The organism is Ereboglobus sp. PH5-10, assembly GCF_029504735.1.
Lineage (GTDB): Bacteria > Verrucomicrobiota > Verrucomicrobiia > Opitutales > Opitutaceae > Ereboglobus.
Genome location: NZ_JAQFIP010000007.1, coordinates 56,469 through 114,139 on the forward strand (window position 1 = coordinate 56,469; position 57,671 = coordinate 114,139).

Consider the following 57,671-nt stretch of genomic DNA (forward strand, 5'->3'; position numbering starts at 1 on the left):
CCGCTCGGGCGCGCCGATATCGCCGCGCTCTCCAACGCCAAACTCCAAACCCAAACGGCGCCAAAACTTGCCAACGTCTCCACGCTCGTCGCCTACGATCAACTCGGCGCGGACATCGGCCACATCGTCGGTTTTACCGAGGGTGCCGAAGCCACCGCGCCCTTCACCGCCGACGCCCCTGTTGACGCCTACATCGCCTGCATCGTCGACCAAATCGACTACAACCCACCCAAGAGCTAATTCTAAAAACGCGATGGCATTTCCTCCTGACTCCTGACTCCCGCATTCTGACTCCTTTCCTTAATTTTTAACACTAAACCAAAAACTCTAAACTAAACTCGCACACCATGGCACAATTCCTCACAGCACGCGACGTCGAGAAACTCATTCGCAACGGCCAGCCCGTCCCGGCCGATGCCCGCCTCACACCCGGCGCGCACGATTATCTCCGCGACCACGGCCACTCCAAAATCGCCCCCGTGGGGGCGTCGCTTGCGACGCCCTCCGCCGCATCCGCGCCCGTCGCGGGCATCCCCGGCAAAAAATACGACCCCGTTGTTCCCGACTACGAATACAAATGGACGCCCGGCGCCGACCCGAAAACACCCGCCGAAATCGCCGCGTTCTTCAACTCGCCCGCCATCGTCGCCATCAAGCACCGCATGGTTGACATCGGCCAGCGCATGTGGGCTCGCAACTACACCGACGGCAACGGCGGCAACCTCACCGTGCGCGTCGGCGACAACCTCGTGCTCTGCACCCCCACGCTCATCTCGAAAGGCTTCATGAAGATGGAGGACATCTGCCTCGTTGACATGGACGCCAAGCAACTCGCCGGCGCGCGCAAACGCACCAGCGAATGCATGACGCACATCGCGATCATGAAGCGCCAGCCCCTCTGCAAATCCTGCTGCCACGCGCACCCCCCGCACGCCACCGCGTTCGCCGTCGCCAAAGTGCAGCCCCCCACCTGCCTCATTCCCGAGGCCGACATCTTCCTCGGCAAAATCGCCATCGCCCGCTACGAAACCCCCGGCTCGCAACAAATGGCCGACACCGTCGGCGAAGTCGGCAAGGACAACCAGTGCGTCCTCCTCGCCAACCACGGCGTCATCACCTGGGGCAAGGACATCGAGGACGCGTATTGGAAAATGGAAAACGCCGACGCCTACTGCCAGACCGTCTGGATCGCCTCGCAACTCGGCGGCGAGCTCGGCTCCGGCGTTGGCGGCGCGAACGCGCGCGAGTTCATCAAAATCCGCAAGGCCCTCGGCATGCCCGACAACCGCGAAGGCCTCAAGGAATGCGAACTGTGCGACAACAGCGAATTCCGCCCCGGCGTGATGTGCCAGGTTCCCGACGCCGCCCCCGCCGAGCCGGGCGCGAACCCCGAAGTCGAGGCCCTCGTGCAACGCCTCACCGGCGAAATCATGAAACAACTCGGCGCGAAGTAAGCACGCACGGAGCGGCGTTCTCCAGGACGCCGGACGAGGCGCAACGCGCCTCGCAAAAAACCGTTCGAAAAACAAGAAAGGCAGAAAGGGCACGACTACGTCGTGTTCGGCGATCTGGAGATCGCCGCTCCGTTCAAGCCGCCGCTCCGTCAACACATGCGTGCTCGTTCACCCTCGAACAACACGAACTCGCTTTCGTTCAGTTTCGCCTTCTCCGGGTTTTTTCGAATGTAACGCACACAGCGGCCAAAGTGCGTTTTGTCGCGCACCATGCGATCGTAGTAATCTTTTTGCCAGCCGGGCCATTTGTCAGCCAATGCCTCCCTCAATTTGCGCGAGGTAAAACTTTTCCACGATTGCAGCAAGTCAGGCACTTGCTCGCCGTTGAGCGTGGCAAAGACCGCATGCACATGATTGGGCATGACAACAAACGCGAGTTGATGACAGCGCACGCCCTCGAAGTGTCGCAACGCCCCGGCGAGAATCGCGCGCGCGTCGGAATTTCGCAACGCGCAGCCGCCCATGCCTGCGTCGAGCCACGCCTCCATTTGGTTGGAAAACAGTTGGTGATATTCCGCCTCCTGCTCGGTTGTGTGAGGCGGCGGATTGCGTTTCAACCATGCGTCGCGATCCCAAATCCATCGCTCGCGCAACTCGCGCGGAACCGAATCGGCGAGGCGAAAGGTGACGAAATATGTCGCGCCCATTTGCTCCCAATGAGGCAGGCGGTTGCGGAGCATTGTGGTGTCCGCATAGGGGCTGAAGAAACGGAGTTCTTCCATGAGCGCGAAGCGTGGACGCGCGACAACTTGGGGCAAGCATGAAACGCTCGCGGCGAAGCCATTACGGAGTCATTACGGAGCGGCGACCTGGAGATCGCCGCTCCGGTTTTTTGGGCCGAGAATCGCACGGGACGGGAAAATCGTGAAAGCAAAGATTATTACCATCCGTTGCGGCAGACGCCCTATTGTTTGCCTTGAGCCTTGAGTGCTTCCTCAATCATCGCCCTTTGGGATTTCGCGCGTTCTATTTCCTCGGAAGGCTCCTTAACGCCTCGAGCATAAAGCCATTCAGTAAACTGCTTGATGCTTTCCTCGGTCAAAACTGCATCCGCTGGCCATCCACCCCATCGTAAGGCCCTGCCGTGTTGAATGCCCACCATGGCTATTAACTTACCGTTTTTATAGAATTCCATCGTTGGCGTGCCACAGCACATGCAGACACCATTACTCGTTTTTCCATCAATCGTAATTAGCGAAATCAATCCAGCGATCTCATCCTGACTGACTGTTTCGAATATGATTTTCTCCTTGTCATAACGCCGATGACATGTGCCGCCTGTCCTGACAATGAATCTGTCGGCGCTGGAAATAACATTTCGCAGCTCGGCAGCCCAGTCATACTGCACCACGCAATCGGGATGTTGCTTGCGAAAAGATTCCACCGCATCGGCGGGAACCGCTGTGCCAAACAAAACAAGGTTTTTCAGCTTTGGAAATCCACCGTCCGGCAAACTGGCAAGCGGCGACATCTGCACATTTAAGGCACTCAATCGCGGCAACCCTGCAAGCGGAGTAATATCTGTGATCGCATTTCCCGCGATATGAATTTCCTTCAAATCATTTAGGTTCGATAAAAAATCAACCGCCCTCAATCCGGCCCAAGGCCAAAATAAATACCGTAGCTTGCGAAATTGGGCCGGTATGCCTGGATCATCCAATTCATCCGCCTCCAATCGCAACGAAAGCCATTTCATGTCCTTGCTGCGCAATAGAGATTCGCATTTGAACTGCAATTCCCTGGCGGAGACGTCAAGCGAGACGAAGCGTGTTGATTCTGAAAATAGACTATAAAGCTGCGCATCAGGATCGGCATTCCAGTCAACCTTGACCGCCCGGAAAGGAAGCCCGGGCAAAACCAGCGGCACTTTTTTCCATGCTGTATATTTTATATCAACAAACGTGTCTTCTCCTTGTATCAAGCCGGTCTTGCTTCCCGATTCCTCGCTTATGCTCACACCCCACAGCCCTTTGATTTCCCGTTTGCTCAATTTTTTTAAACGTGGACGCCTCCATTTGCCATCCCAGTAATCCGGATAAAACGCAACGAGCTCCTTGCGGCCCGACGGCAATACACGGTGGAGTTTGGCCTTTTTGGAAAGCTTGTTTATAAAATTGAGATTGTCCGTGTCGCGAACCAACACCGGAGCCCCGGCTACTATCAAGACATCACCAACAGCAAGCTCCTCGGGAGTTTCCGAGAGCGAAAACCACGGGACATTCACGGCCTTTCCATCCACCATGACAGGCCAAGTGGCGGCGAAACCATGCGCACATAGGAACACCGAAAGAGCCATGCCAAGGAAGAATCGCAACGGGGCCATGCATGAAGTCTTTGCCCATGCTTTTAAGTTGCAAGGCGAATTGCGGCGCGTGAGGGGTGCGATTCAAAGTGATGTCACCAAAACTACGTGTGCGATACGGAGCGGCGATCTCTAGGTCGCCGGACGAGGCGCATCGCGCCTCGCAAAAAAACACTCACTCGAAAAACTGAAATGCAAAAAAGGACACGACTTCGTCGTGTCCGGCGACCTGGAGATCGCCGCTCCGTTCGAGCCGCCGCTCCGCAAAGGCATGCGCGTCCGTTTTTACCCAACCAGGTTTTTCAACGCCGTCAGGTATTTGGCCTGGGTGTCGGCGATCACGTTTTCGGGCAGGCGGGGGGCGGGCGGTTTTTTGTCCCAGTTGATTGCGAGCAGGTGGTCGCGCACGAATTGTTTGTCGTAACTCGGGGGTGATTGGTCGGGCGCGTAGCTTTCGGCGGGCCAGTAGCGCGAGGAGTCGGGCGTGAGCAGCTCGTCGATCAGGATCAGGTTGCCCGCCTCGTCGGTGCCAAATTCAAATTTCGTGTCGGCGAGAATCATGCCCGCCTGCTTGGCGCGGTCGTGCCCGAGCGTGTAGAGCGCGATGCTGGCGGCTTTCACTTTTTGATAGAGCGCGGCGCCGACGGCGGCCTCGCCTTGCGCGTCGTTGATCGGCTCGTCGTGCTGGCCTTTGGGTGCCTTGGTTGTCGGGGTGAAAATCGGTTCGGGCAGTTTGTCGGCCTGGCGCAGTCCGGCGGGGAGTTTGATGCCGCAGACATCGCCGGTTTTTTGATAGGAGTCCCAACCGCTGCCCACGAGATAGCCGCGCACCACGCACTCGATTGTGAGGGGCTTGAGTTTGCGCACGATCATCGAGCGCAGTTGCAGGTCGCGATCCTTGATGCCGCGGCGCGCGAACTCGCCCGGCTGGTCGGGCAGCAGGTGGTTGGGCACGATGTTTGCCTTTGCCGCCTGCGCGAACCACCAGTTGCTCATTTGCGTGAGAATGACGCCCTTGCCGGGAATCCCGTCGGGAAGAATCACGTCGAAGGCCGAAAGCCGGTCGCTGGCCGTGATCAACAGGGCGTCCCCGAGGTCAAAGATGTCGCGGACTTTTCCCGAGGCGATTTTTGGGAATGGCAGCCCGTCGATGGAAGTGACGGCCTTGGCGGGCAGGGATGCGGCGATTTCGTCGTAGGTCATGGCGTTGGAAAAAACATACTAGTGAGTGCCGAAAAATGGAAAATAAAAGCCGGAAATTAAAAAACCGACGGTTTTTCACATTATCGTTGAGATTGCGGGCCCGACATTGCCAATTCTTGCAAAAATAACCGCGTTGGCATATCGCATTGATAGTCCACCGCAATTCAACACACGCACGCACACGGCATTCGCTCATGACCAAATCGCACACACTCTTCAGGGACACGCTTAGTGAAGCTGAGAAAGAGTTTCGCCGCATGTGCGACAACTCGCCCATTTGCATCTGGATGTCCAACACCGCGGGCACCGGGTTTTTCTTCAACAAGGCATGGCGCTCCTACACCGGGGAGGATGTGGTCGAGCGTTTCGATGAGTGGTATGAAAACATCCACCCGGACGAGCGCAACATGGTCAGCGCGCGCCATAATAAACATTTTGCCGCGCGCGCCCCCTACCGCGTCGAGTATCGCCTGCGCAGGCACGATGGCGTTTACCGCTGGATCATCTCGCACGCGTCGCCCTACTACGATTCGAAAAACCATTTCGCCGGCTTCATAAGCGTGTGCATCGATTTTAACGACCAGCACGAGTTTGAAAACACGCTTGCGATGCGCGCGCTCAAGCAGACCGCGCTCGCCGCCTACGGACGCCTCGCGCTCGAAGTGCGCAAGTTCGGCGAGCTCACGCACAAGGCGGTCAACGTGATTCTTGAGACGCTTCACGTCGATTGCGCCTACCTCGCCTCGCTCAACCACGACACGCACGAGCTCACCCTCGAGGCTTTCGCCTGCCGGCTCGGCCAGAACCCGCCGCCCGAGCTCGGCCATGTCAAACCCGCCGCGCTTTCAATCACGCGCGCGATGCAACTGGCCGACGACCGCGAAAATTTTCCGCTCGCGCAGCTCCTTGCCAGCAAGGGTATCCAGTCCTCGCTCATTTGCCCCGTCGGGTCGGGCGGGCAACTTTACGGCTACTTTTTTGCCAACACGCGCAGCGTCCGCACGTTTTCCTCGGACGCCGTTGATTTCATTCAGGGACTTTCCAACGTCCTTGCCGCCGTGCACCAGCGCGAGCACGCCGAGAAGGCGCTGGCCGAAAGCGAGCAGAAACTCCTGCAGGCGCAAAAAGTCGAGGCCGTCGGGCTCCTCGCGGGCGGCATCGCGCATGATTTCAACAACCTGCTCACTGCCATTTGCGGTTACACCGAGCTTCTTCAAAAAGACATCACCCAGCTTTCGCTCAACGAGGCCGCCACGCGAACGCTCCGCGCGCACACCGCCGGCATCGAAAACGCCGCGCTTCGCGCCTCCAAGCTCGTGCGCCAGCTCCTCACCTTCAGCCGCACCCAGTCAACGCAAATTGCCCGCATAGACATCAACGCCCTCATCCTCGATTTCAAGGACCTCATCACGGCCTTTCTTCGCAGCGGCATCCACCTCGAGCTCAAGCTCGGCCCCGAGCCGGTCTACGCCTATGTGGATCGCAACCAAATCGAACAGGTCATCCTCAACCTCGCCATCAACAGCCGCGACGCCATGCCCAAGGGCGGAAGCCTCACCATCAGTGTTGCCGGCGCGGATGTCGCGGCCTCGCCGGAAAACGGCGGGCTTGAGCCGGGCCGTTACGCGCAAGTCTCCATCACCGACACGGGCGCCGGCATGCCGCCCGAGGTTCGTGATAAAATCTTCACGCCCTTTTTCACCACAAAACCCAAGAGCCGCGGCACCGGTCTCGGCCTGGTCACTTGCGCCAACATCGTTAAGAACGCGCGCGGAAAAATCAGCTTTGAGACCGCGCAAGGCAAGGGGACGACATTCACGCTGCTCCTCCCCGACATTGCGCCGGCGCGGACAGTCGCGCCCGCCGACGCCTCGGTGTCGCCCTTCTTTCTCGAACGCGACAGCAACCCGCCGATTCCCGCGCCGCGCGCCATGCCGGACGCGCCCTCGGACGAACCCGACCTGCCCACCGGCGCCGAGACGATCATTCTCGTCGAGGATGACGCAGCCATTCGCGAAGTCACCGCCGCCATCCTCGAGTCGCTCGGTTACACCGTGCGCGCCTACGGCACAGGCGAGGCGCTCCTCACGCAATACCGCGTCGATGTGAACACCGTGCTCGCCGACGCCAGGCTCCTCATCACCGACATCAACATGCCCGGCATCAGCGGACGCCAGCTTGCGGACCGCATGCGCGCCATGCACTCCGGGGAGATGCGCGTGCTCTTTATATCGGGCTTTGTCACCGCCTCCCTTCAAAAAAGCACCGCGCATTTCCTCGAAAAACCTTTCACTCGCGACATCCTTGCCAGAAAAGTGCGTGAAGTTTTGGATGAATAACCTTTCGCTCCATTTCAATGGATCTCATCACAACGCCCGCATTCATATTCTGCCTGTGCACCGTCGTGTGCATTGTGCTCTGCCACGCCATCTGGCGCTGGCGGGAAAACCGCAACAACGAGCGCGTCACCCCCGGCTTCAAGCTCCTGCGCGGCCCCGGTGAATCGCTCCAACGGCAAATCGCCGCCATTGATGACAAACTTTTCTCGTGGCTGCTCAACATCCTCGGCCTCCCGCTCATCATGCTCGCGAGCACGGCGGGCGCATACCTCCTGTCCGGAAAAACGGCGTTCGATGGATTTGTCGCCATCCTCATCCAGTATGTGCTGCCCCTTGTTTTCATCTGGACCCTCTACTCGACGATCCACCTCCTGCGCCTCCTCTCCAAGCGCCGCAACCTCTACCTCGGTTATTTCGGCGAGCGCATTGTCAGCGAAAGCCTCGACTCGCTGCGCGCAAAGGGAGCCTGCGTTTTTCACGACGTTCCGGTTTCGGCGGAGCAGGGCCGCGTCAATATTGACCACGTCGTGATTTGCCCCGCCGGTGTTTTTGCCATCGAAACCAAAACCCGCCGCAAAGGCCCCGTGCGCGAAGGCCGCGCCGACGGCAAAATCATCTACGACGGCGCGCAACTCGCCTATCCTTGGGGAGAGGACACCTTCGGCATTTCCCGGGCTGCGAACAACGCGCTTTGGCTCGAAAAAACCATCGCCAAAACCGGCATCCCAAATGTGCCCGCGCACGCCATCCTCACATTCCCCGGCTGGCGCGTCGAGCTGACGGACTCCGCCGCCAACAGCGCCGTGCGCGTGCTCACACCCGCGCAAATCCCCCTCCACCTCGAAACGCTGCCGCCCAAGCTCGCAGCAAACCAAATCAAGCAACTCGCGCAACACATCGAAACCCTCTGTCGCGATGTGGAGTTCTAAAAAGTGGCCCGGGCCGCCAGCCCGTGACTTCGCCGACCGCTCCGCATGACCCTCGCCGAAAAACAACAACGCCTCATCGACGACTTCCTGATTATTCCCGATCCGCAGGAACGGCTCGCCGCCGTCGTGGCGCATGCAACCCGCGCGCCCGCGCTTGATCCCGCCGGGCGCATCGACGCCAACCATGTCCCCGGCTGCGTTTCGACCGTGTGGCTCGTTGTCGAACTTGATCCGGTCACGCGCCGCCTCCGTGTGCGCGCCGACGCCGAATCCCCGCTCGTCAAAGGCCTGGTCGCGCTCATCTGCGAACTCCACGACGACACCGATCCCGCCGACGCCGCCACATTTCAGCCGGAGCTTTTGGAAAAACTCCACCTCGCCCAAAACCTCTCGCCCACCCGTCGCGCCGGCCTGCTCGCCGTGCAAAAACGAATCAAGGAAAAGGCCGAAAGACTAAAAGGCTGAATTAATCCAAGACAAACTGCGCCTTAAAATCTTCAAGTTTTCCGATTTCAGCCCTTCAGCTCTTCAGTCTTTCAGCCCTTTGTATCACGACGCTCACAATCATCTGCAAGACCCCGCGCTCGCGCCGCACCTCGACGAGATTGCCGCCGCTTATGCGGAGATCGGCCTTGGGCGCGCCGTCGTCAATGGCACCTGCGAAGCCGATTGGCCCGATGTCACCGCGCTCGCCCGCCGTTACCAATTTGTCCTCCCCAGCCATGGCCTGCACCCGTGGGACGCCGGCAATCGCACGCCAAACTGGTTCGACACACTCCGCGCCACCCTTGACGCCAATCCCGGCGCGCACATCGGCGAAATCGGCCTCGATCGCTGGATAATTGATCGCGCGCGTCCCGACGATCCGCGCCTCGCCGGACTCCGCCGCGCTCCGCTCGACGAACAAGCCGAAGTTTTTCGCGCCCAACTCGCGCTTGCCGCCGAGCGCAATCTTGCCGCAAGCATCCACTGCCTCGACGCCTTCGGCCTGCTTCTAAAAATCCTCGAAACCACGCCGCTCCCCGCGCGCGGTTTTCTCCTGCACGCCTACAGCGGCCCGTCCGAAATGCTCCCGCAATTCATCAAGCTCGGCGCCTATTTCTCCTTCAACGGCTCGTTTCTATCCGAAAAAAACACCCGCCATCGCGAAGTTTTCCACCAAATCCCCGTCGAGCGCATTCTGGTCGAAACCGACGCGCCCGCCATGCCCGCGCCCGCGAAATACCGCCCGTTTTCATTTTCCGCGCCCGACGAAAAACTGAACCATCCCGCCAACATCGCCGGCACGCATGCCGGACTCGCCGGCGTGCGAGAGGTTGGGCCGGCGGCGCTCGGCGTTTCTATCGCGCAAAATTTCGCGCGCCTCTTCGGCGGATAGTCCGGCGAATGCCCACGCCGCCGTTTTTTTGCATTTAATAAGGACTCGCCCTAAATCTCTTTTTCGTTTCCTTACGAGGTCTTCATTTTTTCGTGCAGCTAATTTTTATTTATCAACATGGCTTACAATACCGCACTCATTACTGGAATAACCGGCCAAGACGGCGCTTATCTCGCCAGGTTGCTTCTCGAAAAAGGTTACAAGGTTTTTGGCGCGTATCGACGCACCAGCTCCGTTAATTTTTGGCGGCTTGAGGAGCTGGGTGTCACCGGGCATCCCAACTTGCAGCTTGTCGAATATGATTTGACGGATCTGGGCGCGACGATCCGGCTTTTGCAGACGGCCAACGTGACGGAGATCTACAATCTCGCCGCCCAGAGTTTTGTCGGCGTGTCCTTTGAGCAGCCCGCCACCACCGCGCAAATCACCGCGCTCGGCCCGCTCAATTTGCTCGAAGCCATCAGGATCGTGAACCCGCAGATTCGGTTTTACCAAGCCTCCACCTCCGAAATGTTCGGCAAGGTTCAGGCCATTCCGCAGTCGGAAACAACGCCCTTCCACCCGCGCAGCCCCTATGGCGTTGCGAAACTCTACGGGCACTGGATCACGATCAACTATCGCGAATCCTACGGCATTTTCGGGGCCAGCGGCATCTTGTTCAACCACGAGTCGCCTCTGCGCGGGCGCGAGTTTGTGACGCGCAAAATCACGGACGCCGCCGCCAGAATCAAGCTGGGCACGCTCGACGTGCTCGAGCTCGGCAACCTCAACGCCAAGCGCGACTGGGGCTTCGCCGGGGAATACGTCGAGGGCATGTGGCGGATGCTTCAAGCGCCCGAGCCCGACACGTTTGTCCTGGCAACGGGACGCACCGAGACGGTTCGCGATTTTGTGATCATGGCGTTCAAGGCCGTCGGAATCACGCTCCAGTGGAAGGGCAAGGACGAGCAGGAAATCGCCGAGGATGCCTCCACGGGAAAACTCCTCGTGCGCGTCAATCCAAAGTTCTACCGTCCCGCCGAGGTCGATTTGCTCATCGGCAGCCCGGCAAAGGCAAAAGAGGTCCTTGGCTGGGAGCCGAAGACCACGCTTGAGCAACTTTGCCAGATGATGGTCGAAGCCGACATGCGCAGAAACACAAACGGCGGAGGCTCCTTTTAACGCTTTAGGCTTTTCGCAACCCGCCCAAGCCTTCTTTGCAACATGCCCGAAAAAAATGCGTTCATAACCGGAATCACCGGACAGGATGGCTCGTATCTCACCGAGTTGCTTTTGGAAAAAGGCTACGCGGTGCACGGGCTTGTGACGCCGCTCGAGTCCGCCGCCAACGGCAACCTTCGCCACCTGGTCGCCGACCCCGCCATCCTCGGCAAGCGCCTGTTTCTCCACGCCGGCTCATTCGAGGAACTCACGCATCTGCGACGCATCATCGACCGGACGAAGCCCGATGAGTTTTACCACTTTGCCGGCCAGTCCAGCCCGCGCCTCAGTTTCGAACTGCCTGAAGTCACGGCAAACAGCGTTGGAATTGCCACGCTGCGGCTGCTGGAAATCCTGCGCGGTCTGCAACACCCGACCCGGTTTTTCAACGCATCCAGCGCCGAGGTGTTCGGCACGCCCTCCAATTCCCGCCAGGACGAGCAAACGCCCGTCAACCCCGCCACGCCCTATGGCGCCGCGAAGGCCTTCGCGCAGCAGATGACGCGCATCTACCGGACCGCCCACAAACTCCCGGCGTGCTCGGCGATACTCTACAACCACGAATCCCCCCGCCGCAACGAGTCCTTCGTCACCATGAAAATCGCCCGCGCCGCGGCGCGCATAAAAAAGGGACTCCAAACGGAGCTAAAACTGGGCAGCATGACGGCGCAACGCGACTGGGGCTGGGCGCCCGACTATGTCGAGGGCATGTGGCGGATGCTTCAAGCCGATCAATGCGACGACTACATCCTGGCGACAGGCGAGCTGCACAGTGTGGCCGACCTTGTCGAAAAAGCCTTCCAATGCGTCGGCCTGAATTGGCGCGACCACGTGAAACAAGATCCCTCGCTGATAACCGCCGCGGAACCAGTCGCCCCATGTGGCAATCCCGCCAAGGCTGAAAAACAGCTAAACTGGTCCCGAACCGTAAACTTCGACAGCATGGTGGAGCGCCTCGTGGCATCACAATACGACAGTGCCGGGTGATGCTTTTATTTGTTACAGGTTCAATGCCTCGAAGATAGCGTCGTTTTTTGGAAAGAAATCTGTTGTTGAAATCTCAAGCACCTCGGGGCGTGGTTCAGGGATTTTCATTGGGGGCCACATGGCGCCCCTGCAGAGGCCGGCATGTTTTGCTGGTTGAGGTTATTTATGGTCTGCAGCTCAAATTTAGCGGGCGATGGTCTTCTCGTCATATCAAGTCGCAGCAGGAATATAATTAAGGGAATGGCGATAATGAACAGTCCGCAACCTGTATAAAAGCTGACGGGAACACAGTAGAGTCGCACAGTATGCCTGCCGGCTGGAACCATTACGGCTTTTTGTGCCATGTTAGCTTTGAAAACCCGCGCGGGCACCCCATCGATTTCGGCCCGCCACCATTTATAATAGGTGTCTGCAACAAGAAGAACTGTGTCCGTGACAATAGAGGTTGTGACTGTGATGGTATTGTTTGTCTGGACGACCGCCTGTGCGGGTGCATATCCCGTGTTTTGGTTCAGCAGATTCATCGGTATATCCGATGGCTTCGCATAAACTAAAACCGTGCCACGGGGATCAGAATCCTTGTGTATAAGCATTCTCAAAACATCGTTCGGATCGTTTGCGGTCATGACCTTTCCCGCATGCCATGCGCGCGGCATGAAATTCGAGTTTTCGCGCAGGTTGCTGGTATAGCCCTTTTCGGGGCTACGCTTGATATCCATGATCCATTTTACATTCCACAAGCCGCGCAGACGGTCATTTTGCCACGGTTTATAACGGTTCAAGGCGGAGGCCCAAAAACGCTCGGTTTCGGGAATGTTTAACGTGCCACTGATATTGGTCTGGCTAAAATTTAGGGCAAGTCCGACCGAACACGGTAAAAAGTTTCTAATCCAGGCAAACTCATTCGGATTATTGCTGCCGCTGAGTATATGAGACTCTCCCATCATGTGAAATGTTTTGTGTATACGGGCTAGTTCGCGATCAGCCCCCACTTTTTTCAACGCATGCATGGATGGTGTTTCGAATACATAAACATTGACGTCCCCAAACATACGCATATCCTGACGCAGGAGAGTTTTATCTGCGAATAAAAACAGGGTTGTCGCTAGCAGGGCCAACCTCCATCGGTGTGGGTTTGCCAATAATAAGATTACTCCTATTGAGCCGATTGCTAATATTATAAACACATGCAAACTCGTATCTATGGGAAACGCATTCATGCCGGCTGTAAGCGAGCGAATGTCGGCTGAGAAATGAGGTAATGCACGCATTGAGGATCCCCATGTTTCTATTGGCTTTCTCACCAAGAAAACTGCGAGTGCAACCATGATTGTCGCGCAATACAGACATCTGCGGAATATTGGAGACATGCGTCGCAGTGGGCGTATGGACAATCCGGCCAGCACTGGGAGCGCTACCGTAACGAGGATGACATAGGTCGCGGGGTATGAATACATTCGATTCACGGCTGGCATGAGCGACATTACTTTGTGCAATTGCAAGGAGGGCCCTGATGCCATGACTATGCCAGTCAGCATCAGGGCCGTTATTGCAATAACTGATGGGGTCCATCGCCAGCGGCGCAATAAGATTACAACGGCAATGATTTCGAGCAGCATCATGGGCAGAACCCCAAAATAAGCATGGCGCATCTCCATCGGCATTCCAAAAAAGGTTGGTACTAGCGACTTTATCCAATCTGCCGCCCACATTGAGTAGTGAAGCTGGATCGCTGGGTCGCGCTGTAGGTGTTCGTTTGATGCTTGCAATGCAAGCTCCAGCATTGGCAGGAGTTGCGGCGCGGTAAGCAAAAAGACCAGCCCAGCCGAGATGACACCATGCTGCAGCACCTTGGGCAGGAGCAATCGTTTTTTTGAACACAGCCAGAACGGAATCCCCGTCACGATCATGCCAATCAAGGTCATGAGCAAAGGATACGGGCTGCCTGCATACGTCATCAGCGAGCATGCCACGGCCAGGCCTACCGTCTTTTTCCATCCTCCCCCGCGAAGCACACCAAGAAAAAAATATAATATTAATGGTAGCCACGCAAAACCGCCCAAGTGCTCAGTGCATTCGGTAACATGCAGCAGTGAACTGGTTGCGAATGCGGTGCAGGCCGTTATCCACGCTCCCGCCATGCCGGCCCGGCATTCGCGCGCCAGAAGGTAGCTATACCATGCAAACATCCAATGATGAAGTGCCGCAAACACGCCAAACGCGTAAGCTGTTGGAAAAATAATCCAAATTATTGAGGGAGGATAGAGCAATGCGTGTTGCCATGACGCGAGCAAGGGAGTCCCCCCCAGCAATTGGGGGCACCAAAAAGGAAAATCCCCGTTGAGCACACTTTCACGAAAGAAATGTTTAACCCCGTAGAACCATATCGTAAAATCACGCCCGAGCAGTGTTTTTCCGCATAACAATACGGGGGCAAAAAATGCTATTACAACCATTGCCAAAACGCCTGCCGCAAGCAATTTGTCATGCTTGGTGAGAAGCAATCGCATGGTTGATTTAAGTTTTTCCCTATGCCTGTTCATTATGGATATTGTGATCGAAAACGCTAATCAGGAAAAAATATTATATTTCAAAATGTCATTGATTTCGCGATCCCCGTCTCTCGCTTTTGTCTTTTGCTTCCTGCATGGGCGGATTCGCAGTCCGGGATGCGCCAACCGTAAATCACGCATATTGAGAGGGCGTTTTTGCTGTGATTTTAGAGCCCAGCCCCCTGCGACGGTTCTCCCCATCTTCGTATATTTTATAAATAACACAGCGCTTGAAGATATTGTAACATGCATCCATACTTGAGAGGGGCCATGTTTGTGAAATGGTATGGGTGGCGCCTTAATCGTTGCTCATTGTATCCTTTTAAATATAATTACTTCATCCTGTCCTTTGGAGTAATTCTTGATGGACTTGAAAGTGCGCCAGAATAATTCTGGCCTATACATATCCTTCCAAAACACATCGATTTTCTCGACAATTTGATAGCGGGCGTTCGGATCGCCGTATTTTTGCAGGTTGTATTTTAATTCATTTACATATGGGCCGAAACCAATCAGATAATCAGGCATTTCCTCCCCTTTGATAAGGGGCGGTTTGAGATTTATATATTGTTTTTGCAGGCGATCATTCAATTGCCAGGCATAAGTTGCTTTGGGCGCGTGAAACATAAGCGGATAGGCGGCATAGTTTGGGGCGACAAACACAGTTTTGCCTTCGGGTATATTTTTATTGATCCATTCAGATGTGGGTTTAAACGGTTCTTCCGGCGGAGTTCTCAACTCACCAATGTATGAGTATATTGTCGAGGGACGCTGAAAAAAATGCCCGCTTATTATGTTTGTGGAAAACAGGATCGCGCCCGCAATCAACGCAGGCCGCGACCATTTCAACATTATGCCATGGATCACACCTATGCCCAGCGCAATCGATAAAGGCACGAGTGGCCCAAAATAGCGCACATCCGCGGCCGAGGTTCCATGCAAGTTTTGGGGGGAAAGGAAAGAAAGGACTATAACATAAGCGACAAGTGCCGTGCTCGCGCGCAGCAACCATGTTTTTTTTCGCATTATTCCGATGACAAGTGCAAAAACCAAGACAACCCAGGTATAAAATTCGCAAACGTTGAGATCTCGAAAATTCCAATAGATGAGGGTAATGCGATCAAAAAAAGTATTGCCGTCAGCAAGGTTTCCTTGAGCGGTTTTCATTGGGTTCCATATCAGTGCAATCATGCCGCAGACAACGGCTTGCGGCAGCAGCAGCGCAAGCCAGTCTCGAAAGCCGAGAGTGTGCTCATGCCGCTTCCAAAATATGTAGTCAATCAACAGGCAACATTGCATGACGATGCAATTCAGATAGTTTGCCGTAAAGAGACAGATTGAGGCCAGCGCCATTAGTATTAATTTGCGCCGGTCGCCCCCCCAATAATAATATAAGTATGCGACGAGCACGCTGAAAAAAACGGTAACCGCATAATATCGGCACTGTTTGAATTGCAATAACAAGGCCACATTACAGACAATACCAATTGCCAAAAGCGAAAATATGATAATATTTTGCCTTCTTGCCCAATATAAAACCAAGGCAAGCGTGGCCAGGCCGAACAAGGCGAAGGGCGCGCGCGCGGCCCATGCATTTTCGCCAAAAAGCATGAATGATATCGCGGTTATGTATGTCGCAAGGGGAGGGGTGGATCGATCATGGAGATTGTGCAAAAGCCGGCCGTTTTCATATGCTACAATGTTGCCGTGATCTATGATGGCGGAGGTGTCTCCCGTGCGCACCACGCCTTTGGCCACGAGTGCAACCATGGTCTCATCATCCCAGAGAGAATAATGCCCCAATCTGGCGAAAAGCAGGGTCGCAAAGACGATCATGCTTAAGATGGCGACAGCCCATTTTTTTGTGTCCCAATTCCGGATTTCCGATGCCGAACAGGAACGGGGTTCGATTGTTGAGACATTCATAAGTTTAGCTGGTCTCTTGCGGCTCAGTCTTCATTAAAGTCATACTTGCCACGCAAATAATCGCGAATCACCCCAAGCACTTCAAAACCGTATTTGATTGGTTTCAGGTGGGACTCTTCGTCGCCATATCGGGTCGGAATCGGCAAGTCGGCAACCCGAAGTCCGCGCTTGGCCCCGACCAGCAGCATTTCGCCGTCAAAATGAAATGTGTCGCTTAATTTTTCAAAGGGGATTGTTTCGAGTGCCTTTCGACTATAGAGCATGTAACCGCTGTGATACTCCGAAAAATGCAATCCATAGACGAGATTTTCCAACTGGGTTAGGCATATGTTAGCGACAAATTTATATTTGGGCATTCCTCCTTTCAGGGCCGAGCGCCAGCTCCTCATGCGCGAGCCGAGCACCATATCAGCACTGTCGTCAACCATGGGCTGGCACAGGCGCTCAAGCTCCTCCGGCGCATATTGACCATCAGCATGCACCATTGCGGCAATGTCGGCCCCCAATTCCAACGCACGACGATAGCCTGTTTTTTGCGCGCCACCATAGCCTCGATTGTGCTCGTGAAACAGCACTTCGACTTTTGGGTATTTTTCGAGTAACTCGGCGCTGGTGGAGCGGGGCACTGTTTCCCCGCCGTCCTCAACGACCAAAATTTTTAACAACCGCTCATACATCTCGGGCACTATGCGCGCCAAGACGCTTGGTAGTGTTTCCGCCGCTTTGTAGGCGGGGATGACCACGACGATTTTTTTGCTCATGTGAACAATTTTTCCGTCCACGTTTTCGGGGTCTTCTCGTTGATGATTTCCACATCCAGATGATAGCGAAATTTCTTGGCGCCGCGTTTTTCTATCCACTGCGCCATTTCCTCGATGCTTTGTCGCAATGTGTGGTTTGTTTTGTAATTGAAAATATTGCGCGCCTTGTCCGCGCTGCATGTGGCATATTTGACTTCACGCGGGCGAGGAGCGACAAAGACGGGCTCAAGATTCTTGAAGTTCAGCACGTCGGCGATCGTTTTTGCCAAATCCAAAATTGTGATAAATTCTTCATCAGGTCCGATATTTATGGTTTGGCCTGCGGCAACCTTGTTATCCAGGGCTTGGGAGAAACATGTCAGAATATCGCGAACATCCGAGAAGCAGCGTTTTTGCAGGCCGTCACCATAAACGATGGGTTGTTTTCCTCGCAGCATCAGATTAATCATGATGGACGCCACATTGCGAAACGGGTCGTCGTATTTTTGATGTGCGCCAATGATGTTATGAGGCACCAGATTCACGAACTCGAATCCATGAACCTCCGAAAGCACTTGTAAAACTTGCTCCGCTGCGAGTTTTGAAATTCCGTAAGGATCCACTGGAACCGGCACCGCATGCTCGCGGAAGGGAATCACTTCTTGATGTCCATAACGCGCCATACTGGAGCAGTTTATGACGCGTTTTACATGATTGGCGGCACATGCCGCGAACACTGTTGATGAGATTTGAAAAGTGTTTTGAGTAACTACGTGAGGGGAAAATACACTCAGTCCTTCGTATGCCGTGCAGGCTGTATGGATCACCACGTCATGATCTTTGATGATTTTTTTCATGGCATTCAGATACATGCAATCCACTTGAAAAAACTCCGCGTCATCCGGCACATTGTCGAGATAGCCTCCTATGAGGTTGTCACAGCCAGACACTTGATGTCCTTTGCTTAGCAGATCTTTCGCGATGCGACTTCCCAAGAAACCAGCAATACCTGTGATGAATACTTTCATGATTTGAAAACTTTTACGTGATTGGGTAGTTAGGGAGAATAAGATTCAGCTTGTCCGCAAATACAAATATTAGTCGATCGTTTGATTCTGAAAAATATTTCAAAATTTTTGAGAAGGGGGAGCCGGTGAATAAAGATTCAAAAGTTAAGCGGTCTTCAGGGAATAGAACTTGTGGCGAATAAATGTTGGCGAGGCGAGCACGCCGGCGCGGTCGCGGATGTCGAGTTCGTGGTGCTGAAAGGCGGGGAGTTCGCGGGCGAGGCGCTGCTGGTTCCAGCGGGTATCGCCTTGCGGGCCGAAGAAGACCGCGCGCTGGTTGTTGTCCACACCGTGCACCGCGCAGCCGAGTTCGCGCGCGAAGTAGGTGCAGACTTCAGATCCGATAAGTCCTGACGAGCCGGTGACGAGTAGTTTTTTGGGCATGAGTTTTTTGCGAAAATCGCAAGGTAGTTGTGGGTTTGTGGATGTAAAGAGTGTAGCCAAAGCGCAAGGACGTAAGCTTTGGCGTTACGGGTGCCGGGGTTTAGCTCAGATCCCGGATGCTGCCGAACTCGGGATCGACGAGGCGGCGATAGGTGCGGACGATCATGCCGTCGGTCAGGCCGGCGAGCCAGTCGCAGATGCAGCGGGCCTTGCCTTCGCGCGTCCTGGCCTCGTTGATTTGGTGCGCGGCACGGATGGGGATGACTTTGATCGCGCGGCGGGCTTGGGGCGGCTCGACATAGTTTTCCCATGCGGCTTCCCAGAGCGTGTGCAACACGCGGCGAGCCTTGTATTCGATTTGCTGGAGTTGCGGGCTTTCGAAAATGATGTCGTTCGCCATTTTCTTGTAGAACTCGGCCTCGGCGACGGCGGCGGGCGCGATGGTGAGTTCGAAGCGGTAGCGGTTGGTGAGCGGCGACATGAAGTTGATGCGTTCCTTCAGGCGCGTGGCGCGGACGAAGGTGCCGATTTTCGCCGCGAACATGCGCTCGAGCTTGTCGGCGCGAATGCCGTCGATGAGTTTCCTCAAGCAATCACCGCGGGTCTTGGCGCTGAGTTTGTGCGGGCCGGTTTGCCCGTTCCAGTGAGATTCTGTTTTTGCGGCCCAGGCTTCGATGCGTTCGATTGTGAGAAAGCCGGCTTTCACGCCGTCAACGATGTCGTTGAGCGAATAGGCCGCGTCATCGGCCCAGTCCATGATCTGGCACTCGACGGATTTAAAGGCGTTGAGCGCGAGGCCGTCGTGAAGCTCGCCGGGGATCTTGCGGTTCGCGAAAACGAAGGAGCGCTGCTTTTCCTGATAATCGTAGAGGAAGTGGTTTGTTGGTTTCGCCCCGGGGCCGGTGAATTCGCGGTAGAGCTTTTTATATTTGAGAACACCGTCGGTGAGGGCGCGCGTGGGCTGCATGCCGCGCACGGCGGTTTCCGATTCAAAGATGGTCTCGCCGAGAAGGCGGAGCGTTTGCGCGTTGCCCTCGAATCCCCCGTGGTCGCGCATAATTTCCTGAAGCGTGCGCTCGCCCGAATGGCCGAACGGAGGGTGGCCGAGGTCGTGCGCGAGGCAAATGGCTTCCACGAGGTCGTCGTCGATATAAAAATCGGGGGCGAGCAGGGCGTGGCTCGGGCATTCCTCCGAGGCGAGATAGTGGCAGATGGAGCGGCCGATTTGCGCGACTTCCATGGAGTGCGTGAGGCGCGTGCGGTAGAAATCGTATTCGCCGGAGAGGAACACCTGCGTTTTCGATTGGAGCTTGCGGAAGGCGTGCGAGTGAATGAGCCGGTCACGATCAACCTGAAACGCGCTGCGATAGTCTTTTTTGCGGGGTTCGCCGAGCGTTTGCGTGTCGAAGCCGGAATAAAACCGATTGTGTTTCATGGAAGGTAAGCGGCGAGTTGAGCATGAATGCGGCCGGGCAGGCGATGTTTTTTGCGAGTAGAGAAAAATGTGGAAATTAAGGGGTCCGCGGCGCGCCGCCGGGGGGGATATTTTTATGTAAGGCGTGCTCGCTTTTGTCTTTGCGGCGTGTTCAGTTTGGGCTCTGATTTTTGAGCATCATTTTTCAGCTACCCTTTCATACCATGAGAAAAACACTCCGAGGCGTTCATGCGTTTGTTTTTGCACTGGCGGCCGTCGCGCCGCTCGCGCTTTCAGCGGGTCCGTGGGAGCCGCTTTTTAACGGCAGGGATTTGTCCGGCTGGAAACAGGTCAACGGCACCGCGCCCTACAAGGTCGTCGATGGCGCGATCATGGGCACGACGGTGCCGGGTTCGCCGAACAGTTTCCTCGCGACCGAAAAGCTTTACGGCGACTTCATTCTCGAACTCGAGGTGATGCAGGACGCGCCGAGCAACAGCGGCATCCAGTTCCGCAGCGAGTGCCGCGCCTCCGACGGGCGCGTGCACGGCTACCAAATGGAAATCGACCCGACGCCGCGCGCGTGGACGGGCGGCATTTACGATGAGGCGCGGCGCGGCTGGTTTTACACCGGCGCGATGAGCCATGCCGCGCGCGATCTCTACAAGCTCAACCAGTGGAACCGCGTTCGCATCGAGGCCATCGGCCCGTCGATTCGCACTTGGATCAACGGCGAGCCGGTCGCGCATGTGATCGACGACATGGACGCGCGCGGATTCATCGCGCTGCAAATCCACTCAATCTCGAAGAAGAAGCCCGAGGAGGCGGGCCGTCGCGTGTTCTGGCGCAACATCCGCATCCAAACCACCGACCTCAAGCCCTCGCCGGCGGACTCGCTTTTCATTCGCAACGTCATCGCCAACAACCTCGCCGACGCCGAGCGCGCGCAGGGCTGGAAGCTTCTCTGGGACGGCAGGACGACCGCGGGCTGGCGCGGCGCGGGCAAGAAGGCGTTTCCTGAAAAAGGCTGGCGCATCGAAAACGGCGAGCTGGTTGTCCAGAAATCCGACGGCAGGGAGTCGCAGAACGGCGGCGACATCGTGACCGAGGCGGAATACAAGGCGTTCGAGGTTGCGCTGGAATTTAAGCTCACCAAGGGCGCGAACAGCGGCATCAAGTATTACGTGACCGAGAAATACGTGACCAAGGGCTCCGCCATCGGGCTGGAGTTTCAGTTGCTCGACGACGCGAATCATCCCGACGCGAAACTCGGCGCCGCGGGCAACCGCCAGCTCGGCTCGCTCTACGACTTGATCCCGATCAACCGGATGCCGGGCGGGCTCGGCGTCAAGCCGCGCCTCGGCGAATGGCAGCACGCGCGCATCATCTCGCGCGCCGACGGCACGGTGGAGCACTGGCTGAACGGCATCAAGGTCGTCGAATACACGCGCGGCTCGCCACTCTTCATGGCGCTTGTCGAACGGAGCAAATACAACAAGCACGAGGGTTTCGGCCTCGCGAAGAGCGGGCGCGTTTTGTTGCAGGATCACGGCGACGAAGTGCGCTTCCGCAGCATCAAGCTCCGCGAATTGTGACAAACAACCAGTTTTCCTCCCGCTTCCCATTTTTCACTCCTCACCACCACCCCTCACACTTCGATGAATCGTCGCACATTTATACAAAGTCTCTCACTCGCGGGGCTTGCCGTCGGGGCAGGCAGTTTGTCGCCGCGCCTGCTCGCGCGCGCGCGCGGCGCGAACGACCGGATTCGCGTGGGCCTGGTCGGGTTTGCCGACCGGTCGCGCGACACGCTCATCCCCGCGTTTCAACGACTGGCGGGCGAACTGAATTGCGAAATCGTCGCCGTGTCCGACATCTGGAACCGTCGGCGCGACGAGGCGGTCGCGTTTTTCAAAACCAAATACAGCCAGGACATCGCCGTTTATCGCAACAACGAGGAGATGTATGAAAAGGCCGGCCTCGACGCGGTCATCATCGCCACGGCGGATTTTCAACACGCGCTGCATTGCATCGAGGCGGTGAACGCCGGGTGCGACGCGTATGTCGAGAAACCCTTCGCCGAAACGATGGCGGACAATCGCGCCGCGCTTAAGGCCGTGCGTGCCAGCAAGCAGATCGTGCAGATCGGCTCGCAACGGCGCAGCGGACGCAGCTACCACGCCGCGCATGACTACATAAAGTCGGGCCAGTTTGGTGACATCGTTTTTGCAGAGATGAGCTGGAACGTGAACCAGCCCGGCCGCTGGCGCCGCCCCGATCTCGTCGCGGGACTCAAGGAGGGCGATGTGGACTGGAAGCGTTTTCTCATGAACCGTCCGCGCGTCGCCTGGGATCCGAGAAAGTATGTCGAGTATCGCCTGTTCTGGCCGTATTCGTCGGGCATTCCCGGACAGTGGATGTGCCACCAGATCGACACCGTGCACTGGTTCACCGGACTGCCGCATCCGCGCAGCGTGAGCGCCAACGGCGGCATCTACATGTGGAAGGACGGGCGCACCAATTTCGACACGATGACATCAGTCTTCGATTACGGCCCGCTCGACGACCCGACGAGGGGATTCCAAGTCGTCTACACCTCGCGCTTCAGCAACTCGGCGGGCGGTGTGAAGGAGATTTATTATTCCAACGGCGGCGAGCTGAACCTCGACACAAACGAAGTTTCGCCGAAAGGCGGCCTGACCGAGAAATACGCCACGCGCATGAAGATGCGGCCGAACCGGCTCAAGCCCGCGTCGTTGAAAGGCGACGGCCCCGCCGCGACCGACGCAAACACCGGCGTGGACAACATGGTGCTCGCGCACATGCGTAACTGGATGGAATGCCTGCGCTCGCGCAAGGAGCCGAACGCGCCCGTCGAGGCCGGCTACCAGCATTCCATCGCCACGATCATGGCCAACGCCGCCGCCCGCACCGGCGAAAAAGTGACCTTCGACGCCGCGCGCCAGGAAGTGCTCGCCGGCGGAAAAGTGTTTCACCTGTGATCCGGGCTCATTCCGGGATCGCCGGGCCCCGGCCCGGCGTTCTCTCCCGCGCGCCCATGTTTGCCCGCATGCCAAACCTTGACACCCCCGCCCGCGAACGCATAACCAATCAACCTTTTAACACTCGGAAAACACACATCCCTCAAACGTAATCAGCACATGCCCGCAGCAAACGACATTCGCAAAGGACAAGTTATCAAATACAATGGCGAGCCGCACCTCGTCATGGAAACACAACACCGCACGCCGGGCAATTTGCGCGCGTTCGTCCAGATCAAGATGCGCAACCTCCGCTACGGAAAGGCGCTCGACCAGCGCTTCGCATCGACCGACACCATCGAGGTCCTCCAGACCGACAAGCGCACGCTCGAGTTCAGCTACGCCGACCGCGACACCTACGCGTTCATGGATCCCGAGACCTACGAGCAGATCGAGCTCAACACGCAGCAGCTCGGCGACGTGGTCAACTACCTCGCCCCCGGCGGCAAGGTCGACATTCTCTTCGTTGATGAAAAACCGCTCAACGTCGATCTCCCCTCAGCCGTCGCGCTCAAGGTCATCGAAAGCGCCGAGGGCATCAAGGGCGACACCGCGAGCAACGTGCAAAAACCCGCCAAGCTCGAAACCGGGCTCACAATCCAAGTGCCGCTCTTTGTGAAGGAAGGCGAAGTCATTCGCGTAAACACCGCCGACGGCACCTACCTCGGACGCGCTTGAAGCGCACCTGAACGAAAAACGATTTTTCGCTTTTTAAAGACAGCCCGCCAAACCGCGGGCTGTTTTTTATGTCGGTTGCAATCGCAGGGGCGCGCCTTGATTGCGAGTTCCCCTCGGGGACCTTTAATGTCATCGCATGTTCATGGAAACTCGGGCGCCTTTTCCACTGCCTTGCGACTTGGCAAAGGGTGAAAATCTCGTGAAACTTCACTCACTTTTTAGACAAAAACCATCAACAATCCATCCATGAATAACAACGAAAACCTGCCCGTCGTCCAACCCAAGCCCGAGACCTCCGAAGTGCGCAAAGCCAGCTTTTGGGTCAGCCAGATATGCGTCATCATTGCGACCGTCCTCGGCGTGTATCTCGCCGCCACCCAGGGTCTCAAGCAGGCCATCGCGTTCGACGACATCCGCTCCGACAAAAACAACGCCTACCTGCGCATGTCGCTCCGCACCGAGATGGCCGGCAACATCGAAGTCGTCAAAGACTACGTCGCCAAGGTTCGCAAGGACGGTTCGCTCGCATCCCGCAAGCGCGCGCTCGCGCTGCAGACGTTTGTTTGGGACAACATGAAGTTCTCGTCCAACACCCTCGAAACCCCGTCCGAATTCCTCATGGCCAACGCGGACTTCCTGCGCACCATCACCTATCTCCACGGCGAGATCGCCGGCAGCGGCATTTCCACCGATAACGGACTCAAGCGCATGGAGGCGGCGATCAAAAAACTCGAGGAAACCGTGCTCCCGAAACTCGACACCAACGTGGAGGAACTCCGCACCAGTCTCAAAAAACGCGACATCGACATTTAATCCAAAAACACCGGGTTTCGACCCGGTGTTTTTGCAATGGCATTGGAATCGCCATGCGGGACCGGGCATCATGCTTTTGTCTCGCAACCTCGCTTGCCAAACGCCCGTTTTTTCGCGAACCTGCCGGCATCATTTCCCGACAAACAAACCACACACACATAGCTCCCCATGACCTATCACATCGCCCGCAACAACCAGCAACTTGGCACTTTTCTCAAGGATGAAGTAATCGCCCGCTACAACGCCGGGGCGATTCTCCCGACCGATCTTGTGTGGACTGAGGGCATGGCCACGTGGGAGCCCGCCTCTAAAATTTTCGGCGCATCCGCGGCGCCTGCCGTTGGCGACGTTAGCGCCCCCGGCTCGCCCCCGCCTGTCACCGGAGTTGCGGAGCTGATGATGACGGTGCCCCCTGATGTCAAACCGGTCAAACCCGGCAACAATCTTATTGGCGCGATCATTGTCACGCTCTTGTGCTGCGTGCCATTGGGCATTGTGTCCATCGTGTTTGCGGCGCAGGTGGACGGAAAATACAACAAGGGCGATTATGCGGGCGCCGAGGATGCCGCAAAAAAATCGAAGACCTTTATGTGGCTGTCGGTGGTTCTTGGCCTTGTGGCCAGCGTCATTATTTTTGCGATGAGCTTCGCGGGCGCGCTGGCGCAGTAATTGCGCCCGCCAGTTTGAGGTTTGCCCGCGTCGCAATCTTGAGTGTGAAACCACAAGGCCGCCAGTTTTGACCGCGCTTGGAAATTTGTCCCGCGCCATTCGGCAACCGCGTGTGTTTGCCGCGGTGGCGCTGGTTGTTTTGATTTCCGGCTTTGCGTGGACTTATTATGCCGGCCCCTCGCCGCGGGCTTGGTATCCGCCGTGTCCGTTGCGCGCAACGACGGGTTTGCTTTGTCCGGGATGCGGATCGGCGCGCGTGGTCCATGATCTTGTCCATGGAAATCTGCGCGCCGCGTGCGGGCACAACATCCTTGTTGTTGTCGTCGCGCCGTTCCTCGCGATATGGACGGCGCGTTCACTCTGGCGCGCCCTTCGGCACAATCTTCCGCCGCTGCCGGTGCGAACCGGCCTGGCGCGTGTCGTGCTTGTTGTCGTTGTTGTTTTCATGATCGCGCGCAACCTTCCGTGGTGGCCGTTTGCGCTCCTGGCGCCCGGACCGTAGGTGCGTTCAAAAATATAGATGCGCTTATCCGTCAAAACATTCTCGCCCTGAATGCCCAAACCCCGCTCTATTCAGCTTTTCATCGCACGATGATCGCGGCTGAACAGAATTCGGGACTCTCCAACCCCCAAAATACCGACTCCACCTCGTGGCGTCGTGATTTGACATGGCTCGCGCTCATCCTCGTGGTGTGGTTCGGCCTTTTTCTCGGCTCGCGTCCGCTCAGCAATCCCGACGAGGGGCGCTACACGGAAATCCCGCGCGAGATGGCCGCGACCAACGACTACGTGACCCCGCGCCTCAACGGCGTTAAGTATTTCGAGAAACCGCCGCTGCTCTACTGGCTCACCGCGCTCACCATCGAGGTTGCCGGCGTCAACGAATGGACGGCGCGCGCGTGGGTCGCCATTTTTGCAACGCTCGGCTGTCTCGCCACGTATGCCGCCGCGCGCGGGCTTTTCGGGCGCGCCGCGGGCTGGTGGGCCGCCGTCGTGCTCGCGACGATGCTGCTCTACTACACGCTCAGCCGCGTTGTGATTCTCGACATGCCCGTGTCGGTTTTTGTCGCGACCGCGCTTTTCGCATTTCTGTTCGGCATACGAGCGCCCGCCGGACCCGGGCGCCGCTGGCTCTTCTGGGCGTTCTACGCGAGCATGGCGCTCGCCGTCCTCTCGAAAGGCCTCATCGGATTTCTCCTGCCGTGCACCGTCGCGTTTGTGTGGCTGCTCGTGTTCAACCAATGGAAACGCCTGCGCCCCTGCCATCCGTTCACCGGCGCGCTCGTGCTGCTCGCCATCGCCGCGCCGTGGCACGTGCTCGCCGCGCGCGCCAACTCCGACTTCGCGCAATTCTACTTCATCCATGAGCACTGGACGCGTTTCACAACAACCGTGCACGAGCGTTATAAACCGTGGTGGTATTTCGCGCCCGTGCTGCTCGTCGGCATTTTCCCGTGGACCGTCTTTGCGTTCCAGACGCTTCGCGAAAACGTGCGCGGCGGCTGGCGCGCGATTCGCAACGAGCGCGCCGACGAGTGGTTCTTCATCGTGTGGGCCGTGGTGATTTTTCTCTTCTTCTCGAAATCGCAGTCGAAACTCCCGCCTTACATCCTGCCGATATTTCCCGCCATCGCCGTTCTCATCGGCAAATGGCTTGCCGACGCGTGGCGCGCACGCAAGGCGCCGGGATTGCGCGCCGGCCTCGCCACCTACGCGATCCTTTCCGCGCTGCTCGGCCTCGCGCTCGCGCTCTGGCCCCTCGTCTGGTCCGTGCCGGAAAAACACGCCGCGGCCACCAAGCTCATCATAGGCGAGTCCATCTGGTTCGCCGTGATCTTCCTCGGCAGCGCCGCCGCGCTCGCCTGGTGCCTGCGCCGCGGGAAAATGCGCGACGCCCTGGTCGTGATGACGGCCGGTTTCGCGCTCTGGCTCGCGTCGGGCAACCACCTCGGCGACGAACTCGACACGCGCTCCTCAAAACCGCTCTCGCTCGAACTCGCCCGCCGCCTCGCGCCCGGCGACACTGTGTATTCAGTCGGTGAATACATTCAGGACGTCGCGCCCTACATCGGGCGCGAAATCTCCGTCGTCGATTATTTGGGCGAGCTCGAGTTCGGCGTGCGCGCCGAGCCGGAGAAGACCGACTCGCGCTTCATCGACAAGGCCGAGTTCTCGCGTCGCTGGCTCGCCTTCGATTCGCGCGCCTACGCCATTGTGCGAAAACGCGCCGCCGATCGCTATTTCTCCTCGCTGCCGCACACCGTGGTCGGCGAAACCTCGCGCTACCTGCTCCTTGTAAACAAGCCCGACGCACAATAATCAACGCGCCCATGTTTTCCCAAACACAAAACATCCACGCAAACGCCTCCGCAGGGGCGCACGCAAGGTGCGCCCCTACATTTCACGCATGAGCCCGACCGACGACACAAAGCCGTTTCTTCCTTTCACGCGTCCCGACATCGACGAGGAAACCATCGCCGGTGTCGCCGACGTGCTTCGCTCCGGCTGGATCACCTCGGGCCCGCAAGTGAAGGCTTTCGAGACCGCGCTTTCGCAACTTTTCGGCGGACGCCCCGTGCGCGCCTTCAACTCCGGCACCTGCACCATGGAAATCGCGCTGCGCATCGCCGGGGTGGGGGAGGGCGACGAGGTTATCACCACGCCGCTTTCGTGGATCGCCACAAGCAACGTCGTGCTCGAAACCGGAGCGCGCCCCGTCTTCGTGGACATCGACCCGGTCACGCGCAACATCGACCTTGAAAAAATCGAGGCCGCCATCACGCCGCGCACCAAGGCGATCATCCCCGTCGATCTCGCCGGCCTGCCCGTTGACCGCGACCGACTTCACGCTATTGCGCAAAAGCACAATCTCCGCGTCGTCGAGGACGCAGCGCAAGCGGCCGGCTCCAAATGGCGCGGCAACCTGATCGGCACGAAAGCCGCGAGCCGCGATTTCGCCTCCTTCAGTTTTCATCCCAACAAAAACATAACCTCCATCGAGGGCGGCTGCCTCGTCCTCAACGACGAACGCGAGGCCGCGCTCGCCGAGCAATACCGGCTGCAAGGCGTCGTCCGCACCGGCTTCGACGGGATGGATGCCGAAGTGCTCGGCGGCAAATTCAACCTCACCGATGTCGCCGCCCGCGTCGGCCTCGGCCAGCTCCGCCGCCTTGACGAGTTCAACGCAAAACGCCGCGCCCTTGCGCAACACTATTTCAAGCTCCTCGACGCCCCCGCCGCGCGCGCCCTCAACCTCGGCCTGCCGCCCGCCGATTTTGAGAACAGCAACTGGCACATGTTTCAAGTGGTGCTCCCCGAGGGTCCCGGCTGTCTCACGCGCGCGCAAGTAATGGAGAAAATGCGCGCCGCGAATATCGGAGCGGGAGTCCATTATCCGCCCATCCATCTCTTCACGCTCTATCGCAATCTCGGCTGGAAGCCCGGCGATTTCCCCAACGCCGAACGCATCGGCCGCACGATCCTCACGCTCCCGCTTTTCCCCGCGATGACCACCAATGATGTCGGGCGCGTGGTCGCGACCTTGGGCGAAATCCTTCAAAAGAAATGAACCGCGACATGGAAAGTAGCACGGACATTCCTGTCTGTGCAGAGAGACTTCACGAATCAAGGCACAGACAGGAATGTCTCTGCTACCTTCAAAGTTTCGCGTCCATTAGCGGTTAAAAATTATGAGCACTAATTCCTCCGCCTCCCTCACCCAAACGCCCTTTGCGCCGCCGTCCCTCGATGTCTCCATCGTCATTCCTGTTTACAACGAACAGGGCAACCTGCCGCTCTTGTTTCAGCGGCTTTATCCCGTGCTCGACGCGCTTGGGCGCAGCTACGAAGTCGTTTTCACCAACGACGGCAGCGTGGATGCGTCCATCGAGCTGCTCACCGAGCAGTTCAACGCGCGTCCCGATGTCACGCGCGTGATCGACTTCAACGGCAACTACGGCCAGCACATGGCGATCATGGCGGCGTTCGAGCGCGTGCGCGGCAACGTGGTCGTCACGCTTGATGCCGACCTGCAAAACCCGCCCGAGGAAATCCCGAAGCTTTTGGAGAAAACCGACGCCGGCTACGATTGTGTCGGCGGCGTGCGCCAGAACCGGCAGGACAGTTTTTTCCGCCGCTACGCCTCGATGTTCGTGAACTTTGTGCGCCGCAGCTCGACGAGCATTGAGATGACCGATCAAGGCTGCATGTTGCGCGCCTACAGCCGCGCCGTTGTCGAGGGCATCGTGCGCAGCGGGGCGATCAACACATTCCTCCCCGCGCTCGCCTACACGCTCGCCAAAAATCCGACCGAGGTGCCCGTCGCGCACGAGGAACGGCACGCCGGCGTGTCGAATTATTCGCTAGGAAAACTCATCCGTTTGAACTTTGACCTCATCACGGCGTTCACGACGGTTCCGCTGCAACTGTTCACCATGCTCGCGATGGCGTGTTCGGCAGGCAGCCTCCTGCTTGTCTGCGTGCTCGCCTTCCGCCGCATCTTCCTCGGAGCCGAGGCCGAGGGATTGTTCACGCTGTTTGGAATTTTGTTTTTTCTCATCAGCGTCTGCATGGTCGGCATCGGCATCATCGGCGAATACGTGGGAAGAACGTATCAAGTGGTTAGGGGGCGGACGAGGTATCAGGTGAATCGGGTGCTGGAGAATGACCCAACGCATGAAGGAGGAAATTCCAAATTCCAGTGATCAAATTCCAATAAAATTCCAAAATCCAAATACCAAACCCTCTATGCCATATGAGTGAAAACCTTGAAGAACGCACGGAGAAATTTGCGGTTGCGGTCAGGACATTTGTGAGGGCGTTGCCGCGCACGGTTTCCAACATCGAGGATGTCAAACAACTCGTGAGAGCGTCGGGTTCGGTGGCCGCAAATTATATCGAGGCCAATGAATCGCTTGGAGGGAGAGACAAGCTGCTGCATTTCAAAATATGCCGAAAGGAGGCCAAGGAGTCCGGACTTTGGCTGCGGCTTGTTCATGTGGGTGACAATAATGCACCACTTGAAAACCAACGACAGATTCTGCGCCAAGAAGCACGCGAACTCACACTGATATTCGCCGCCATCTTGAGAAACATGGAGTAATCTAATGCATGCATTGATAATTGGAATTTCGTTGGCATCTGATCACTGGAATTTGGAATTTCTCCCATGAAGCCCCGCATTCTCTTTCTCGGTTACAGCGAAGTCGGCTACGAGTGCCTTTCGCTTCTGCTCTCCCGTGGCGACAACGTCGTTGCTCTCATCACACACGAGGACAACCCGGCCGAAAAAATCTGGTTCAAGACACCCGCTGTTGCCGTTCGCGAGTATAATTCCGCAATCCGCAATCCGCATTCCGCATTCCCCGCCATTCCCATTTTTGCTCCCGCTTCCATCAACACGCCCGAATGGTTTGCGCGCATATGCGACGAAATCCGGCCCGACCTGATCCTTTCCGTTTATTATCGCAATATGATCAGCGAGCGCACTCTCGCGCTTCCGCGACTCGGCGCGTTCAACATGCACGGCTCGCTCCTTCCCAAATACCGCGGACGCGCCCCGATCAACTGGGCCGTTCTCAATGGCGAGCCGCGCATTGGCATGACGCTTCACAAAATGGTCAGGCGCGCCGATGCGGGCGACATTGTTGACCAGCAGGGCGTTGACATCGCCCCGCGTGACACCGCCGAACAGGCTTTCCGCAAAGTCCTCCCTTGCGCGCGCGCCATTCTCTCCCGCCAAATCGACGCGCTCCTCGCAGGCACTGCCCAGGCCACGCCGCAGGACGAATCGCAAGCGACCTATTTCGGCGGACGAAAACCCGGGGACGGACGTATTCAATGGACGGATACAAGCGCGCAAATCTTCAACCTAATCCGCGCCGTCACCGATCCCTACCCCGGCGCGTTCACGGATGTCCCACCCGTAGGGGTGTCGCTTGCGACGCCCGGCTTGCGAGGCACGGGCTTCCAGCCCGTGAATCCGAACCCCTCCGCTCCAGCTCGCCTCATGGTCTGGTGGGCCGAGCAAATCGCCGCGCCGCGCCGCGCCGCGCCCGGCGAAATCCTTTCACTCTCACCGCTCATCGTCGCCACCGCCGACGGCGCGCTTGAGCTCACCCGCACCGAATGGCGGGGCGCGCCCGCGGCCCCGTTGCAAATCGGACAAATCTTATAACAGGCTCGCCCGCCCGCCGCCCTTGCCTTACTTTCCCATCATGCCACTCAAAGTCCTCATCCTCGGTGCCAACGGATTTATCGGAAGCTGCCTCACCGCCGCGATCCTCCAGCAAAAAGACTGGGAGGTTTACGGCATGGATATCGGCGACAACAAACTCATCGGCAGCCTCGGCAACCCGCGATTCAAATTCGTCGAGGGCGACATCACCATCAACCGCGAGTGGATCGAGTATCACGTGAAAAAATGCGACGTCGTCATCCCGCTCGTCGCCATCGCGAACCCGAAGCAATACGTGATCGCGCCGCTGCGCGTGTTCGAGCTCGATTTCGAGGCCAACCTCGAAATTGTGCGCAAATGTGTTAAATACAAAAAGCGCGTCCTCTTCCCCTCGACCTCCGAGGTTTACGGCATGAGCCCCGACGCCGTGCTCGACGAAACGACCACGAATCCCGTTTACGGCCCCATCGACAAGCAGCGCTGGATCTACGCCTGCTCGAAACAACTCCTCGACCGCGTCATCTACGCCTACGGCATCCACGAAAACCTCGACTACACGCTCTTCCGCCCCTTCAACTGGATCGGCCCGAAACTCGACAACGTTTTCGAAGCGAAGGAAGGCAGCTCGCGCCTTTTCACGCAGTTCATCAGCAACGTGATTTTTAAGAAACCGCTCCAGCTCGTCGACGGCGGCGCGCAAAGTCGCTCGTTCACCTACATCGACGACGGTGTGGACTGCCTGATGCGCATCATTGAAAACAAAAACGGAGCCGCCTCGCGTCGCATTTTCAATATCGGCAACCCGGCCAACAACGTCAGTGTCGCCGACCTCGCAAAAATCGTGATCGAAATCTTCCGCGAATACCCCGCCTGGCGAGAGCACGCCGATCATGCAAAAATCGAAGTGGTTTCATCCGGCGAATATTTCGGCAAACATTATCAGGACATCCAGACGCGCGTTCCCTCGATCAATGCGGCGAAGGAAGCCCTCGGCTGGGAACCCAAAACCGACCTCGCCACGGCGATCCGCCTGACCCTCGACTACCACCTCGCCCAAAAAGACCACGACCTCGGCGCGCAAAATTGAGTTGGAAGTGTGGCTCTACAGAGTCGTGTCATAAAAATTTCGCATGCCCAAACTCGCCCTGAAAATTGATGTTGATACGGAACGCGGGACGCGTGTCGGCGTGCCGGCGCTGGTTGCGCTGTTGCGCGAGTTTGAAGCGCCGGCGTGTTTTTTGTTTTCACTCGGGCCGGACAACACGGGCAAGGCGATCAGGCGGGTGTTTCGCCCGGGTTTTTTTAAGAAGGTCAGCCGCACGTCCGTCGTGAGCATGTATGGCGTGCGGACGCTGCTTAACGGCACGTTGCTGCCCGCGCCGCATATCGGGAAAAAACACGCGGGCATCATGCGCGCGGTGCGCGAGGCGGGGTTCGAGACGGGCATCCATTGCAACGACCATTTTCGCTGGCAGGATTACGTGCGCACCATGCCGCTCGAAAAGGTGCGCGCGGAGTTCGGCGCCGCGCTTGCGGAATACGAGCGCATTTTTGGCACGCGCGCGCCCACCGCGGGCGCGCCGGGCTGGCAGACGTGCGTGAACGCGCGCCAGGTTTACGACGAGGCGGACTTGCTTTACTCAAGCGACACGCGTGGGCGCGCGCCGTTTTTCCCGCGCATCGACGGGCGTGTTTTTAACACGCTCGAAATCCCGAGCACGCTGCCGACGTTCGACGAGTTGCTGGGGCGTCCTGAGTTTCCCGACGACAAGATCGTGGCGCATTACATGAGTTTGTTGCGCGAGGATGCGTTGAATGTGTTCACGCTGCACGCCGAGATCGAGGGCATGATGAAGGCGCCGCTTTTTCGCGCGCTGCTCGAGGCCTGCCGCGAGGCGGGCGTGGAGTTTGTCCGCCTCGACGATTGCGCGCGCGAGTTGCTCAAAACCCGCGGGGCGATTCCCGTGCGCGACATCGTCATGGCCGAGATCGACGGGCGCTCGGGGTTCGTCGCGACGGAGGGTGAATAGCGAGGTCGCGGTGGCCGGTTACTGGTTTCTCGGCCAGCTTATTTTAAATCATACCGAAGAAGCGCCGCGTTTTTATTCTCCTCGGTTACGAAGATGGTTTTTCCGTCGCTCGAAAAACACGCGGCCTCGGCCTGGCCGAGTTTGTGCGGGGGCAGCACGACCGGGTTGCGCACGAGCGCGGAGAACCAGCTTTCGCCTTCGCGTCGCGCATATAAAAGCACGTTGCCGTAGGTCAGCACGACCGCCGAGCGTCCGTCGGGCGAAAAATCCATTCCGGTCGGTTGTCCGCGGAAGCGTCCCGTCGGCACGGGCAGCAGGTTTTGCACGGACGATGTTTGGGGCAACAGGGCGATTTTTCCCAACTCCCACGCAATTTGCGGCACGCCTGCGGCCTCCGGTTTTAGCGGCACGGAGAACAGGCGGTTCGGTGCCTCGCGTTTTGTCAGCAGGTAGATTTTTCCGTCACTTCCGTCGCCTTTTGCGCCCGGATCGACCGCCACCGCCTCGCAGTCGTGCGGTTTGTCGGGATACAAGATCGGCACGTTCCACGCCACTTGCACCACGAGTTCTTTTGCCGGGGAAAGTTGCGCGATGTTCGGTTCCTCGATCACGTAGAGGCTGCAATTTTTTCGCCTCGCGTTGTTGTCGCCCGTGTCGGCCACGAGCAGATAGGCGCGTCCGTCGATTGTGAACGAGGCCATGTCCTCCCAGTCGATGTTGTCCGCGCCCGCGAGCCAGACTGAGCCGAGAAAACGGCCGTCGGTTCCGATCGCATAGAGCACGGGATCGTTGCCGCTGTCGTTGTGCGTCCAGAGCACGCCGTTTGTTTTTCGCGACGCCGCCAGCCCGCTTGCCTCGTTGATTTTCGGGTTGGCGAGTTTGCCGGCGCGCACGATCTCCGCCGATGTGAATTGGCCGCCCGCGGCAGTCGCAGCCGGAGCCGGCGCGCGCGAACAGCCGGCGTGTATCAACAAAATGGATACGCACATCGCGCGCGCAAAAATTCCGAGGCCGCGCGCGTGTGCGTTGCCCGATCCCTCGTCTTTTTCCGCCGAAGCCATGCCCGCGGCGTTCACGATCAATACGCGCCCGGCGCCTTTGCCGCCGCGCCGCCCTTGAACTCGGTGAGCAGCGCGCCCGCGTTTGAGGTGCCGAGTCGTGACGCGCCCGCCTCGATCAGGGCGAGGGCGTCCGTTAGCGTTTTGATACCGCCCGCCGCCTTCAATTTGATCTGCCAGCCGTTCAGGTCGCGTCGGTTTTTTGCCCACAGTTCGATCTGTTCGCGTTTCGCGCCCGCGGAGCCGAACCCGGTGGATGTTTTGATGAAATCCGCGCCGGCATCCTCGCACATTTTCAGCGCCTCAAGCATTTGTGTTTCCGTGAGGAAGCAGTTTTCCGTGATCACCTTGATTAATTGTCCGTTGCCATGCGCGACGCGCGTCAGCTCGACCAGCTCCGCCAGCACGTCCGGGCCGCGGCCCGCGCGCAATGCCGCGTAGTCCATCACAATGTCCACCTCGTGCGCGCCCGCCCGCGCCATCGCGTTGATTTCGGCCTCCTTTGCGGCCGTGGTGAAGCGTCCGCTCGGAAAACCGACCACCGTGCCGATTCGCATTTTGGAGCCCGCGAGCACGCGCGCCGCGAGCGGCACGCTTGTCGGGTAAATCATCACGCAGGCAAACCCGCCCTCGACGGCCTCTCGGCAAAGCGCCTCGATGTCGGCCTCGGTGGCGTCGAGGCGAAGGTTGGTGGAGTCGAGCGTGGCGGCAAATTCGGCGGGAGTCAGGCTCATGGGAAATGGGAAAAGCGGGTTTGTTTGTTGGATTGCGCCCGATTGAACCTTTTTGCCCATTAATCGCAACTCCAGCTTTACGCACGCGCCCCGCCCGCCTACGCTGCACATTTATTTTACAACCATGATTATTCCGAAACCCGCACGTCTGTCGCCCGAACAACTCGCCGAGATATCCGCAATCGTCGAGCCCTTTGGCTGCCGCATTCAGCCCATCATAGGAGCCGTGCGCAATATTTATGCCATCGTGGGGGATGAGCGCGACGAGCTCATGACCAACCGCCTCGAGGGGCTTCCCTACATTGAGCGCGTGGACAAGATGCAGTCGCCCTACAAGCTCATGGACCGGCGCTCCTCGCTTTCGGGCAACAAGATCAAGGTCGGCAACCTCACCATCGGCGAGGATCTGCTCGTCATCGCGGGCCAGTGCACCATCGATCCCAAGAACCCGAATTACTTTTACGAAACCGCCCACGCCGTGAAGGAAGCCGGCGCCAACTCCATCCGCGGCGGCGTTTGGAAACCGCGCACCAATCCCTACTCGTTCCAGGGCGACAACAAGTCGCTCGACATCCTCATGGAGGCGCACCGCCGCACCGGGCTTCCCGTCGATGCCGAGGTGATGGACGAACACCAGCTCCACCTGGCCATTGAGGCCGGCGTGCACATGCTCCAAGTCGGCGCGCGCAACGCCCTCAACTACTCGCTCCTCCGCGCCATCGGCGGCGCCGTTGCCAGCCGCCCCTCGACCGTCGTGCTCCTCAAGCGCTCCATCCACATGGGGCCGCTCAACGAGTTCATTTCCGCCGCCGAGTATATTGCCGCCTTTGGCAACCCCAACATCCTGCTTTGCCCGCGCGGCACCTCGCCCGCCATCGACGGCTACCGCAATCATCCCGACGAATCCATCACGCCCCTGCTCAAGGAGAAAACCTGGGCGCCCGTCGTGGTCGATCCCTCGCATTCCGTCGGCAAGGCCGCCTATGTGCCCGCCTGCGCGCTCGCCGCCGTCGCCTATGGGGCCGACGGGCTTTGCATCGAATCGCACGTCTCGCCCAGCAAGGGCATAGGCGACGATCCCAAGCAGGCGCTCACGCCGGAAGTGCTCGCTTACACCATCCGCGAGGCCCGCCAGCTTTGGGCCGCGCGCCGCGAAGCCCGCGCTCACGCGCCCGAGGGGATTTCATCAGCAAAATAAAAAAACACGCCCAATCCGGCCGGTCAGTTTGATCAACCGGGCCCGACCGATCTTTATGATTTTCCGAAAACTCTCCGCGCCCGTCCTCGCGGCACTCGCCGTTTCCGCGCTCCAGCCAGCCGGCTTTTGCGCTCCTGTTGCCTTGGAGGAAAGCGCGGCGGAATCGGCGCCCCGGGCCGCCACTTCAAGCAAGGCGGTTTTTGCGCCGCCGCGTCCGTCAGCTTTTTCGCTAGGGCGCGTCAGGCTCAAGAACGGCTCCGCCATCCAGGGCGACATTATTGCCGAGCGCGCGGACCGGGTCATCGTCGATCTCGGATTTGATGTTGTCGCGATTCCCCGGGACGACATTGACAGCGTCACCACCGAGGCCGCGGGGGATTTTTCCGACAACGCAGAAACCGAAACCGGCGACTCCGCGCTTTTCCGCACCGCGCCCAACCAGCCCGCCCTCACCGTCAAGGAAAACGTCTCCCGCGTCGGCGAAGCCGTTGTGCAAATCCGCACGCCCACGGGGCTCGGCTCCGGTTTCATCATCGATCCCGCCGGCTACATTGTCACCAACCAGCACGTCATCGCCGGCGAATACAACATCTCCGTCACACTCTTCCGCAGCGGACGCAACGAACTCGAAAAAGTCGTTTATCATAAAATCCGCATAGTCGCGCTCGACCCGCGACTCGACCTCGCCCTTCTCAAAATAGAGGACCTCTCCGCCGCCGTGACGCTCCCCGCGCTTCCCCTCGGCGATTCCAACACCCTCAATGAAGGCCAGACTGTCTTCGCCATCGGAAGCCCGCTCGGGCTCGACCGCACCGTCTCGCAGGGCATCGTCAGCAGCCGCAACCGCCCCCTCGGCGGCCAGCTCTACATCCAGACCACCACGCAAATTAATCCCGGCAATTCCGGAGGCCCGCTCTTCAACCTCCAAGGCGAAGTGGTTGGCGTGAACAACATGAAACCCATGATCACCGGTGTCGAGGGGCTCGGCTTCTCGATTCCCGCCGCCGTCCTCAAAAACTTCCTCCGCAACCGCGACGCCTACGCCTTCGACGCCCGTAATCCCAACTCAGGCTATCGTTACCTGGAGCCCCCGCGCATCCTTAAGACCGGCGGCACCGCCAACCCTGAACAGTGAGCACCATTCCAAATCCAAACCGCATGAAAAAAACATCCACCTCCGCCTTCCGCATCGTCCTTCTCGTCGCCTGCGGTTTTGTTCTCTCCGCCTTCCGCATGACGGCGGTCGCATCCACGCCGCTCATCAACCTTGTGGGCGAGGACGCGGCCTTTGTCATGATCGCGCACGACGCCCCCAAAATAGTGAAGTCCTGCAAGGACGGCCCGTGGCTCGAAATGTGGAACGACGATCAAATCAAGCGCTTCCTCGCGCCGCTCCACGCCAAATTGAAAAGCGAGGAATGGGACGAGAAAGTGAAAGCCAAAACCGGCCTCACGATCGAGGAGCTTTTGGGTCTCGTCCAGGGCGACTATCTCATCGCACTCAAAAGCATGCCCGCGAACATCGACAAGATTTCCAACGAGGACGTCCCCCTGATCATCGCCGCGGAAATCGGTGACAACAAAGCCAGGGTCGAAAAACTCATCGCCACGCTTGTTTCCGAAAAAAGTGCGTCGCGCGCAACAGACTCCGAGGACTACGCGGGCGTCACCATCAACATCATCAAAAACACCGGCAAAGCCGACGGTGCCGAAAACACCGCCTGGGCCATTGTCGACAAGACATTCCTGCTCAGCCCCTCGAAGGCCGCGGTCATCTCGACCATCGATGCCATCAAAAACGGCGGCGCGGAAAACGCCTTCGGCAAATCCGAGCGTTACCTGCGCATGCGTCAGAGAACCGGCGACGCGCAAGTCATGTATGCGGTGAACTTCCAGGCGATCTACCCCGCGATCAACGCCGCCTTTGCAAAAAAAGCGGCCTCCGGCGGTCGCGACGCCGCTTATGTTGATTACACAACCCTCGCGTCCGTCCTCGGCTTCAATGCGCTCAAGGATATTTATTTCGGGGCCAATTACGGCACCGACAACGTCACCGCGAGCGGTGCCATCACTTACACCGAGCGCCGCGGCCTTCTGAGCCTGCTCACATTCGGCGACGGTGCCGTGAAAATCCCCGAATACGCCTCCGCCGACTGGCCGACGGTCAGTGTTGTCAACTACAGCATCCCGCGGGCGTTCACCGCGCTTGAGCAACTCCTCGAGGCCGTCAACCCCGGCGTCTCGATGATGATTCAGGGCCAGCTCGAAAGCGCCAAGCAACGCCTCGGCATCGACATCAAGCGCGACCTCGTCGAAACCCTCGGCGAGCAAATCGTGAGCGCCAACATCCTCCCCGCCGGCGTGACGGCCAACGACACCGGCTTCAGCGAAAAAATCGGCGTCCTCTATGTGATCTCGCTCAAGGACGCGCGCACATTCCAGAACGCGATCGAAACCCTCAAGCGCTCCACCGGCCTCGAAAACCATCCCATGCTCGTCCAGCGCGAATACCTCGGCAACACAATCACCACGATCAACACGGGCGCCAAGCAAGTCAGCTACACGATTGCGCGAAACCAGCTCGTCGTCGGAATCGGCTCGCCCACGATTGTTGAGTTCCTCGTGCAAAACCTCGCCAACGGCACCACCGCGCCCCTCGCCGAGCGAAACGACGTGCGCGAAAACTTCGCCGCCGCGCCCGCCGACACGGTCTCCTTCAGCGTGCAAAACACCGCCTTCACCTTCCGCCTGCTTTGCGACGCCTTCGCGGCGCTGCCGCAGTTGAGCGAATACCTGGATTCCTCCGCCACGCCCGGCGTCGAGTTTTTTGAAAAACATTTCGGTAACAGTTACGGCTGGATGACCTCCGAATCCGACGGACTCTACTTCACGTCAAAGATGTTTTATAAAAAGTAATCCGCGGCCAAAAAGCACGGCGGCAGCCCGGAGGCGAACGCGCGCCTGAATGCCCGAAAATCTTCGACATGACATCAATAATCCCCAGTTCCCTCCGGTCCGCCCTGTGCGCGCTGGCGCTTGGTGCGGCCGCCTGCCTGGCCTCCGCGCCGGTCCGCGCCGCCAACCTCGCCGAAGTCCCGGATGAAAACGCGCCGGTTATCATCATGCTGCGCGACATTCCGGAAATCCTCCGCCTCTGGGAGAAAACTCCGATCGCCGCCTTGATCAACGATCCCGAACTCAGCCAGTTCAACGACCAAATGAACGCGCTGCGCGGCATCGCATCGCTTCCCCCCGACGCCGGCGGCATGGATGAAATCACCGCCATTATAAAACAGGTCTCGAAACTCGCGCCCAACGCCATTGTCGCCCTTGCGGACACCAACTTTACATCACCCGAAATGTTTCTCGGCTCTTTGATTGTCGCGCTGGATCTCGGGACCGGGGCTCGCGAAACCGAAAAGCAAATTTCCACGATGCTGGCCGAAGGAAAATGGGAACGCCGCGTCGAGGATTATTTCGGTCTGCCAATCAACATCGAAGTTGTGCCGCAACCTTCCGGCGGCGAAAGCATCACGATCTACTGGACCGTCCTTGACAGCACCCTGATCGCCTCCTGCAACCGCGAGCACCTTCACGCCTCCATCGACCGGGTCAAACGGATCGGCAAAACCATCTCGTTCGCCATGTCGGCGCGGCACAGCCGCATGATGGGCACGATTGGCATGGCCCAGATCGCATACGCCGCCAATATCAAGTCGCTTTTCGCCACCGTCAAAAAAGCTGCGAGCGAACAACTCGCTAAGAACCCGGAAAGCGCCGTGATCAGCATGGACGCCATCGAATCGGCGCTCGGCATCGACGCATTCGGCGACGCCTTTTTCGGGGTTATTCTCGATAACAATGAAATGCAAATCGCGGGAGCCTGCACCCACGACAATCCCCACGGCTTGCTGCGGCTGCTCGCGCCCAAAGCCGGTTCGCTTCCCCGTCCGCCCTTCCTTCCCCAAACCCTTTCCAGCGTCTCCATATCCAACTTCGACGCCGCCGGCACCTTCGCCACGGTAAAGGCATCCGTCCAGCAAATCGCCCCTTTTGTCGGCGCGCTGATTGATGCGCAAATCAACAACCTCAATCAAAACATGGGCGTTAATCTGGAAAACGATTTGCTGGTCAATATCGACGGCTGCATGATCACGGGCATGTTTCCGCCCGCGAAAAACAGCAGGGAAACCAGCATGTTCCTCGCCTTTCCATTGAAAAAGCCGGAAGCCTTCACCGCCGCCCTCGGGAAACTTATCGTGGCCGGCGGCCTTCCCGAAAAAACGCGCCAGCTCGGCGATATCACCATTCGCAGTGTGTCCAACGGAACCAACTATCCCGGCTCGAGGTTCGAGTATGCGATTGTTCGCAACTATTTTTTGGCGGCCGGCGGCACGGGCGGCATCGATCAAGCCGTGCGTTGCTGGGCCGGTCAAAGCGCATCGGTTTGGACGGACCCCCGGTTCGTTGAAATGGCGGACACCATGCCCGGCAATCTCTGCGGCATTTCCCGTTATTCCCTGCGCGACATGGCCCGCCTTTGGTTTGTTCCCGCGGGCACCGCCGTGCAGCGCGCGGCCATCGAAACCCGGCCCGCCGACCCCGGGCGCGCAAACACACCGGCTCCCCGCCTGCCAAGTCCTTCCTTTGACTCCCTGAAAGACTACCAAGTTTACAACTATTTCTATCGCAAAAACGACGGCACCTACTTCAGGACAAAAATCACACGCAATTAAAATGATCCCGCGCCTCCGCATCATACTCCTCCTCTTTTCACTTTCAGTCCTTCAGCCCTTCAGTCCTTCAGCCCTTTCAGCGCAATCTCCGCTCGCGCTCACCGGCCCCGAGGTTGTGAAACTCGACTGGGGCACGCGCTCGCTTCAAGTCGCCGACCTCAACGGCGACGGCCTGCCCGACATCGCCGTCGCGAACAACGACCGCTCCACCATCGAACTCCTTTACCAGCTCAAGCCCGGCGAGCCGCCTCCCCGCGTTCCCGCCTCGCTCAGCCCCAATCGCTGGGAGCCCGTTGTCGAGGACGCCCGCTTCCGCAAGGCCACCATCACCACCGGTGTCGTCATGTTCGACCTCTGCGCCGGCGACCTCAACGGCGACAAACTTCCCGACCTCGTTCACACCGGCTCGCCCCAGGCGCTCACGCTCCGCCTCCAGCAAGCCGATGGCTCGTGGGTTGAGAAAAAAATCCCCGAGGCCCCCGCGCCCAACCAGCTTGTCGGTTCGCTCAAAATCGCCGACCTCGACGGCGACGGTCGCGCCGATCTCGCCATGCTCGGCAAAAACGAACTCGCCGTTTTTTATCAAACGGACGGCGGCGCCCTCGCCGCGCCCGAGCGCTACACTCTTCCCGACAACAACTGCTACGGCCTCGAGGTTTGCGATGTCGATGGCGACGGGCTCGCGGACCTTGTTTACCTCTGCAACGGCGCGCGCCAGACAGTTCGCGTCCGCCTCCAAACTCCGTCTCGCCAGTTTGGCCCCGAGCTTTCCTACGAAATCAAGCACTCCCGCTGCACGCTGCAAATCCTGCAACAAGCCGACGCCAAAACCGGCCGCCACGCCATCTTTGCCTTTGCGCAAGACGGCACCGGCCAGCTGGAGGAATTCACCCTCAAGCCTGGCGACGCCTCCTCCGGGACCGTCGGGTTCCAGCCGGGCGCCACGCCGCTTCCTTCCCTCAATCCCCGCATCTTCAGCCCCCGTCCCGGCGCAAAAACCCCCGCCGCCTACGCCATCGGCAATTTCACCGCCGAGCCCAAACCCCGCGCCTCGCTTCCCCAAAAAACATCCTCGCGTTTTTCCGGCCCCGACATCGTCGTTTCCGATCCCGACGCCGCGCAAATTTATCTCTATGCGCGCCAGCCCGACGGCGGTTTCACCACGGCAAAAAAATCACCCGTTTTTTCCGACGCGCGCGCCCTCGCCGCGGGCGATTGGTATGACGAAGGCCGCGACGCGCTCTTCATCGGCAGTCCCAAGGAACAGGCCGTCGGCGTTTCCCGCCACATTGACGGACGCTTCGAGTATCCCAAGCCGCTTCCCGTTACCGGGCGCCCCCTCGACGTTGCCTACGGTGATTTCGACGGTCTTGGGCAAAAACTTCTGGCCGTTCTTCTTGAGAACAAAGGCAAGCGTTCCATCGAACTCTGGTCGCGCGACGGCGACACAGCCAAACTCGAGCACACCATCCCGATCACCAACCTCAAGACCGACCCGCGCGCGCTCCGCCTCCTCGACGCCAACCAGGACGGCAAGCTCGACATCGCCGTATTCACTCCGCTCGACGCCATGCGCCTCTACGTGCAGGGAGACGGCCTCGAATTCACCGAGGCCAGCGCCGACTCCGGGTTCCGCCGCAGCCTTGTGGACAAACTCGAATCCTCCGCGCTCACGCTTGGCGATATCGACGGCGACGGCAAACACGAGCTAGTCACCGCTCATTCCGGGTTTGCCCGCGCACTCCGGCTCGACGCCTCCGGCGGCCTTCAAGTTATCGAGCAATTCAATGCCCGCGATCCCAACACCGAGGTCGCCGCAGTCCTTGCCATTCCCGACGCGCCCTCGCCCGTCACCGCCTCCGACTGGCAAAAACCCGGCCTTGGCGCGACGGTGTCCCAATCCAAAACCCAGGGGCCAAAACCCAGGATCACAGTGGTTCTCTACGATCGCAAATCCGAGCAATTCCAAATCCTGCGTCCCGACGGCGACGGGTTGTATCAAATAGTGGATACGATCCCCGCCGGAAAAATCGAGGTCACGGGGGCCGAGGTTCTTCCCTCCACCAACGAGGCGTTCATTTTCGGGCGCGACCGCTTCTGGTGGCTCCCGCTGGGACGGCGCGACTTCGCCGCCTCCACGCTTTCCACGCACACCACCGACCTTCCCGGCATCAGTTATGCCGACATCATCGCCGGCGATCTCGTTGGCGACGGCCGGCCCGAAATCATTTGCGTTGATCCCGCGAAAAACCTTCTCGAAATCCTGCGCCGCGACGCCGGCGGCATGCGCTGGGACAGCGTCATGCACTTCAAGGTTTTCGAAATCGACCAGCACTATCAGGGCCGTCGCGGCGGGCAGTTAGAGCCGCGCGAAACCGTGATCGCCGACATCACCGGCGACGGCAAAAAATCAATCCTCCTCCTCGTTCACGACCGCCTGCTCATCTATCCGCAAGAGTGATGCCGCAAAACGCCGGCGGATTGCGCCGGGGGGAAATTTTTTGGCCGGGCGTGCCGGAGCATGCCCCGATCAGCGCCCGGGGTTTCTACGCCATCGCGAAATCCATCTGGCGTTTGGTGCGGTCCACTTTTTTCACAACGACGGTGATGTGCTCGCCAACCTTGAGGTGTTTCTTGGTTTTGCGCCCGACGAAAGCCGTGTTGCCCGCGTTCGGGAAATAAATGTCGCCCGTAAAACTGTCCTTGTTGATGAAGCCGAAGCTCATCGACTCGGTCAGCTCGATGAAGATACCCGCGCCGCGCACATCGGTGATGACCGCGTCGAACTTGGTTTTCTTTTTCTTGGAGAGTTCGCGCTCGAAAAATTCGAGTGTTTTGATCTTCACGCTCTCACGCTCGGCCTCGGCGCTGTTGGTTTCGGTGAGGCTGAGGTGCTCGCCGAGCGAGGCCATGCTGCCGGCGCTGTAGCCGAATTTGTAATCGGCGGGAACGGGGTGCCCGGCGTGCTTGATGAGATAATACGCGAGGACGCGGTGCACGACGAGGTCGGAGTAGCGGCGGATGGGCGAGGTGAAGTGCGTGTAGTCCTTTTTCGCGAGCCCGTAGTGGCCGTCGGGCGTGGCGCGGTAGCAGGCTTTTTTCAAGCTGCGCAAGAGCTGGCTGCGGAGCACGTAGCCCTGCGGGTGTTTTTCGAGGGCGGCGAGCACCTTGACGATTTCCTTGCGCTGCGTGAGGTCGCCGGCCTCGACGCCGGCGGTGGCGAGAACCTTTTGGTATTCGATGAGCTTGTCCTCGTCGGGTTCGTCGTGCACGCGGTAGAGCGAAACGAGCTTGTGCGCGCGCGTGAGGCGCGCGACGGCCTCGTTGGCGGCGAGCATGAACTCCTCGATGAGCTGGTGGCTTTCGTCGTTTTCGATGCGCTCGAGCCGGTCGGCGTAGCCTTTCTCATCAACGAAAATTTTCGTTTCGGGCATGTCTAGGTCGAGCGAACCGCGCGCCATGCGTTCGCGGCGGAGCTTGGCGGCGATTTTCCAGAGGCTGCGCAACCAGTGCTGCAAGTCCACGAGCTCGAGGTCGGTCAGTTCCTTGAGCGCGCGCCCGGTCGAGCCGGTTTGGTGCGCGGGCGGAACGGGAAGCGCGCGGATTTTCGCAATGCTGTTTTCAAACATGAACGCGTAGGCCTGTTTGTAGGTGAGGCGCTTGCGCGAGCGGATGACTGTGCTGGCAAAGGTGGTGTTGGTGACGCGGAGTTTTTTGTCGAAGGTGAGGAAGACCGCCTTGCAGAGACGGTCCTGCCCCTCGACGAGCGAGCAAAGTCCGTTGGAGAGTTTTTGGGGCAGCATCGGAATGACGGTGCCGACGAGGTAGGTGGAGTTGCCCCGGCCCCGCGCCTCGCGATCGAGCGCGGTGCCGGGGCGCACGTAGTTGGAAACGTCGGCGATGTGGATGCCGACGCGCGTCTCGTCGTTGTCGAGCGTCTCGATGGAGAGCGCGTCGTCGAAATCCTTCGCGTCGTCGGGGTCGATGGTGAACGTCGGCGTGTCGCGGTAGTCGAGGCGTCCGGGAAGTTGCGTCGCGACGACCTCGGAGGGAAGCGCGGCGACTTCGCGCTCGACGTCGGCGGGGAACTTCGGGTCGAGGTGGTGTTTTATGAGAATGCCCGCGAGCTCCGCGCCCGGCTCGAAGGTTTTTCCGAGGCATTGCGTGATTTTGCCCTCGAGCGGTTTGTGGCGCGCGGTCCATTCGGAGAGTGCGACGACGACCTTGTCACCGGGGCCGGGCACGGGCTTGATGCGGCTCGCGGCGGGATCACCGACGGCGATGTCCTGCACGAAGCGCGGGTCGTCCACGTTGACGTAGAATTTGTTGCGGATGCGCACGAGGTTGCCGACGACGGTGTTGCTGGCGCGCTCGACGATCGACGCGACGCGGCCCTGCGGCTCGGGCGGGCGGCCGTTGCGCGCGCGCGACATTCGCGGGGAGATTTTTACGAGCACCTTGTCGCCGTGGAGCGCGACGCCGGTGTCCTCGGGCGCGATTTGGATGGCGGGTTCGTCGATGGCGTTCGCGCCGGCGCGTCCGGGCAGCGGGTCGAGAATGACAAACGCCGAGCCGCCCTGCCGGAACATGATTTTGCCCGTGCGCGTGTCGTCCTCGCCCGCAAGCGCGAGGCGGTCGCCCTGCACGTGAACGATGCCGCCCTTGGAGAGGAGCTGGCGGATTTCAAATTTGAGCGAGTTGCGCTCCTTTTTATTGAGCGCGAGCGAGTGCCCGAGCGCCTTGATGTCCTGCGGCCTGTAATGGCGCTGGCGCAGATGTGCGAGTATGCGGTCGCGAAGTTTCATATAAATGCGGAATGTGGATTTTCAGGCTGCTTCGTAAGCGGAGTGCGAAAAAGAGGGGGCGAATGGTTCAGTTATTCACCGGCAAATTTTTTCCGGCCCAACACTCCCGAATGGATGGGGAGGGGTTGGTCCGCCACGGGCGGCGCATGATGAAGATGTCGTTTGGGTTTCCAAAAGATTGGTGTTGGAGGCAAGGAATCACCTCTCATGCGTTGTTGCCATGAAAATCTTCCCGGCCTGTCGCGAAAGCGAACGGCTGCCGGGTATCGCGCAAACATTCATGCTGGCAAAAACGGGAGCAATCCTGCTACTGCTTTTTTCATCTGCTGCCCGAGTGGCGGAATGGTAGACGCTGGGGACTTAAAATCCCTTGCCTGAAAAGGTGTGCGGGTTCGAGTCCCGCCTCGGGCACCATTTTGGAAGGGTTGTTGCTTCGCGCGGGCGCGCCCAGGCGCCCGATCCCACGGCAAGCCGGCGCGCGGGGTTTCGCAAAAAAGATTTGGCGCGGGTTTTTTAGAACAGGCCGTTGGCGACGACGCCGACGGCGGTGATGGGGCCGGAGTCGGCGAAGCCGTCCATGGCGCGATCGACTTTGCGCAACGTCGCCTTGGCGTCGCGCACGAGGTTGTCGTTCGTGATGAGCTGGCCGAAGCTGCTTTCGTCGCTGTTCATTTTGTTCGTGATGTCGCTGATGTTCTTGACGGCGACTTTCAGGTTTTGCGCGGTGGCCTCGTCGTAGATGAGCGTGCCGATGGCGCCGCGGCCGCTTTTCACGTCGGCTATGATCGTCTGCGTTTCGCCGATGAAGCCCTTCGCCTCGGTGGCGGCGTTTTTGATTTCGGTGACCGCGGCGAGGAGCTGGTCGTAGGCCGCCGGGTCGTTGATGAGCTTGGCGAGGGTGCCGTCGCCGGCGCGGATTTTCTCGGTGATTTCGTTGAGGTTCGCGATGGAGGCGTTGAGGTTGGCGCGGTTTTCGTTGACGAGGTTGTTGACGTTGGTGATGAGGCCGGGCGTGCCGTCGGGGTTGTCGCTGAAGGCGGCGCCGATTTTGCCGACGGCGACCTTGATGTCGGCCCCGAGTTCGCCGAGGTCGGACATGATTTTGTTGAAGTCGGGGACTTCGTGCGTGCGGAGGCTGTCGCCGGGCGCGACGGTGCCGGAGGCGGGGGTGCCGAGGTCGAGCGAGATATAGTTCGAGCCGATGAGGCCGGAGGTGGCGATGGTGGCGACGCAGTCCTTGTGGATGGGGACTTCCTTCTTGATGCTGAGGACAGCCTCGGCGCGTCCGTTGTTGATGCGCACCGCGGTGACGGCGCCGATGGTCACGCCGGCCATGCGCACTTCGTTGCCGACTTTGAGTTCGCGGACTGATTTGAAGGGGGCGGTGACTTCGTAGCCGTCCTTCACGTTGAAGCTGCCGGTGTGCAGCGCCTGGAATGTGATCCAGAGCAGCGCGATGCCGAGGACAAAAAAGATGCCCACGCGGGCGTTTGTTTGAGCTTGGTTCATGGTGAGTTGGTTTGCGTTTGGTGTTTAGAGTTGTGGAAAAGTGGCGGGTCGCGTCACGCGCCCATGGTTTTGTAGCGCGGGTTTTTGAGGTCGATTTTCGGGTGCATGAAGTCGGCGATTTCCGGGTTGTCGGTGTGCTGGAGTTCGCCGGGCGTGGTGAGCGAGAGGAGTTCGCCGCGCATGAGGATCGCAACGCGGTTCGAGATGGTGAGCGCGAGTTCGCGGTCGTGCGAGACGACGATGCTCGTGACTTGATACTGCTCCTTGAGCGTGGCGATGATTTCGCTGATGGTGGCGCTCATCACCGGGTCGAGCTCGGAGGTGGGTTCGTCGTAGAGGAGGAGTTGCGGTTCCATGACGAGGGCGCGGGCGATGGCGACGCGCTTTTTCATGCCGCCGGAGAGTTCGGCGGGGGACTTGTTGACGGCGTTTTCGAGCGAGAGGATTTTGAGGGCGCGCATGACGCGGTCGCGTATTTGCGCGTGCGTGCCGATGCGGTGCTCGAGCGGGTAGAGGGCGAGGTTGTCGTAAACGGAGAGCGAGTTGAAGAGCGCGCCGGCCTGGAAGACGAGCGCGATGGCGAAGCGGTCGCGCGTGTCGGGGTCGTGGGGGTCGTGACCGTTGATGCGGATGGTGCCGGAGGTGGGCTGCTCGAGTCCGGCGATCTGGCGCAGGAGCACGCTTTTTCCGGAGCCGGAGGGACCCATGATGGTGAAGATTTCGCCGGGCTCGACTTTTAGCGAGATGTCGGTGAGCACGGTTTGCGGGCCGTATTTTTTGAAGACGTTGGAGACTTCGACGCCCACGGGCGCGCGCGCCTGGCCGATGCTCGCGGGCTGGTGCGGCTCGGATTGGAAGCGTTCCTTTTGAATTTCTTTTTTCATCGTGCGGATGCGTGGTTGTCAGGAGCCGCCGAGGGCCTTGGTGATAAAGTAGTCGAGGCCGAGGATCGCGATGAGCGAATAGACGACCGAGTTGGTGACGGCGAAGCCGATTTCGCGCGGGCCGCCCTTGGTGCGCAGGCCGGTGTTGCACGCGATGAGGATGATGACGAAGCCGAAAATCTCGGCCTTGAGGAGGCTGTCGACCATCTTTTGCGTGGTGAGAAAGGCGCTCACGCTTTGAAAATATTCCGCGGGTTCGACGCCGATCACGCCGACGTATTTGCAGACGACCGCGCCGCCGATCCAGCCGATGACGATGCCGACCATCGTGAGTATCGGCATGTAGGAGAGGACGGCGAGCAGGCGCGGCAATACGAGGAATCGCTCAGGCGGAATGTTCATGGTGACGAGCGCGTCCACTTCCTGGTAAACGCGCATCGAGGCGAGCTCGGCGGTGGTGGCGGAGGCGACGCGGCCGGCGACGAGAATGGCGACAAACACGGGCCCGAGTTCGCGCACGAGCGCCTCGCCGACGAGCGTGCCGATGAGTTGTTTCGCTCCGAAATCCTGCAAGGTGAGGCCGGCCTGAAGCGCGAGCACGGCGCCGATGAAGAAGCTGAGGATCGACACGATGGGCAGCGACGCGTAGCCGCCTTGAAGCACGTGCTCGAAGGTGCGTTTGAGGATGCGCGGCGCCTGGGGCAGCATTCGAAAGGCGCGCAGCGCCATGATAACGGCGCCGCCGAGCCAGTCGAAAATTGTGATGATGCGGTTCATTGGAAATGCGGAGTTCGGAGTGCGGAATGCGGAATTTCGGAGACGGGGTTAGCGGCGGGTGCGGACCTTGGGGTAGGTTTCCATCGGGGGCGTGGTGGAAACGCGCGCGGGTTTTGCGGGCGCGGCGGCGGCGGGGTTGGAGGCCTCGGCGAGCTGGCGCTGGAGGCTTTTGAAGCGGAATGCGAAGGGGCGCCAGCCGATGCCGGGTGTTTTTTGCGCGCCGACGACACCGCGGAAAAGCGCGCGGCGCTTGTGCCCGCCCACGCGCTCGCCGCTGTAAATCGGGCCGACGTGAAACTCGCGCAGGCCGGGTTCGCGGCGGTGCGTGATGACGTTCCAGAGAAAGCTGTGGCGCGTGCGGCCGGGCGCTTCCTGCTCGTAACGATAGAGCGCGAAGAGCGGCGTGTAGATCAGGCGCGTGGGTTCGTTTTGCGGGAGAAAGACCTCGAACGGGCTGAGTGCCTGGAGTTGTTTGCGGCCGCGTCCGTCGGTCCAGTAGGTGTAGAACGGCCAGAGGGAAATTTTGCGCGCGGGCTTGATGGCGTCGATGGCGGCTTTTTGCGCGGGCGTGGCGCCGGGCGGGACGAGGGGTTTTTGCGATACGCTGTTGTAGAGAAAATAGAAGAAGCGTTTTCGCACGTGGCTGTTGACCGTGTCGTCGGTGCGCTTGTGGTTCCAGAGCGGCCACATGACCCAGGTTTTTTCGCGTCCCTTGTGATTCGAATAAGTGTAGAACGGCGCCCAGCGGTTCACGCGATGCTCGGGGCCGCGGCCCTGGACGAAGAGCGGCCAGAAGTATCGGTTTTCTGAATACACATAGGGCTCGACGCGGCGCGAACGTCCCCAAAAAAGCATGTAGCTGTCGGAGCGAAAACCGGGCGCGGTTTCGCGATAATAAAAGGGAAGCACGGCGAGGGCGCGCGCGGGATCGGCGGCGGGATTGTCGCGATTCCAGGTGGTGTTGTTAAAATAAAACGGCCAGAGGACGAAGGTGTTTTTGTAGAGGGGCGCGCCGGTCTCGATGTCGTTTTTTGTGTCGCGCCCGAAGAGCGGCCACACTTTCCAACCGTCCGCGCCGCCGCCCGTGGTGCGGCGAAAAATCGGCCAGAGAACGGCGCGCGACGTGGTGCCGTTGCGCTCGGACCAGCCGTAGATGGGAAACAAAAACCAGCCGAGGCGATCCTGCAAAAGACGTCCGCTGACATTGCCGTAGACCGGAAACACGGCGCGGTAACTCGTCGCCGGATCGCCGGTGTTGTTGGAAAAATAAAACGGCCAGACGTCGAATTGGTTGTCGGCATCGTGGGCGGCGGTTTTGCGCGTGGCGGGGCCGTGCTCGTGATTGATGAGGTTAAAAATGTCCCAGCGGTAACCGTCGTCCTTCACTTTGCGCCAGTTGAAGAGCGGATAGAGAACGTGAAACTGGAGGAGCTGCCCGGAGGCGTCGCGCTTCTCGACATAAAGGGGACGAAACCCGCGCGCGACAACCGCACCGTCGTCGTAACGCGGACGCGCGACAAGCGGCTGGCGAAAAATCAGCGGCCCGATCGCGTTCCACGAGGCGGCGGGGGCGTTGGCGCGGGAAAGCGGATTGCCCGGTTCGGCGCGGCCAACCCAGAAAGGTGAGAGGTTGTTTTCAGCTCCGAAGACAAAAGTCCGGGATGCGGCGGGCGGCGGCGGAGCCTCCGGCTGAGCCGTGGGCATTGCCTGTCCGGGCGCGCGAATGCCCAGTCCCGCGAGGACTGCAAAAAAAACGAGGGCGGTTGCGCGCCGAGGCTGCATATTGGTGATGGTGCGGATGCGGAAAGTAGGCTTCAGAAGGTCGGACAGAAAACGAATCAACGGTAACACGACGCGCCGGGCAAATGTTATTAAACCGGGGCGGGCGGTCAAAATTCCTGTCAGACGGTCGCGAATTCGCCGGGTTCCAAAAGTTTTGGGATTGGTGCGCGGGCTTGCCGGACGCACACAGCTTCCAAATGTGCGGGTGCGGCAATGAGGCAAGTCGTTTGGATGATTTTGAATCAGCCGGGGGCTTCGCCCTGAAAAAACCACGGAGCGGTTGGGCTCCGTGGTCTGGTAAAAACAAAACTATGCGCGGTTGCGCTTACATCGCGATCTGCGGGCGGTCAGCCTTCGGCCAGTCGATGTGGAAGAACTTGCCGCGCTTCCGGTCAACGCGCTCGTAGGTGTGCGCGCCGAAATAATCGCGCTGGCCCTGGAGCAGGTTGGCCGGGGTGCGCTCGGCGCGGTAGCCGTCGTAGTAGGCGAGCGCCGAGCTGAAGGTCGGCACGCTGATGCCGTTTTGCACGGCGAGCGCGACGACTTTGCGCCAGTTGTCCTGCGCCTTCCGGATCGTCTTGTTGAAATACGGGTCGAGGAGCAGGTTCGCGAGTTTCGGGTTCCCGCGGAACGCCTCGGTGATCTTTTGCAGGAACGCGGCGCGGATGATGCAGCCGCCGCGCCAGATTTGCGCGATCTGGCCGAAGTTGAGTTTCCAGCCATACTCTTTTTGCGCCTCGCGCATGAGCTGGAAGCCTTGCGCGTAGGAGCAGATTTTCGAGCAGTAGAGCGCGTCGTGGATGGCTTCGAGAAGGGCTTTTTTCGAGCCGGTGTATTTTTTCGCCTTCGGGCCCTTGAGGATTTTCGAGGCGGCGACACGCTCGTCCTTCACCGCGGAGAGGCAGCGCGCGAAGACGGACTCGGCGATGGTCGGCGCGGGCACGCCCATGTCGAGCGCGTTGACCGAGGTCCATTTGCCGGTGCCTTTCTGGCCCGCCGTGTCGAGGATGATGTCAACGAGGGGCTTTTTTGTGACGGGGTCCTTTTGCTTGAGGATGTCGGCGGTGATTTCAATGAGGAAGCTGTCGAGAGCGCCCTTGTTCCATTGCGAAAAGACCTCGCCCATTTCGGGGGCTTTCATGCCAAGCACGCCTTTCATGATGGCGTAGGCCTCGCAGATCATCTGCATGTCGCCGTATTCGATTCCGTTGTGGACCATTTTTACGTAATGGCCGGCGCCGTTTTCGCCGATGTAGGTGGCGCAGGGCACGCCGCCCTTGACGGGTTTGCCGGCGGTCGCGCCGAGGAGGGGCTTGCCGGTTTTTTTATCCACCTTGGCGGCGATGGCGTTCCAGATTTTTTCGAGTTCCTTGTAGGCGGCCTTGTCGCCGCCGGGCATGAGGGCGGGGCCGAAGCGCGCGCCTTCCTCGCCGCCGGAAACGCCGGAGCCGATGAAGCGCAGGCCTTTTTCCTTGAGCGCCTTTTCGCGGCGGATGGTGTCGGTCCAGAGGGCGTTGCCGCCGTCGATGACGATGTCGCCCCGGTCGAGGAGCGGCACGAGGCCGTCGATCACCGCGTCGGTGCCCTTGCCGGCTTGCACGAGGATGATCATCTTGCGCGGCCTGGCGAGGGACTTGACGAAGTCCTCGAGCGTTTTTGTGCCGACGATGCCGCCGGGCGTGGCGGGATTTTCGGCGACAAACTTGTCCACCTTTTCGGTGGTGCGGTTAAAAACCGAAATCTGGAAGCCGTGGTCGGCTATGTTGAGGGCGAGGTTTTGACCCATGACGGCGAGTCCGATGAGTCCGATGTCCGAGTATTCTTTAGGCATAAATAAAAAAGTGAACAGGTGTGCGAATGTTTATAATTTTATGGGAAAACTGAATCCTAAAATACCCCGGATTCCGTTTTTTGCCGCGGCGTTTTGTGATTTTTGGCAATTACTTTCCCGGCTGCGCGGGCGGGGGAGCGGGGGACGAGGGCTGCGGAAAAAAACGCGCCACGAAATCCACGATCGGCGTCATGAACGCCGGCTCATTTCTTTGGCGCACCCACTTGTAGCCGATCACGCCCAGAATGAACAAAACCAGCAGCAGCGTGGCGATCTGCCCGAGGCGCGCCGCTTTTTTGACCACCGTGAACAACAGAAACAGCACGCCCGCCGCGATGAGTGTTTTTACCCAAAAATCCACCGGCATTTCCATGAAGGTTTGGAAAACATGTTTGACGGTTTCGGACATGGTTTGTGCAAAATTGAAACGTGCGCGAAGTGAAAGCCCGCATACATTGCGCAAAGGGTCCGTTGAAACAAGACATTGCGAACAGAAAACCTCCGCGCCATCTTCCCGTCATGAGCACCAACCCGGCCGCCGCGCGCCGCACGCAGCACAAAAAGCCCAGCTTCCCCATCGGCGAGGAGTTGCGCCTCTACCTCAAGCGTTACCGCCGCGAACGCGAACTGCCCGTCACCTACGAGCGCCTCCGCCGCTTCACCGAGTGCGCGCCCTACACCGACCCCGAGGGCAACATGACGCTCTGGGAAACCGTCGTTTACGACCACATGGAAATGGAGTCCATCCACGAGGGGCTAAAACACATTTACGCGCTCCTGCGCACCGACGGCGACATGTCCGTCATGCAGCATCTTTACGTGGACCGCATCGACTTTTGCGCGTTCGGCAACTCCGCGCCGTTTCGCGTGCGAATCGTCAACGCCTACAACGACAACCCCGACCACTTCTACGTCAAGAAGGGCGACGCCTCGCGCGTTTACGGCCTGGAGCTCGAGCATCTCCTTTCACCCAACCGCATGCATTTCATGACCTGTGGCAACACGCTCGTCGAGGAGCACGTCGCGGGCATTCCGGGCGACATCTTTGTCGAACGCTGGCTCGACCAGCGCTCCGAAATCAAGCCCATCCGCCTCGCCAAGGAACTCGTCAAGTTCAACGAACGCTGCTTTGTGCGCCTTCTCGGCGACATGCGCAGTTATAATTTTGTCGTCGTCATCACGCCCGATTTTGAGGGCGCGCAAATCCGCATCCGCGCGATGGATTTCGACCAGCAATCCTACGAGGGCCGCATGAACCTCTACCGCCCGCAGTTCTTCAAGGAAAACCAGTCGCTCGCGCTCTACTGCATGAAGCACCTCAATGTGGCCAGCGCGCGCCAGTATCAACGCGAGGAGCAGGCGCTCATGCTCCAGCGCGCCGACACCGGAGAGGAGCGCCTCAACGCCCTGCTTAGCGCCATGTCGCAAGCCGAAATCGCGCCGCATTCGCACGTCGTCGAACTGCGCGAGGGTTTGGCCGCGCATTACGGCCGCCCGTCCTATTTGCACTGCAACACAATGGGCGAGCTCGTCATCGAAAACCTCACCTCCATCCGCCTCAATGTCGCCGCCCCCATTCCCAGCGAAACCCCGCGCAGCGACGAAGTGGAGTGATGCGGCAACGTTTGTGTTTCACATTCGCGCCGCCACGATGAAATCCCCGACTTGTTTGCCGGCGTTTTGAAGCATGATGCGGAGGCGGTTCATCATGTTGGCCCCGCGTGCGTGCGAATGGTGTTCCGGCCGCGTTACAACTAAGGGGAAATCAACAAGCATTGCCAGTCCCTTCAAGGATTCCTCAAGTGAAGATCGTTGGGAAAAGATGGAGACTATTTGGGCAAGAACTCTGACTTCATGATCACCAGTTGTCCTAGTGTGCCGCGAATACGCGTGGAAAAATCATTTACCCATTGCACAGCGTTGGGGTGTATTTTTTTACCCGATTGGTCGAGGTTTTCGGAAGCTATTATGGTCGGCACGATTTCATTTTCGCGCACCTCGTATTTCACGCGCATATAGTGTCTCCTTCGTTTATAGCCATAGGTGACGCTATCGGAATTCACATTCTCCACATACCATCCGGAGCCGCGTGGATTAAACTGGCTTTCGTATCCCCACACACGGGCGCTCAGGAGCGAGTCCACGATGCGCTCCCAGTTTTTGCCCTGATCATCTATGGGCAGTTTCTCATTCAGTGTCTGCACCAACGCCGCTGTTGCCTCTCGGGTGGTCAATCCATTAGGTATTTGCACGCGGCTCACGCTATCGGTTTTTGCCCGGCTGGAGCAGCCGAATGTAACTACGATGGCAAGAGTAAGGAGCGTTGCGAGAATGGCTTTTCGTTTCATAGAGCTATTGTATTATGATGTAATTTTATCGCACTGTGCGTGGACGGGGCGGAGTGAGTTTTGTTGCTTTTAGGATTACTTCCTTTGGCTCATCACGACTTCCAAACCAAGGGCTTTACCCCGTCGCGCTTGGCTTTGGCTCGGATTTGGCGTCCTACTTTTTTGAAAGCTCGCTCGGCACGGAGGGCGAACTCGGGCATAGGTTGCTTTTTCCCGGCGGATGGCTTGGTTGTTTTTGGTTTCATTATTTCAACAATTCAACGACCGCGTTTATGTCCGAAGATTCGGATGAGGCGAGTTGTTTTGCGGGGATGCGGGCATTGTCCCAAATCACCCAACGCGTGGCGAGGGGCGGGTAATCGGCGACAAGGTGTTCGCGACTGCGCATAAAGCGGCGGTTGATGTTTTTCGCAGGGTAAAATCAGCAAGCATCGCCCCATCGCATTTGTCCGTTGCCTTGAAACTCAATGTTGACAATCAAATCAAATACCCCACGTTTTCTGACGTGCGCTTCACATGGGACACGCAAAAGGAGCAGGACAACATCGCCTCGCACGGTGTTGACTTTTCCGAAGCGCAAAAGGCGTTTGACGACCCGCGCGCCCTTGTCGTTTTCGACGAGGCCCATGGCGGCAAAACGGAGCTGCGCTGGTGGCTTCTCGGCATGGTCGGCGCACGGGTTATGCTCGTGCGCTACACCCATCGCACGCCGGGAATCGTTCGCATCATCGGCGCGGGATACTGGCGAAAAGGAAAGGATTATTATGAAAACTACTGGAAAACGAATTCACGCTAAGCCCGCATTCGATGCGGATGGCTATCAGACCGGCATGAACACGCTGAACAACGAGGCGCTGCCCGCGCTTGATGGCGCGGCGTGGCGTCCGCTTCACGGCGGGGCGAGGCCGGGCGCGGGTCGCAAACCATCCGGACGCGAACCGATCACGCTGCGGCTGCGCCCGGTTGTGGCGCGCAAGCTGCGCGCGGCCGCGAAACGCGAAAAGGTTTCGATCTCCGACATTGCCGAGCGGTGGCTTGCGGATGTGTGAGCGGTGTTCGTTCGCATTGCGAACAAGGAGAAAAATCAACAAACATCGACCCGACGCGGCTGCATCCCATCTCAGGCTTCTAAACGAACTCTGGTAGTGTTTCCAATGAAAGCCATAACTTATAAAAATACTAAAACGAGAATACCTAATTGGGAAAATACATTGCATATTTCAAATCCGCGAGGATACGCGTATGAGACACCGACGCATTTCGTGCATTTTTATGGAAAAGACTCTGGATGGTTTGTGATTTCAATCGGATTGACCGCTATTCAGAAAAAGCAAGGAACATTGGAAAATTGGGTAAAGGATGTTTTTGGAGCTGAAAATATTGAACCGATGGATAGGGAAGTTGGCGAATCGTTGACTGGTGTCTGGCGTCCGTCATTATACTATTTTAATGACACGCTACAAGCTCTTGGCTCAACAATGGAAATGCTATCACCAAGCCAACAAGCTATAAAATTATTAATAGAAAAACTTGACGAGATATTCTACTATATTGAACCAACAGAAGATAGCATCAAAACATATAGCCATAAGACAAGAGAATTGTTAATATTGGCCTGCACTGAGGTTGAGAACTGCTGGCAAGAATATATGCGGGAGGCTGGATTAAAAAATGCACATGGGCGTGGATTTTCGACAAATGACTATGTCAATCTCAAAGACAGTTTGTTTTTGCAGGAATACCAATTCCAATTGATCACATATCCAAGATTGCCACCAATCCGGGCGTTTTATGGATGGGAGAGTCAGAAGCCGACAGAATCTTTATCTTGGTATAGCGCCTACAATAAGACAAAACACAATCGGAATAATTATTTTCGCCTAGCAACTTTAGAGAACTGCATAGCAGCAGTTATTGCATCATTGACTCTTTATTGTGTGAGATATGGGCCAAATGTATTATTTCAAAACGAGAACTTGTTTTCATCATTAATAAACCAACATTTTAGAATGAAGTTGATTAATAGTAATCCTAAAACATTTTATTTGCCTAATATCGTATTGCCTGGGAATATCAGAAATGACTTATTTGTGTTTGATCCAAGACGCGACAAATTTACGCAACCATTTAAGCAAGTTTCATTAATACTATAAATTAAAAAAGGGAATGCTTATTACGTTTCCCTATTACACTTTACGAAGCATCACACAACGGTCGCAGCGGTCTGCTCCACTTGGTTTCTGGCGTTTTGGAGCATGAAGTGGAGGCGGTTCATCATGTTGGCCTCGCTGGCGCCGCTGTCCAGGTCGAGGAAGAGGAGGCTCATGTCGGGATAGAGGTCGCGGATTCGTTTTTCTATGCCTTTTGACACGAGGTGGTTCGCTATGCAGCCGAAGGGTTGCAGGCTCACGGCGTTCATCACGCCGCGCTCGGCGAAGCCCGCAAGCTCCGCGGGGATCAGCCAGCCTTCGCCGTATTGCGAGGCGATGTTGAGCACGCGCGATGCCGACTTGGCCTGCTCGTAGGGGTTGTGCGAGGGGTGGAAATACGCGAAGGACGAGGCGGCGCGATCGAACTTTTTCTCGACGCGGCGGATGAGCGCGAAGGCCGCCGTGTCCAAAAACGGGATGCGCGGCTTGTGCTTGAGGTGCTGCTCGATGTTGGTGCG

The 57,671-nt window shown here is 58.5% G+C and carries 50 protein-coding genes, 1 tRNA gene and 1 pseudogene (2 of these 52 cut by a window edge); 32 read left to right on the forward strand and 20 right to left on the reverse strand.

Annotation, left to right across the window (positions count from 1 at the left end):
- Nucleotides 1–240, forward strand: the 3' portion of a protein-coding gene (locus tag M2447_RS07410) for a EutN/CcmL family microcompartment protein (protein WP_277558028.1). Its footprint begins 84 nt before the window's first position; only the last 240 of its 324 coding nucleotides appear in the window; its start codon lies off the left edge, out of view; its stop codon occupies nucleotides 238–240.
- A gap of 107 nt (nucleotides 241–347) precedes the next feature.
- Nucleotides 348–1,454 carry a class II aldolase/adducin family protein gene (locus tag M2447_RS07415; protein WP_277558029.1) on the forward strand — a complete coding sequence of 369 codons (1,107 nt, stop codon included), beginning with the start codon at nucleotides 348–350 and terminating at the stop codon, nucleotides 1,452–1,454.
- 149 nt (nucleotides 1,455–1,603) lie between these two features.
- Here the strand turns inward: M2447_RS07415 and M2447_RS07420 are convergent, their stop codons facing one another.
- From M2447_RS07420 to M2447_RS07430, 3 genes are all read right to left on the reverse strand, one after another.
- Entirely contained in the window at nucleotides 1,604–2,272 is a 669-nt protein-coding gene (locus M2447_RS07420) for a transposase (RefSeq protein WP_277558030.1), read from the reverse strand.
- A gap of 146 nt (nucleotides 2,273–2,418) precedes the next feature.
- Nucleotides 2,419–3,810: a leucine-rich repeat domain-containing protein gene (locus tag M2447_RS07425; protein ID WP_277558031.1), complete on the reverse strand. Its 1,392-nt coding sequence runs from the start codon at nucleotides 3,808–3,810 to the stop codon at nucleotides 2,419–2,421.
- Nucleotides 3,811–4,101: 291 nt separating this feature from the next.
- Nucleotides 4,102–5,019, reverse strand: coding sequence for a phosphoribosylaminoimidazolesuccinocarboxamide synthase (locus tag M2447_RS07430; RefSeq protein WP_277558032.1), 918 nt, complete (start codon nucleotides 5,017–5,019; stop codon nucleotides 4,102–4,104).
- Between the two features lie 194 nt (nucleotides 5,020–5,213).
- Here M2447_RS07430 and M2447_RS07435 point away from each other — a divergent pair, with 194 nt between their 5' ends.
- The 6 genes from M2447_RS07435 (at nucleotide 5,214) to M2447_RS07460 (ending at nucleotide 11,852) form a co-directional block, all read left to right on the forward strand.
- Nucleotides 5,214–7,358 carry an ATP-binding protein gene (locus tag M2447_RS07435; protein WP_277558033.1) on the forward strand — a complete coding sequence of 715 codons (2,145 nt, stop codon included), beginning with the start codon at nucleotides 5,214–5,216 and terminating at the stop codon, nucleotides 7,356–7,358.
- Nucleotides 7,359–7,375: 17 nt separating this feature from the next.
- A complete protein-coding gene (locus M2447_RS07440) occupies nucleotides 7,376–8,287 on the forward strand; it encodes a nuclease-related domain-containing protein (RefSeq protein ID WP_277558034.1) in 912 nt (303 codons plus the stop codon).
- Nucleotides 8,288–8,332: 45 nt separating this feature from the next.
- Nucleotides 8,333–8,752, forward strand: coding sequence for a SufE family protein (locus M2447_RS07445; protein WP_277558035.1), 420 nt, complete (start codon nucleotides 8,333–8,335; stop codon nucleotides 8,750–8,752).
- A gap of 79 nt (nucleotides 8,753–8,831) precedes the next feature.
- A complete protein-coding gene (locus tag M2447_RS07450) occupies nucleotides 8,832–9,665 on the forward strand; it encodes a TatD family hydrolase (RefSeq protein WP_277558036.1) in 834 nt (277 codons plus the stop codon).
- A gap of 117 nt (nucleotides 9,666–9,782) precedes the next feature.
- Nucleotides 9,783–10,826, forward strand: coding sequence for a GDP-mannose 4,6-dehydratase (gene gmd / locus M2447_RS07455; RefSeq protein WP_277558037.1), 1,044 nt, complete (start codon nucleotides 9,783–9,785; stop codon nucleotides 10,824–10,826).
- A gap of 42 nt (nucleotides 10,827–10,868) precedes the next feature.
- Entirely contained in the window at nucleotides 10,869–11,852 is a 984-nt protein-coding gene (locus M2447_RS07460; RefSeq protein WP_277558038.1) for a GDP-mannose 4,6-dehydratase, read from the forward strand.
- 104 nt (nucleotides 11,853–11,956) lie between these two features.
- Here M2447_RS07460 and M2447_RS07465 read toward each other — a convergent pair whose 3' ends face one another.
- The 6 genes and pseudogenes from M2447_RS07465 to dgt form a co-directional block, all read right to left on the reverse strand.
- The gene (locus tag M2447_RS07465; RefSeq protein ID WP_277558039.1) at nucleotides 11,957–14,362 is read right to left on the reverse strand and encodes a hypothetical protein; all 2,406 of its coding nucleotides are present in this window, start codon (nucleotides 14,360–14,362) and stop codon (nucleotides 11,957–11,959) included.
- A gap of 351 nt (nucleotides 14,363–14,713) precedes the next feature.
- The gene (locus M2447_RS07470) at nucleotides 14,714–16,330 is read right to left on the reverse strand and encodes a glycosyltransferase family 39 protein (RefSeq protein WP_277558040.1); all 1,617 of its coding nucleotides are present in this window, start codon (nucleotides 16,328–16,330) and stop codon (nucleotides 14,714–14,716) included.
- A gap of 23 nt (nucleotides 16,331–16,353) precedes the next feature.
- Nucleotides 16,354–17,091, reverse strand: coding sequence for a glycosyltransferase family 2 protein (locus M2447_RS07475; RefSeq protein ID WP_277558041.1), 738 nt, complete (start codon nucleotides 17,089–17,091; stop codon nucleotides 16,354–16,356).
- Nucleotides 17,088–18,098 (reverse strand): NAD(P)-dependent oxidoreductase, encoded by a 1,011-nt coding sequence (locus M2447_RS07480; protein WP_277558042.1) that lies wholly within the window; start codon nucleotides 18,096–18,098, stop codon nucleotides 17,088–17,090. Before M2447_RS07480 ends, M2447_RS07475 begins: the two co-directional genes overlap by 4 nt.
- A gap of 195 nt (nucleotides 18,099–18,293) precedes the next feature.
- Nucleotides 18,294–18,521 (reverse strand): annotated as a pseudogene (locus tag M2447_RS07485) (NAD-dependent epimerase/dehydratase family protein); the annotation flags it as partial.
- A gap of 100 nt (nucleotides 18,522–18,621) precedes the next feature.
- The gene (gene dgt, locus M2447_RS07490) at nucleotides 18,622–19,956 is read right to left on the reverse strand and encodes a dGTP triphosphohydrolase (RefSeq protein WP_277558044.1); all 1,335 of its coding nucleotides are present in this window, start codon (nucleotides 19,954–19,956) and stop codon (nucleotides 18,622–18,624) included.
- A gap of 203 nt (nucleotides 19,957–20,159) precedes the next feature.
- Between dgt and M2447_RS07495 the strand changes: the two genes are divergently transcribed.
- From M2447_RS07495 to M2447_RS07555, 13 genes are all read left to right on the forward strand, one after another.
- Complete coding sequence (locus tag M2447_RS07495; protein WP_277558045.1) at nucleotides 20,160–21,530, forward strand: DUF1080 domain-containing protein; 1,371 nt, start codon at nucleotides 20,160–20,162, stop codon at nucleotides 21,528–21,530.
- Between the two features lie 63 nt (nucleotides 21,531–21,593).
- A complete protein-coding gene (locus tag M2447_RS07500) occupies nucleotides 21,594–22,937 on the forward strand; it encodes a Gfo/Idh/MocA family oxidoreductase (RefSeq protein ID WP_277558046.1) in 1,344 nt (447 codons plus the stop codon).
- 159 nt (nucleotides 22,938–23,096) lie between these two features.
- Nucleotides 23,097–23,654 (forward strand): elongation factor P, encoded by a 558-nt coding sequence (gene efp, locus M2447_RS07505; protein WP_108824643.1) that lies wholly within the window; start codon nucleotides 23,097–23,099, stop codon nucleotides 23,652–23,654.
- Nucleotides 23,655–23,900: 246 nt separating this feature from the next.
- On the forward strand, nucleotides 23,901–24,467 hold the full coding sequence (locus M2447_RS07510; protein ID WP_108824644.1) for a hypothetical protein: 567 nt from the start codon (nucleotides 23,901–23,903) through the stop codon (nucleotides 24,465–24,467).
- Nucleotides 24,468–24,635: 168 nt separating this feature from the next.
- Nucleotides 24,636–25,136, forward strand: coding sequence for a CD225/dispanin family protein (locus tag M2447_RS07515; RefSeq protein ID WP_277558047.1), 501 nt, complete (start codon nucleotides 24,636–24,638; stop codon nucleotides 25,134–25,136).
- Between the two features lie 124 nt (nucleotides 25,137–25,260).
- Nucleotides 25,261–25,638, forward strand: a complete 378-nt coding sequence (locus M2447_RS07520; protein ID WP_277558120.1) for a DUF2752 domain-containing protein — start codon at nucleotides 25,261–25,263, stop codon at nucleotides 25,636–25,638.
- Nucleotides 25,639–25,727: 89 nt separating this feature from the next.
- Nucleotides 25,728–27,455: a glycosyltransferase family 39 protein gene (locus M2447_RS07525; RefSeq protein WP_277558048.1), complete on the forward strand. Its 1,728-nt coding sequence runs from the start codon at nucleotides 25,728–25,730 to the stop codon at nucleotides 27,453–27,455.
- 88 nt (nucleotides 27,456–27,543) lie between these two features.
- Entirely contained in the window at nucleotides 27,544–28,704 is a 1,161-nt protein-coding gene (locus M2447_RS07530; protein WP_277558049.1) for a DegT/DnrJ/EryC1/StrS aminotransferase family protein, read from the forward strand.
- A 121-nt stretch (nucleotides 28,705–28,825) separates the two neighbouring features.
- Nucleotides 28,826–29,839, forward strand: coding sequence for a glycosyltransferase (locus tag M2447_RS07535; RefSeq protein WP_277558050.1), 1,014 nt, complete (start codon nucleotides 28,826–28,828; stop codon nucleotides 29,837–29,839).
- Between the two features lie 50 nt (nucleotides 29,840–29,889).
- A complete protein-coding gene (locus M2447_RS07540) occupies nucleotides 29,890–30,237 on the forward strand; it encodes a four helix bundle protein (protein ID WP_108824649.1) in 348 nt (115 codons plus the stop codon).
- Between the two features lie 66 nt (nucleotides 30,238–30,303).
- Nucleotides 30,304–31,311 (forward strand): formyltransferase, encoded by a 1,008-nt coding sequence (locus tag M2447_RS07545; protein WP_277558052.1) that lies wholly within the window; start codon nucleotides 30,304–30,306, stop codon nucleotides 31,309–31,311.
- 40 nt (nucleotides 31,312–31,351) lie between these two features.
- Nucleotides 31,352–32,398, forward strand: a complete 1,047-nt coding sequence (locus tag M2447_RS07550) for a bifunctional UDP-4-keto-pentose/UDP-xylose synthase (RefSeq protein WP_277558053.1) — start codon at nucleotides 31,352–31,354, stop codon at nucleotides 32,396–32,398.
- 43 nt (nucleotides 32,399–32,441) lie between these two features.
- On the forward strand, nucleotides 32,442–33,341 hold the full coding sequence (locus tag M2447_RS07555) for a 4-deoxy-4-formamido-L-arabinose-phosphoundecaprenol deformylase (protein WP_277558054.1): 900 nt from the start codon (nucleotides 32,442–32,444) through the stop codon (nucleotides 33,339–33,341).
- Between the two features lie 38 nt (nucleotides 33,342–33,379).
- Here the strand turns inward: M2447_RS07555 and M2447_RS07560 are convergent, their stop codons facing one another.
- Both M2447_RS07560 and deoC read right to left on the reverse strand, forming a co-directional pair.
- On the reverse strand, nucleotides 33,380–34,417 hold the full coding sequence (locus M2447_RS07560) for a hypothetical protein (RefSeq protein WP_277558055.1): 1,038 nt from the start codon (nucleotides 34,415–34,417) through the stop codon (nucleotides 33,380–33,382).
- A gap of 2 nt (nucleotides 34,418–34,419) precedes the next feature.
- Nucleotides 34,420–35,133 carry a deoxyribose-phosphate aldolase gene (gene deoC / locus M2447_RS07565; protein WP_277558056.1) on the reverse strand — a complete coding sequence of 238 codons (714 nt, stop codon included), beginning with the start codon at nucleotides 35,131–35,133 and terminating at the stop codon, nucleotides 34,420–34,422.
- A gap of 124 nt (nucleotides 35,134–35,257) precedes the next feature.
- Between deoC and M2447_RS07570 the strand changes: the two genes are divergently transcribed.
- The 5 genes from M2447_RS07570 to M2447_RS07590 all read left to right on the forward strand — a co-directional run bounded on the left by M2447_RS07570 (nucleotide 35,258) and on the right by M2447_RS07590 (nucleotide 43,528).
- On the forward strand, nucleotides 35,258–36,331 hold the full coding sequence (locus M2447_RS07570) for a 3-deoxy-D-arabino-heptulosonate 7-phosphate synthase (RefSeq protein ID WP_277558058.1): 1,074 nt from the start codon (nucleotides 35,258–35,260) through the stop codon (nucleotides 36,329–36,331).
- Between the two features lie 55 nt (nucleotides 36,332–36,386).
- Entirely contained in the window at nucleotides 36,387–37,466 is a 1,080-nt protein-coding gene (locus M2447_RS07575; RefSeq protein WP_277558059.1) for a trypsin-like peptidase domain-containing protein, read from the forward strand.
- A gap of 23 nt (nucleotides 37,467–37,489) precedes the next feature.
- Complete coding sequence (locus M2447_RS07580; protein ID WP_277558060.1) at nucleotides 37,490–39,247, forward strand: hypothetical protein; 1,758 nt, start codon at nucleotides 37,490–37,492, stop codon at nucleotides 39,245–39,247.
- 68 nt (nucleotides 39,248–39,315) lie between these two features.
- The gene (locus M2447_RS07585; protein WP_277558062.1) at nucleotides 39,316–41,067 is read left to right on the forward strand and encodes a hypothetical protein; all 1,752 of its coding nucleotides are present in this window, start codon (nucleotides 39,316–39,318) and stop codon (nucleotides 41,065–41,067) included.
- 1 nt (nucleotide 41,068) lies between these two features.
- Nucleotides 41,069–43,528, forward strand: coding sequence for a VCBS repeat-containing protein (locus M2447_RS07590; protein ID WP_277558063.1), 2,460 nt, complete (start codon nucleotides 41,069–41,071; stop codon nucleotides 43,526–43,528).
- Between the two features lie 85 nt (nucleotides 43,529–43,613).
- Here M2447_RS07590 and M2447_RS07595 read toward each other — a convergent pair whose 3' ends face one another.
- Nucleotides 43,614–45,872, reverse strand: coding sequence for an RNB domain-containing ribonuclease (locus M2447_RS07595; protein WP_277558064.1), 2,259 nt, complete (start codon nucleotides 45,870–45,872; stop codon nucleotides 43,614–43,616).
- 220 nt (nucleotides 45,873–46,092) lie between these two features.
- Here M2447_RS07595 and M2447_RS07600 point away from each other — a divergent pair, with 220 nt between their 5' ends.
- Complete coding sequence (locus M2447_RS07600; RefSeq protein WP_277510678.1) at nucleotides 46,093–46,221, forward strand: hypothetical protein; 129 nt, start codon at nucleotides 46,093–46,095, stop codon at nucleotides 46,219–46,221.
- Nucleotides 46,201–46,286 (forward strand) — tRNA-Leu (locus tag M2447_RS07605). Before M2447_RS07600 ends, M2447_RS07605 begins: the two co-directional genes overlap by 21 nt.
- Nucleotides 46,287–46,385: 99 nt before the next feature.
- Here M2447_RS07605 and M2447_RS07610 read toward each other — a convergent pair.
- The 6 genes from M2447_RS07610 to M2447_RS07635 all read right to left on the reverse strand — a co-directional run bounded on the left by M2447_RS07610 (nucleotide 46,386) and on the right by M2447_RS07635 (nucleotide 53,064).
- Nucleotides 46,386–47,381, reverse strand: coding sequence for an MlaD family protein (locus M2447_RS07610; RefSeq protein ID WP_277558066.1), 996 nt, complete (start codon nucleotides 47,379–47,381; stop codon nucleotides 46,386–46,388).
- Nucleotides 47,382–47,434: 53 nt separating this feature from the next.
- Nucleotides 47,435–48,265 (reverse strand): ATP-binding cassette domain-containing protein, encoded by an 831-nt coding sequence (locus M2447_RS07615; RefSeq protein WP_277558068.1) that lies wholly within the window; start codon nucleotides 48,263–48,265, stop codon nucleotides 47,435–47,437.
- 18 nt (nucleotides 48,266–48,283) lie between these two features.
- Nucleotides 48,284–49,042 (reverse strand): ABC transporter permease, encoded by a 759-nt coding sequence (locus tag M2447_RS07620; RefSeq protein ID WP_108824669.1) that lies wholly within the window; start codon nucleotides 49,040–49,042, stop codon nucleotides 48,284–48,286.
- 48 nt (nucleotides 49,043–49,090) lie between these two features.
- Nucleotides 49,091–50,893 carry a hypothetical protein gene (locus M2447_RS07625; protein WP_277558069.1) on the reverse strand — a complete coding sequence of 601 codons (1,803 nt, stop codon included), beginning with the start codon at nucleotides 50,891–50,893 and terminating at the stop codon, nucleotides 49,091–49,093.
- 256 nt (nucleotides 50,894–51,149) lie between these two features.
- Nucleotides 51,150–52,655, reverse strand: a complete 1,506-nt coding sequence (gene gndA, locus M2447_RS07630) for an NADP-dependent phosphogluconate dehydrogenase (RefSeq protein WP_277558070.1) — start codon at nucleotides 52,653–52,655, stop codon at nucleotides 51,150–51,152.
- Between the two features lie 109 nt (nucleotides 52,656–52,764).
- Complete coding sequence (locus M2447_RS07635) at nucleotides 52,765–53,064, reverse strand: hypothetical protein (protein ID WP_277510687.1); 300 nt, start codon at nucleotides 53,062–53,064, stop codon at nucleotides 52,765–52,767.
- 110 nt (nucleotides 53,065–53,174) lie between these two features.
- Here M2447_RS07635 and M2447_RS07640 point away from each other — a divergent pair, with 110 nt between their 5' ends.
- Complete coding sequence (locus M2447_RS07640; RefSeq protein WP_277558071.1) at nucleotides 53,175–54,269, forward strand: hypothetical protein; 1,095 nt, start codon at nucleotides 53,175–53,177, stop codon at nucleotides 54,267–54,269.
- A 215-nt stretch (nucleotides 54,270–54,484) separates the two neighbouring features.
- On the opposite strand, the gene M2447_RS07645 is transcribed toward M2447_RS07640, so the two are convergent.
- On the reverse strand, nucleotides 54,485–55,003 hold the full coding sequence (locus M2447_RS07645) for a hypothetical protein (RefSeq protein ID WP_277558072.1): 519 nt from the start codon (nucleotides 55,001–55,003) through the stop codon (nucleotides 54,485–54,487).
- A 457-nt stretch (nucleotides 55,004–55,460) separates the two neighbouring features.
- Here M2447_RS07645 and M2447_RS07650 point away from each other — a divergent pair, with 457 nt between their 5' ends.
- The 3 genes from M2447_RS07650 to M2447_RS07660 all read left to right on the forward strand — a co-directional run bounded on the left by M2447_RS07650 (nucleotide 55,461) and on the right by M2447_RS07660 (nucleotide 57,156).
- Nucleotides 55,461–55,799: a BrnT family toxin gene (locus M2447_RS07650; RefSeq protein ID WP_277558073.1), complete on the forward strand. Its 339-nt coding sequence runs from the start codon at nucleotides 55,461–55,463 to the stop codon at nucleotides 55,797–55,799.
- Nucleotides 55,800–55,833: 34 nt separating this feature from the next.
- Entirely contained in the window at nucleotides 55,834–56,052 is a 219-nt protein-coding gene (locus M2447_RS07655) for a hypothetical protein (protein WP_277510692.1), read from the forward strand.
- 105 nt (nucleotides 56,053–56,157) lie between these two features.
- Nucleotides 56,158–57,156, forward strand: coding sequence for a hypothetical protein (locus M2447_RS07660; RefSeq protein WP_277558074.1), 999 nt, complete (start codon nucleotides 56,158–56,160; stop codon nucleotides 57,154–57,156).
- A 50-nt stretch (nucleotides 57,157–57,206) separates the two neighbouring features.
- On the opposite strand, the gene M2447_RS07665 is transcribed toward M2447_RS07660, so the two are convergent.
- Nucleotides 57,207–57,671 carry the final stretch of an acyl-CoA dehydratase activase-related protein gene (locus tag M2447_RS07665; RefSeq protein ID WP_277558075.1) on the reverse strand. Its footprint extends 4,053 nt past the window's final position, so 465 of the gene's 4,518 nt are visible here — the last part of the coding sequence; its start codon lies off the right edge, out of view — the gene reads right to left on this strand; it ends in the stop codon at nucleotides 57,207–57,209.

Coding starts and splice junctions, on each gene's coding strand:
- M2447_RS07615 (WP_277558068.1), bottom strand. CDS start 48,265: ATGAAAAAAGAAATTCAAAAGGAACGCTTCCAATCCGAGCCGCACCAG.
- M2447_RS07500 (WP_277558046.1), top strand. CDS start 21,594: ATGAATCGTCGCACATTTATACAAAGTCTCTCACTCGCGGGGCTTGCC.
- M2447_RS07535 (WP_277558050.1), top strand. CDS start 28,826: ATGAGCACTAATTCCTCCGCCTCCCTCACCCAAACGCCCTTTGCGCCG.
- M2447_RS07640 (WP_277558071.1), top strand. CDS start 53,175: ATGAGCACCAACCCGGCCGCCGCGCGCCGCACGCAGCACAAAAAGCCC.
- M2447_RS07415 (WP_277558029.1), top strand. CDS start 348: ATGGCACAATTCCTCACAGCACGCGACGTCGAGAAACTCATTCGCAAC.
- M2447_RS07635 (WP_277510687.1), bottom strand. CDS start 53,064: ATGTCCGAAACCGTCAAACATGTTTTCCAAACCTTCATGGAAATGCCG.
- M2447_RS07430 (WP_277558032.1), bottom strand. CDS start 5,019: ATGACCTACGACGAAATCGCCGCATCCCTGCCCGCCAAGGCCGTCACT.
- M2447_RS07480 (WP_277558042.1), bottom strand. CDS start 18,098: ATGAAAGTATTCATCACAGGTATTGCTGGTTTCTTGGGAAGTCGCATC.
- efp (WP_108824643.1), top strand. CDS start 23,097: ATGCCCGCAGCAAACGACATTCGCAAAGGACAAGTTATCAAATACAAT.
- M2447_RS07470 (WP_277558040.1), bottom strand. CDS start 16,330: ATGAATGTCTCAACAATCGAACCCCGTTCCTGTTCGGCATCGGAAATC.
- M2447_RS07620 (WP_108824669.1), bottom strand. CDS start 49,042: ATGAACCGCATCATCACAATTTTCGACTGGCTCGGCGGCGCCGTTATC.
- M2447_RS07645 (WP_277558072.1), bottom strand. CDS start 55,003: ATGAAACGAAAAGCCATTCTCGCAACGCTCCTTACTCTTGCCATCGTA.
- M2447_RS07495 (WP_277558045.1), top strand. CDS start 20,160: ATGAGAAAAACACTCCGAGGCGTTCATGCGTTTGTTTTTGCACTGGCG.
- M2447_RS07515 (WP_277558047.1), top strand. CDS start 24,636: ATGACCTATCACATCGCCCGCAACAACCAGCAACTTGGCACTTTTCTC.
- M2447_RS07580 (WP_277558060.1), top strand. CDS start 37,490: ATGAAAAAAACATCCACCTCCGCCTTCCGCATCGTCCTTCTCGTCGCC.
- M2447_RS07510 (WP_108824644.1), top strand. CDS start 23,901: ATGAATAACAACGAAAACCTGCCCGTCGTCCAACCCAAGCCCGAGACC.
- M2447_RS07545 (WP_277558052.1), top strand. CDS start 30,304: ATGAAGCCCCGCATTCTCTTTCTCGGTTACAGCGAAGTCGGCTACGAG.
- M2447_RS07425 (WP_277558031.1), bottom strand. CDS start 3,810: ATGGCTCTTTCGGTGTTCCTATGTGCGCATGGTTTCGCCGCCACTTGG.
- M2447_RS07590 (WP_277558063.1), top strand. CDS start 41,069: ATGATCCCGCGCCTCCGCATCATACTCCTCCTCTTTTCACTTTCAGTC.
- dgt (WP_277558044.1), bottom strand. CDS start 19,956: ATGAAACACAATCGGTTTTATTCCGGCTTCGACACGCAAACGCTCGGC.
- M2447_RS07655 (WP_277510692.1), top strand. CDS start 55,834: ATGAACACGCTGAACAACGAGGCGCTGCCCGCGCTTGATGGCGCGGCG.
- M2447_RS07475 (WP_277558041.1), bottom strand. CDS start 17,091: ATGAGCAAAAAAATCGTCGTGGTCATCCCCGCCTACAAAGCGGCGGAA.
- M2447_RS07575 (WP_277558059.1), top strand. CDS start 36,387: ATGATTTTCCGAAAACTCTCCGCGCCCGTCCTCGCGGCACTCGCCGTT.
- deoC (WP_277558056.1), bottom strand. CDS start 35,133: ATGAGCCTGACTCCCGCCGAATTTGCCGCCACGCTCGACTCCACCAAC.
- M2447_RS07555 (WP_277558054.1), top strand. CDS start 32,442: ATGCCCAAACTCGCCCTGAAAATTGATGTTGATACGGAACGCGGGACG.
- M2447_RS07550 (WP_277558053.1), top strand. CDS start 31,352: ATGCCACTCAAAGTCCTCATCCTCGGTGCCAACGGATTTATCGGAAGC.
- M2447_RS07525 (WP_277558048.1), top strand. CDS start 25,728: ATGATCGCGGCTGAACAGAATTCGGGACTCTCCAACCCCCAAAATACC.
- M2447_RS07595 (WP_277558064.1), bottom strand. CDS start 45,872: ATGAAACTTCGCGACCGCATACTCGCACATCTGCGCCAGCGCCATTAC.
- M2447_RS07445 (WP_277558035.1), top strand. CDS start 8,333: ATGACCCTCGCCGAAAAACAACAACGCCTCATCGACGACTTCCTGATT.
- M2447_RS07460 (WP_277558038.1), top strand. CDS start 10,869: ATGCCCGAAAAAAATGCGTTCATAACCGGAATCACCGGACAGGATGGC.
- M2447_RS07435 (WP_277558033.1), top strand. CDS start 5,214: ATGACCAAATCGCACACACTCTTCAGGGACACGCTTAGTGAAGCTGAG.
- M2447_RS07610 (WP_277558066.1), bottom strand. CDS start 47,381: ATGAACCAAGCTCAAACAAACGCCCGCGTGGGCATCTTTTTTGTCCTC.
- M2447_RS07465 (WP_277558039.1), bottom strand. CDS start 14,362: ATGCGATTGCTTCTCACCAAGCATGACAAATTGCTTGCGGCAGGCGTT.
- gndA (WP_277558070.1), bottom strand. CDS start 52,655: ATGCCTAAAGAATACTCGGACATCGGACTCATCGGACTCGCCGTCATG.
- M2447_RS07530 (WP_277558049.1), top strand. CDS start 27,544: ATGAGCCCGACCGACGACACAAAGCCGTTTCTTCCTTTCACGCGTCCC.
- M2447_RS07585 (WP_277558062.1), top strand. CDS start 39,316: ATGACATCAATAATCCCCAGTTCCCTCCGGTCCGCCCTGTGCGCGCTG.
- M2447_RS07440 (WP_277558034.1), top strand. CDS start 7,376: ATGGATCTCATCACAACGCCCGCATTCATATTCTGCCTGTGCACCGTC.
- M2447_RS07600 (WP_277510678.1), top strand. CDS start 46,093: ATGAAAATCTTCCCGGCCTGTCGCGAAAGCGAACGGCTGCCGGGTATC.
- gmd (WP_277558037.1), top strand. CDS start 9,783: ATGGCTTACAATACCGCACTCATTACTGGAATAACCGGCCAAGACGGC.
- M2447_RS07660 (WP_277558074.1), top strand. CDS start 56,158: ATGAAAGCCATAACTTATAAAAATACTAAAACGAGAATACCTAATTGG.
- M2447_RS07570 (WP_277558058.1), top strand. CDS start 35,258: ATGATTATTCCGAAACCCGCACGTCTGTCGCCCGAACAACTCGCCGAG.
- M2447_RS07540 (WP_108824649.1), top strand. CDS start 29,890: ATGAGTGAAAACCTTGAAGAACGCACGGAGAAATTTGCGGTTGCGGTC.